Genomic DNA, 56,183 nt, shown 5'->3' on the forward strand with positions numbered 1-56,183 from the left:
GGAGTTGGGCGTCCAGCAAACCCTGACATCGACTCTGTCCAACGTTGTTGCTGGCCAGGGGAAGGGACCACGAGGCTGTGAGCGTGAATGTCAGCGATGTGCGAGGGAGGGGTGACATGCGGAAACCGCAAGTCCGGGTAACGGTTAACTCCCGCTGCAAGCGGAGCTGCTACTACTGCCGGCCGTCGGGTGAGGCCGTGGCCACCGAGTCCGGCACCGACCTGGCGCCCGAACAGCTGATCGCCGTCGCGAAGGCCGTCCGGGCTCAGGGTGTGGAGAGCATCAAGCTGACCGGCGGGGACCCGGCTCTGTACGAGCCGCTCGTGGAGGTCGTGCGCCGCCTGCGCCAGGATGCCGGCATGAGCGAGGTCGAGGTGATCTCGCGGCACCCGAGGATCGGCGAGCTCGCGCCTGCGCTCGCCGAGGCCGGGGTGACCCTGTTCAACGTCTCCCTGGACACCCTGGACGCGGGACTGCATCACGAGATCTGCGGCGTGAACGACCACGCCGACGTGCTGGCCGCGATCGAGGCGTGCGTGGCCACCGGCGTCCCCGTGAAGGTCAACGTCGTGGTGATGGACGGGATCAACGCCTCGGAGATCGACCCGCTGATCGCGTGGTGCGAGGAGGCCGGGGTCGAGAGTGTGAAGCTCCTCGACATCATCAAGGACCTCGGCGAGGGCAGCGAGAGCTTCGCCCGGCGCCTGGAGATCAAGCGCAGCCGGAACCTTCCCGACCTCTACGTCTCCATGGAGGAGCTCGCGGGCGACCTGCGCGTGCGGGCCATCGACGAGGAGACGGTGCAGCAGGGCGGCCTCGGCCACCCGATGACGGTGTTCACCATGCCCTCGGGCACCAAGGTGGTCCTCAAGGACTCCACCGCCGGCGCCTGGTACGGCTCGGTGTGCCGCGGCTGCCCGCTCTTCCCGTGCCACGACGCGCTGATGGCACTGCGCCTGACCGCCGACGCCCGGCTGCAGTTCTGCCTCCTGCGCGAGGACGTCACCGTCGACCTCGCCCCGCTGCTGGAGACGGACGACCAGGAGACGCTGGCCGCCCAGGTGGAAGCCGCGTTCGAGATGTACGCCGACGCCTACTTCCGGCCCGGCGACGCCACTCCGCAGGAACTGCTGGAGGCGCACCGGTGAGCGGCGTGTTCATGGGGCTTCCCTCCGGGCTGACGACCGTCCCGTCGCCCCCGGCCTCCGAAGCGCGGGAGGGTCTGCCGACGGTCATCCTGGTCTATCCGAAGATCGACCACGAGAAGGACTACGTCTACTTCTGGATGCCGTTCTCGCTGCTGACCATCGCCAAGCCGCTCATGGAGAGCGGCCTGGTGAACGTGGTCCTGTTCGACGGCAATCAGAGGGACGCCGCGGCGTGGGAGCGGCTGCTGGACGAGCACCTCGGGCGGACGGCGTGCATCGGGGTCAGCATCATGACCGGCGGGGGGCAGATCGGGCACGCCCTGGAGATGGTGCGGGCCGCGAAGAAGCGCCGCTTCTGTCCGCCGGTCGTCTTCGGCGGGCCGCACGTCAACGTGCAGCCCGAGCAGACCGCCGCGCACCCGCTCGTCGACGCCGTCCTGCAGGGCCCCGGGCAGAACTCGATGCTCGAGTACGTGAAGTCGCTCCTCGGCCGCGTGCCGCGCCGGCTGGTCCCCGGCCTGCGGATCGACAACGGCGAGTGCGTGATGTGCGGACGGGTGAACCCGCCGCGGACCGGGAACCTGGGCGCCTACCCCTGGGCACTGCTGGACGTCGCGAAGTACATCCGTGATGACCCCACGGTGGCCACCCGCACGCTGAACTACGTCTCCAGCCAGGGCTGCGTCTACAAGTGCCAGTTCTGCTTCGAACTCACCTACCAGCGCAAGTACTCGGCGATGGCCGCCCAGGACCTCCTGGACGACGTGGTCGCGCTCAAGGCCGCGTACGGCATCAACGGGGTGAAGTTCTACGACGCGGACTGGTTCGTGAACCTGCGCCGGTCCATCGGCTTCTGCGACGGGCTGCTCGACCGCGGCGTGGACATCCGGTGGGCGGCCAGCATCAACCCCAACGACATCCTCAAGGCCCGCCGCGCCAAGCTCCCGTTGCTGGAGCGGATCGCGGAGAGCGGCTGCTCGCGGCTGCTGATGGGCGTGGAGTCGGGCAACGACCGCGTGCTGGCCGACGTGGTCCGCAAGGAGATCACCCGCGCGAGCATTCTCGATGTCGCGGCTGACATCGCCGCTCACGGCATTCTCGGCTCCTACACGTTCATCGTCGGGTTCCCCGGCGAGAGCGACGCGGAGATGGAGGACACCTACTCGCTGATCGAGGAGCTGCGGCAGCTCGACCCGCAGCCCGAGACGCGGGTGCACCTGTTCGCCCCGTACCCGGGCACCCCGCTGTGGGAACAAGCCCTGGAAGCCGGATTCACTCCGCCCGCCTCGCTGGAGGAGTGGTCGAGCTTCGACTACTACACCTCCCTGACCCCCTGGACGACCGACGCCACCGCGGCCCGGGCCCGGGAGGCGACCCAGATGCGGCTGGCCCCCGCCCGCTGACACCCCTTACCGTCACGCTGTGCACCGGAATCATCACCCCTCGGGAGACCGGTGCATGGCGGACGGCCCCAGCCAAGAGGAGACCTCGCTTGAGTACCGCACGTGTTCTGCCCGCCCCGCTCGCCAAGGGCGACCGCATCGGCGTCGTCGCCGTGTCCGCGCCCGAACCGGCTCAGAACCCCGACCAGTTCACGCGCGGGCTGGACGCCCTGCGCGGCCGCGGGTTCGAGCCGGTCACCGCCGCCCACGCGCTGGACACCCACGGCTACCGGGCCGGCAGCGAGGCCGCGCTCCTGGACGACTTCCACTCCTTCATCGCCGACCCCGGCATCGCGGCCGTGGTGTGCGCCGGGGGCGGCAAGAACGCCAACCGGCTGCTGCGCGGCCTCGACTACACGCTGATCGGCGCCCACCCGAAGCCGATCGTCGGGGTGAGCGACCCGACGGTGCTGCTGAACGCGATCACCGCCCGCACCGGCATGCCCACCTTCCATGGGCCCGCCGTCCTGTGGGACTTCGGCTCCCCTGACGCTCCCGCGGCCACCGGCGACCACTTCTGTGCCGTCCTCGCCGGCGAGGCACACGCCGCCCGGATCAGCACCCCGCTGGGCTGGGCCCGCACCGGATCCGCGCAGGGGCCTCTGGTCGCCGGATGTCTGACCTCGCTGCGCTGCCTGCTGGGCACCGTGTGGGAACCCCACTGGCAGGGAGCGGTCCTCGCCTGGGAGGACGCCTTCAAGCCGATCGAGCAGCTGGACCAGACCCTGACCCACTTCCGGGATTGCGGCGTCCTCGACCAGATCTCCGGCATGGTCGTCGGTGAACTCCTCGGCTGCGAGCCCTCCGGCGGGACGGGCGCCCAGCAGATGGTCATGGACCTGTGCGCCGAGTACGACTTCCCCATCGCCGTCGGCCTGCCCTTCGGGCACACCCCCCTCAAGCACACCCTGCCCATCGGGGCCGAGGTCCTCCTCAACTCCACTGCTGAGCACCCCCTCACTATCACCTCCCCCTGGACCGGCCCGGCCGAAGGAGGAGAGCGGTGACCATCGCCCCGGAAGACCGGCGCCTGTACGGCACCCTCCTCAAGCAGCACCCCTCCGAGCGGACCCTGCTGCTGGCCAAGGCCGACATGGTGCGCGCCATGCGCGGCTGGCTGCACGAGACCGGCTACACGGAGGTCGCCACCCCCGTGCTGTGCCAGGACCGCGAGAGCGCCCCGATCCCGCAGTTCGCCACGCTCCACCCGCTGACCGGGCAGTCCTTCCACCTCCGGCACTCCGCTGAGGAACACCTGCGCCGCGTCGTCGTCAGCGTCGACCGCGTCTTCGACCTGTCCAAGGCGATCCGCGCCGAACAGGCCGACGACAGCCACGCGATCGAGTTCACCATGCTGCAGACCGCCGCCCGCGACATCGACCTCCAGACCGGAATCAGCCTGGTCACCAGCCTGGTGCAGCACACGGTGCAGACCACGTTCGCCACCCTGGCCACCCCCGCGGTCGACTTCACGGCCATCCGCACGCGGCCCGTCGACGACGCGATCGCCGAGGCGCTCGGTGTCACCGAGGCCCCGACCGGTGCGGCGCTGGTCGAGGCCGCCCGAGGCTGGCTCAAGGACCGCGGCCTGGAGGCGGACGGCACCGACTGGGCGGTGATGGAGGACTTCGTCAAGCACGCCGTGGAGAAGCCCGTCACCCAGCCCACCGTGCTGTACGGATTTCCCTGGGAGCTGCGGCACAACTCCCGCATCAATGAGGAGAGTGGCCGCGCGGAGCGGTTCTCCCTGATAGCGGCCGGCGCCGAGATCTGCGATGGCGGGGTGAAGCTGCGCACCGCCGACGACTACCGGCCGATGGTCGAGGCGAACATCGCTCTGCGCACGCAGCTGCACGGCATCCCCGCGGACCAGGGGCCGGTCGACTTCTTCACCGACATCGACTGCGACCCCGCCGACGTGTTCACGTTCGGCCTGGGCGTCGAACGGCTGCTGGCGCTGTGCACCGGCCGGACCGTGTTCGAAGCCCTGACCTTCCCCTACCACTGACCGAGAGGACCCGTTCCGCGTGACCAGCATGCGCGCCGTCGTCATCACGGAGAGCCTCACCGGCGGTGAACTCCCCGCTGGCTTCTCCGGCATGGAGGACCGCCGCTACCCGCATCTGCTCGACGAGCGCACCCCCATCGAGATCATCGAGCTGACCGTGCCGGGCGAGCGGGCGGCAGCGCTGGCGCTGGCTCTGTCGGCTGCGCTGAAGTCCCGGCTGTTCTACACCCACCTCATCGACGAGACGCGGATGCTCGTGGTCTTCCCGCGCACCGTCGTCGACATCCCTCGCGGCGACGAGGACGCCATCGCCCACGCCCGGGCCGTCGGCGCCCTGTTCGACATTCCCGACGACCAGATGCGCTTCGCCGAGATGTGGGACACCGACCACCCCGACGCCCCCGCTCAGCCGGAGGCCGACGCCCGGTGACCGCTCCCCCGTCCGCTGTCGCCCCGCTGGCCGTCGTGACCGGCGCCAGCGGGGCCCTCGGCGCAACGATCCGCACCCGCCTGGTCAAAGAGGGCTGGCAGGTCGTGGCCACCTACCGCACCCGCACCCGCACCCGCCCGCCCCAGGACGAGGACTCCTCCTGGGTACGGTTCGACGCCTCCGACGACGCCGCGACCGCCGCTTTACGGCATGCTGTCGACTCCTGTCCGGGCCGGCTGCACGCGGTGTTCGCCTGCATCGGTGCCCCCTCGACCAAGCGGACCGTCGCGGACACCGAGGTCAGCGAGTACGAGGCGGTTCACCAAGCCAACGTCGTCAGCTTCGTCCGTACCTGGCACGCCCTCGCCGACCGGGCCCGGCACGACCGCGCCAGCGTTCTGGCGGTCGGCTCCGACGCCGGACAGGCGGCCCGTCCCGGCAATGGCCCGTACACCGCGGCGAAGGCTGCTCTCGCCTCCCTCGTCATCACCCTGGCCAAGGAGGAGCTGCGCCACGGCGTCCGGGTCAATCTCCTCGCGCCCTCGCTCATCGACTCGCCCCTCGCCCAGCACGTCATGGCCCTCAAAGGCGTCACCGACCCCGACGCCTACTACGAGCAGCTGCCGTGGGGACGCCCCCTGTCCCTGGACGAGGTCGCCGCCACCTGCATCGACCTGGCCACCGCTCCGCAGTGGTCGTACGCCACCGGCCAGATCTATCCGCTGGGGGCGACGGTCTGATGGTCGACGCCGTCCGCGCCCGGCAGCTGGGCATCGTGCACATGCTCCGCAGCCGCACCAACGTGCCCGCCAGCGAGCTGGCCGACCGCTTCGGCGTCACCGAACGCACCATCTACCGCGACATCACCACCCTCACCGCTCACGGCATCCCCATCCAGGCCCAGCCCGGGAAGGTCGGCGGATACCGGCTCTCGCCCGACACCGCGCTCGACCCGCTCACCATTGACTCCGACCATGCCCTGCGCCTGTACGTCCTGGGATTCCTCGACCCCGACGCCGCCACCGCCGACGACCGCGCCCGCGCGGCCGGCATCAGCGACACCGTCCATGAGGTCATCCGGCGCCTGGCCCAGCGCATCCACTTCGACACCGCCGACTGGTACTGGCGCGACGAAGGCTCTGGACACCTTCCGGTCCTGCGCACCGCCATGCTCGCCGCGACCGCCGTCGAAGCAACCTGGCGCACGAAGACCGGGAGCCAGGAGACCGCCCTCCTCAAGCCATACGGCGTGGTGTGGAAGGCCGGCGAGTGGCACATGGTCGCCGCCCGCGCCACAGGCGGCCCCGCCCGGTACCGCCTCAACCTGGTCGACCGGCTCGTACCTACCGACCTGACCTTCGCCTACCCCGAGTCCTTCTCCGTCCGCGACTGGTGGACGCAGGCCATGGAGGACTACGGCAAGGGCGACGTACGCGTCACCTTGAACGTCACGGCCGCGGCACGCGACGAGATGCTGCGCCTCAGCCTGAAGTCCACCTCCCAGGTCCACGAACACGACGACGGGTCCCTGACGATCATGCTGTTCGTCGACCGGTGGGAGTGGCTGATCCCGCTGGTCAGCAGCTATGGCCCGGACGTCATCGTCACCGAACCGGAAGAGCTGCGCACGGCGATAGCCGGCCAGCTGCGCCGCACCCTGGCCGTCTACGACACTGCCGCGCCCCCGGGCCCAGCGCCGCCGGACGGACTCCCCGACGATGACTCCCGCCTGAGATCCACCCACGGCCGCCACCCAGGAGCATGACGTGACCCCCCGCCACCTCGACCACGCCGACACCCTCGAACTGCCCGTCACCGGAGACGGCCCCTTCGACTTCCTCCACACCCTCTGGAAGCCGTCCCACTACGCCACAGGGCTCGAGGCGCACACCATTACCCGCTCCTGGCGGACCTTCCGGGTCGGCGACCTCGTCACCGGCGTACGCCTGCACGCCGAAGACCGGCTCGTCATCGCCGACATCTACACCGACGGCGACTACAAGCCCGCTCACCGCGAACACCTGGTACGCCGGCTGACCTCCTCCTACGGACTGGACGAGGACCTCAGCCAGTTCACCGAACTCGCCGCCGCCGTACCGCAGATGCGCGAGCCGCTCCGAGCGCTGTCCGGCATGCGGCAGAGCTGCCCCGAAGACCACTTCGAGATCGCGGTGGTCGCCCTGCTCCTGCAGAACGTCACCATCGCCCGCACCACCCAGATGACCCGCAACCTCCTCACCCACCACGGTCAGCTCGTCCACTTCGACGGCATCACGCTCCGGGCCTGGTTCACGCCCGCGGAACTGGCTCACGTCTCCGCCGAGACCTTCAAGGAGAAAGACCGCCTCGGATACCGCGCCAAGACCCTCCCCCACTTCGCCGGATTCTTCCGTGATCACACCACCGAGGAACTCCAGAGCGCCGGCGACCTCGTGCAGACCTTCCAGCAGATCAAGGGCGTCGGCCCCTACACCGCCGCGATCATGGCCTCCCACGCGTCCCGGAACACCGACTCCTTCGGCCTGGACGTGTGGAACCGCAAGATCCTCGCCCGACAACTCCTCGACGCCGAAGACGCCGCGCCGGAAGCCGTCACCCGCCGCCTGAACAAGCTCTTCCCCGGCCACGCCGGAACCGCCGGCCTGTACTTCGTCGAGCACGAGTACCTCACCACCCCCGTCGCGCCACTCCTCGCCCCGGACGGCATCGACGCCTGGAACGAGGCCCTGGAAAACCCCGCACCCTGACCTGACCCCGCCACAGACCCCGCCACAGACCCCGGCAGCGCCCCGGCCGACGCTGCCGTCACAGCCATGCGTCCACGGCCGCAAGGACAAGACCACGAACGGGTGACACACCGCGTTCGAGTGCATCGTCCCCGCCGCCGGGCGCGGCCCCGACGCCCACCACCCACCAATAGAACATTCGTCCACGACCTGCCCCCGACCAAGCCGTTACGGACCCCCCACGGGGGCGTTCTTAGAGCACCAGTACCCCTCACGCGCCCAGACGGAGGACGCCATGAACCCCGTACTCGCCCTTGCGCATCAGCCTCTCGGATTCGAACAGCGGCGCCCCTCGACTACTCCTCTCGCCCGCCACGCACAGCGGGTTGACGCCGTCGCCCACCGCTCAGTACGACCGGATACGAGGTGGACCGCATGAGCGAGCCCACCCATGCAGCGACCAGCCACCGCGGCAGGACGCAGGCGCGCCGGCACGCCCCTTCGTCGATGTCGCCCGCCACCCACGACGGTGGCTGCCGGGCGGCATCTTCCAGGGTTCTGCCCATCAGCCAGCCTGTCCTGGCAACGCGGCACGCGGTCAGCGGGAGCCGATCATGACCGATCCGTTGCGCCCGGCCGCACCGAGCGCCCGGTCCGTGCCGCACGCCCGTACCGAGCCCCTGCCGCTCCCTCCGGCATCTGCCCCGCCCTCGCCCGAAGGCGCTGAGCTCGGCGACGAACTCACGGATGCCTACTGGTCGGCCTGGGACGGTGAGGCCTCCCGCACCAGCATGTGGAAGATCTTCGCCAAGCTCCCCGCGATCATCCGCCGCGTATTGGGGATGGCGTGGCGCGCCGACGCACGGGCCACCTCGGCCGTGATCGTCCTGCAGCTGGGTTCGGCGGCGATGGCGGCGTTCGGGCTCCTGGCCTCGATCGGCGTCCTGCAAGCCCTCTTCGCCCAGGGCGCCACCCCAGACCGGATCCGCGCCGCGTTCCCGTCCCTGGCTCTGGTGGCTGGGCTGCTGATGTTCCGTGCCGTGCTCGATGCCGGGGTCGCCTTGTATCAGGCCCGGCTGACACCGAAGATCCGCCGCATTGTCGAGATGGATTTCCTTCGCCTGGCGGCCCACGTGCGGCTTGAGGCCGTCGACGACGCGAACTGGGCGGATGACTCCAACCGCGCCAACGACCGGGGGCTCTACTACGCGCGCCAGTCCATCACCCAGATCATGGAACTCGCGTCCGCGCTCCTCGGACTCATCGGTGCCGCCTCTGTTCTGACCCTGCTTCACCCCCTTCTTCTGCCGCTGCTTCTCGCCTCGGTGATTCCGCAGGGGCTCGCCTCGGTGCGCTCCGCACGCATGCGATTCCTCAGCCAGGTCCGCTACAGCACCCTCCAGCGGCGCGTGCGGCTGTTCACCTGGCTGCTGCTGGACCGGGACGCCGCCGCGGAGCTGCGCTCCTCGACCGCGCAGCCGGCGCTGCTGGGCGAGCACGAGCGCATCGCCCGGCGGATCGAGGAGGAGGACACCCGGCTGGGGCGGGCCGAGGCCCGCACGGCACTGTTCGGCCGAGCAGTCGGCGGTGTGGCCACCGGCCTGACCTACGCCGCGCTCGCCTGGATGACGATCGTGGGCTGGCTGCCGCTGGCCTCCGGCGGCGGCGCCGTTCTGGCAATCCGGGCCAGCCAGGGAACCCTGACCCGGATCGTCCTCGCGACCCACTACGTGTACGAGCACGCCCTGTGGGTGTCGGACCTGTACACCTTCCTGGAGAAGTGCCGCACGTTGCTGCCACGCCGCACCGGGCTCGCCGCACCCGGCCAGGTCAAGACGATCAGCATCGAGAACGTCGCCTACACCTACCCCGACGGGAAGAAGCCCGCGCTCAACGGCGTGTCCCTGGAACTGGCCGCAGGCTCCACCGTCGCGTTCGTGGGGGCGAACGGCTCGGGCAAGTCCACGATGTCCAAGCTGATCGCCGGGTTGTACGAGCCGACGGCCGGCAGCATCACCTGGGACGGCACCGACGTGCTGACGATGGACGCCGAAAGCGTGCAGGCCCAGGTAGCCATGGTCCTCCAGGACCCGGTGGAGTGGCCGCTCTCGGCCCTCGCGAACATCACTATCTCCACCGGGACGATCACGCAGGCCGATCCGAGGCGGGCACACGAGGCCGCGACGGCGTCCGGCGCTGACCGGGTCATCGCCGGGCTGCGCCAGCAGTGGACGACCCCGCTCTCGAAGCGGTTCAAGGACGGTGAAGAGCTCTCCGGCGGGAACTGGGCGAAGTTCGCCGTGGCCCGCGGTCTTTACAAGGACGCCGCGGTCCTCCTGCTCGACGAGCCGACCGCCAGCATGGACCCGCGTGCCGAGCACGCCGCCTACACCGCTGTGCTGCGCGGCCGGCGTCGCGCGGACCGCATCACGATCCTGATCTCCCATCGGCTGGCCAGCGTGATCGAGTGCGATCGGATCTTCGTGTTCCAGGACGGCCAGATCATCGAAAGCGGTGATCACACTTCGCTGATGGCTCAACGCGGCGAGTACCACCAGATGTTCACCCTCCAAGCCGCCGCCTATCAGGCCGAGGCTCCGAGCAGGAACGGGGACAGCGGATGAGCGCCGCCGGCAGGTGGATCGCGCCCGCCCCACGCACTGGATGGCCGGAGCACTTCGAGGACCACCTGGCTGGGATCGGCTGCCCGATCTGCACCAACGACTTCACCGCCGAGGACATCGAGTGGGGCCTGCTGATCCGGCGATGTGCGCGACATGCCCAGCGCGAGGCTCGTCTTCCAGTGGCCGGGCCGAACCGCCGCCGGCGCGCCAGTTTTGCTCCCGGAGGGCGGACAGTGTGTCTGACTCCGACAAGCTGATCCCGGCGAAGGCCGGGCCGGCCGAGGCCGGCGCGCCGCCGGGCTCGTTCTCGCTGCGGGCCCACCCGGCATTCGCCGCGTACCTGACCGGGGAGGCGGCGAGTCTGCTCGGCACGTCGGCGCACGCCGTGGCGCTGCCCGCCCTCGCGGTTATCGTGCTGCACGCGAACCCCGGCCAGGTCGCCACTCTCGCGGTCCTCTCCCAGGCGCCGGCGTTCGTGCTGGCCCTGCCAGCCGGGGCGTACGTCGACCAGCACGGCAAGCGGCCGGTCCTGATCGGCACCGACCTGGTTGCTGCGGCGGCCGTGGCCGCGATCCCCCTCGCGGCGTTGGGCGGGTGGCTGTCCTTCGCGGTGCTCTACGCCGTCGCGCTGATCGTGGGGTCGGCGGCGGTGCTACACCTGGCGGCCGCGATCGCCGTGGTGCCCGAACTGGTTTCCGCGCCCCTGCTCCATGAGGCCAACTCGCGGGTCGGCAGCGCGTTCAGCCTCGCGGACGCCCTGGGTGCCTACGCTGGCGCCGGGGTGGTGGCCGCGCTCGGCGCAGTCCGCGCGTTCTGGCTGGACGCGCTGTCATACGTCTTCTCCGCCTGGTGTGCGTCACGGATCCGGCTGGTCGAGCACCGGGCCCGTCCCGCAGAGGAGCGGGAGCGGCTGGGACCGGCCATCTGGAAGGGCTTGGTCTTCGTCGCGCGCACCCCCGTGGTCCGCCCGCTGGTGCTGAGTCTGTCCCTGACCGGGGTCGGCGCCACCCTGATCGAGGTGTACCGGGCGTACTACCTCCTCACCGCGCTGGACGCGGGCGCTCTCGGGCTGGGCGTCGTGATAGGCGTCTCCGGTATCGGCGGGGTCATCGGGGCGCTGAAGGCCCCAGGGCTCGTGAGGCGGTTCGGGCCGGGCCCAGTGATGCTGGTTGCCTTCGGGCTCTACCCGGTCATGGGAGTCCCGCTGCTCCTGGCCCATTCCGGTTCCGGGTGGCTGGGGGTGCTCGCGCTCACCGGCACCGTGCAGATGGCGGCCGCGACCTGTGCGGGCACGACGCAGCGCTCGGTGCGCCAGCAGTTGACGCCGCCCGAGCTGCAGGGGCGGGCTCAGCAGACCTCGACGTGGCTGGTCTCCGGGGCCCGGCCGTTCGCCTCGGCCGGCGCCGGAGTCCTGGCCGGCTCCTTCTCGGTGCCCACGGCGATGTGGACTGGCACCGCCATCCTGTGCCTGCCGCCCCTCCTGCTGCTGGTGACCCACGTCGGCCGTCTGACGGCCATGCCCCTGGCTGCCGTCTCGCCCTTCCAAGAGGCAGCGTGACGCCGCGCGTGGACGCCGCACCCGATGTCCCGGCCCCCGTGGTCCGGCTCACCAGAGACGACCGTCTCCCTGTCATCTGAACCGTCCCAGCCCCCTGTGAGAGGGAAACCCGCCCATGACATCCCCCGCAACACCTTCCCTGCTCGGTGTGTTCGCCCATCCCGACGACGAAAGCCTCCTCGCCGGCGGGGTCCTCGCCCAGCACGCCGCCGCGCAAGCACGCACCGCTGTCGTCACCATGACGTGGGCGCCCGACACCCTGCGGGCCGCCGAACTCGCCAACGCGTTGAGCGCACTTGGCGCGGGCGCGCCCCGCATGCTCGGATACGGAGACGCCCGCAACCCGCAAGCGGCCCCCGACCGCCCGCGGCTCGTCGACGCACCGCTGGACGAAGTGATCGCCGCCCTGGTCCACCAGATCCGCTCGTTCCGCCCCGACATCGTGGTGACGCAAGACGCCCTGGGCCAGCTCACCGGTCACCCCGACCACCGCCGCACCTACCAGGCCGCTCTCCTGGCCGTTCAGGACGCGGGGCTCGCGCACCTGCACCCCGAAGCCGGTGAGCCCTGGCAACCGCGCGCCGTGTACTGCGCCACGCATCCCGAGTCCGGCGTCGGCGATCTCGGGCCGCTGCTGGAGGCCGTCGGCAAACGCGTACTCGCGACCCCGAACGCGTACGCCACCACCGCGGTCGACGTCACCCCCTGGCTGGAGCAGAAGTGGGCCGCGATCCTCGCGCACCGCGGGGAGGTCGCCCGTGAACGCGCGTTGCCCGGGATCCTTGCCCGCCTGCCTGCGGAGACCCGGCGAAGGATCATCGCGACCGAGTACTTCTCCCGGCTCGCGACCGGGCCTGTCCCGGACGCACCGCATCGGCTCACCGCCTGACGGGGGCCAACCGCCTCCGTCCATCCCCGGCCCCACCGGCCCCTTCTGACTCGGAGAGCCATGACGACCACATCCGTTCCCGGCGAACTGCCCGGCAGCGCAATGACCGATGAGGCGTACGGTGCCCTGCGTGCCTCGACCGCCCTGTGGGTCGGGACGTCCGTGCTGATCACCAACCAGCTCGGGCAGGTCCTCGTCCAACACGTCGACTATCTCGACACGTGTCTCTTGCCGGGCGGTGCCGTCGGCAGGGGCGAGTCCCCCGCTCACGCTGCCGCCCGTGAACTGGTGGAGGAGCTCGCCATCACCGCTGTCATCGACCGGGGCCTGGCCGTCGACTGGGTCTCCGCCGACAGCACCGGCGCGCCGGCGGCCATGGGGTTTCCCGGCGAGATTCTGCACGTTTTCGACGGCGGCACATGGGACGACGACCGGATCGGCGAAATCCGTCTGCCGCCAAGCGAGATCACCGCGATCGAGTTCGTCGAGCCAGCACGGTTGCCCGACTTGCTCTCCCCGCACGACGCCCGACGCGCTGTCCGCGCTGCGTGCCCGGATCAACGCGGCCGGCACGGTACTTCTGGAAAACGGCTTCCCGATCGCCTCCACCGTCCTCGACCGCCTTGGCGTCCTGCAGACCGCCCGCCCCACCTACCGCTACCCCTGGCATCAGGGACCGGCCCCGCACGACCTCGCCGTCACCCAGGTGTGGGCGTGGCTGTTCGCGCCGGACGGGCGCGTCCTCGTCCTTCTCGATCCCCACACAGGAGTCGCCATCTTGCCTGGTGGCACGCCCGAGGAGCAGGACCAGGGCGACCCCGTATCTACCCTGTGCCGCGAAGCCGAAGAGGAGGCAGCAGCCCGGTTCGGGAGCCCGCTGCTCCTGGGACACGTAACCGACCTCGCCGCGCGGCGCGGATACCTGCGCTACGCCGCGGCACTCATCGGCGTCGCCCCGGCCCGATCCGGCCACCGGCCACACCTACACCCGCATCCTGGCCACCCCCGAACAGACCACGGACCTCTTCGACTGGGGGCCGGCGGCCGCCGACCAACTCGCCGCCGTCCACCAGGCTCGCCGACAGCTCGGCCTCCCCCGGGCCGCCCGCCAACCCGTCACCCAACTCACCGGCCCCACTGCCTGGTAACCGCCCGCTCCCCATCCACCACTGTCCCGAGGAACCCATGAACCCCTTGCCCCGCACACCGTCCATGCCCGATGCCCCCGCTTCGCCCCCTGCGGCTGTTCCTAGCCCGTCCGCGCTCGCCCCGGGCACTGCTGCCACGGGCCTGGAACCGGAGCGCCGCACGGGGCACTGTCAGTGCGGTCACATCGCCTACGAGGTCCTCGGCACGCCGGACGACCCTCACCTGTGTTCCTGTGAACACGAGACGCGCATCTCCGGCGGCCCCGCCGTGCTCTGGGTCGGCTTCCGCAAGGACGGACTGACCTGGACCGGCCCCGGCCACGAACCCACCTGGTTCGCGACCTACACCACCCTCAAGCGGGGCTTCTGCCCTCGTTGCGGAACCCATGTCATCTCCGTTGCCGCCGGCTCGGACATGATCATGGTGACCGGGTTCAGCCTCACCGACCAGACAGGCATCGAACCCGTCGGACACAGTTACCGCGAGATGGCAGCACGGTGGATGACTATCACCCTCGCCCCCGACCCGCGCGCCCCACAGCCCGCGACATCGTGACTCACTCCCGGGTATCCGGCCTCGCGCGCCCCGCTGACCAGCCGCTTTGTTGGATCGCGCCGTCGCCACTCAGCTGTGAGTCGACCCAGCCGTTCGTGATCCCCCCAGACCCGTACGGAGACAGGCAGGTGACCTCGAGTACATCGGCAAGGCAGTGCGTCGGCACAGCCCCGGCCGTGATGATCGGAGAGGAGACGCCGAGTGGCGAGCGATGACCCGGAGGTGCCTCTGGCAGGAGGACGCATCACCCAGGGCGTCGTTCGTGTCGGCGACACTGTTCGTAGACCCACCACGCCCTCCTCGGCTTTTGTCGCCCAACTGCTCGGCCACCTGCAGCAAGCGGGGTTTGTCGGCGCCCCGCGATACTTCGGCGTTGACGAGGCGGGCCGCGATTCCTTCAGCTATCTGCCGGGCTTGGTGCCGGCGAGGTTCCAGCACTGGTCTGACGCTCAGGTGGCTGCCGCCGGCAAGCTCCTTCGCTCGTTCCACGACGCGACGGCCGGCAGCAGCCTCGCCGGAGAGCATCCGGTGGTCTGCCACCACGATCCAGGGCCGAATAATGCCGTCTTCCAGAGGGGGCTGCCCACGGCGTCGCCGGCGGCGGTGGCGTACGCCGTGGCCGTCTGGCTGGTGGTGCGCGAGCTCGCGCACCGTCGCCGTCGCGGCCTGCACCGTCCGGGACGGCAGAGCGTCCGGGAATTCCCGGGCGTCCCGCAGCAGTTGCTCTTTCCATCCGGCGGCCCGGTCTTGGAGCCGGGGCAGTCCGGCGGGCGCGGGGACGGCGAGGCGACGGCTGACACCCCCGGCGATCGCCGCCACCTCGTCGCCCTGCGCGGCCTGGGCCAACGTCGTGGGGTGTGCCCGCTCCAGGAGCATGGCGAACCGGTCGTCGTCCCGCTCGTGCAGCCGGACCGCTCCGCGCCCGCCCCAGGCCGAGAGCGCGTCCGGCTCGAACCGGTTCTCGGGATGAGGAAAGGACACCTTCAGCACCGCAGGCTCGGTCATCTTGCGCAGAACCGGGACGACGATCCCGACGCCCCCGTACAGCAGGTCACCGTCCGCCGTGCAGTCCCAGCGCTCGGCCACCTCCCGCACCGTGGCCGGGAGGGTGGAGAGCCATGCCGAGCCGGCCGCGCCTTCGCGGTCCACGGTGACCCGCACGAACGCCTCCGGAAGAACGATCACCAGCGCACCGCCCGGCCCGGGTACGCGGCGCCGTGCCGGTGCGCTGCTCCTGCCGGTCGGCCGGTCACCGCCGTGCCGGCCACTGTCGCTCCAGGAAGCCCCGGAGCTCCGGGGTGGTCGGCGGGAGCTCGTCCAGGGCGCGCACCCACTGGTGGCGATCGTGCTCGGACAAGGTGATCGGGCCCGGCTTCTCCGGCGTGCAGGCGAAGACGAACTGGCGGCTGGTGCGGCCGCGGGCGTTGGTGTAGTCGAAGTGGCCCGCGTAGCGGTCGATGGTGATGGTGAGGCCGGTCTCCTCCATGATCTCGCGCGGGAGGGCGTCGATGATCGACTCGCCTCTCTCAAGCCTGCCGGCCGGGGTCTCCCAGGTGCCGCCGAGGTAGTCGTCCGGATTGCGGCGGACGACCAGGAGGCGCTCGTCGTGCACGATCAGGCCGCCGGCGACGAGGGTGTGGATTCCGTCGCGGTGGGCCTGGTCTTCGAGCTCGGCGGCAAGGCCGCGCAGGGCGGCGTAGCGGGCGAGCGGGCTCATGGGGCGCTCTCCGAGGCATCGTGGGTCGACGTAGGCGAGTGCCCGGCCTTCGGTGAGGGTCAGGGTGTCGGGGTCGCCGTCCCAGGTGCCGCGGAAGACGTAGGTGAGGTGCCCGTCGTCGGCGGTGTGGGTGAACAGGTGCGAGAGGCTCACTGCGGCTTCGTCGAGGCCGACCTCTTCGTGGACCTCGCGCACGATGGTGCCGCGCGGGCCGGCATCGGCGGCCTCTGGTTTGCCTCCGTTGGGTGACCACGTGTCCGGCCAGCAGGTTCCCGGGCTGTCGCCGCGCAGGTGCATCAGGAGATGCCCGCTTCCGTTGCCGATCAGGGCCAAGGTGCCGTATCCGTACGGCGGTTGGCGTGGCGTGATGAGCTCCAGGACGCGGTCGGTGTCCTGCCGTGTGGTGGGGTGCAGCGGGACGAGGTCGAAGTCGTTGCGCGGGATGAAGGCGAGCTTGCGGCCTTCGGTGAGAGTCAGCGTGTCGGGGTCGCCGTCCCAGACGCCGTGGAAGACGTGGCGGGGGTAGCCGTCGGTGTGGGTGGAGAACATGTGCGTCAGCCGGATGTTCTCCAGGCCGGTCTCCTCGCGCAGTTCCCGGCACGCGGTGGCGTGCGGGTCGAGGTCGCCGGGCTCGGCGCCGCCGCTCATCGGCGCCCAGGTACCCGGCGCCCAGATGCCCGGCTTGTTGTCGCGCAGGTGCATCAGCACCTTGGTCGCGTGCGGGTCCGTGAGTACGACGAGGGCGCAGTACGGGTCCTCGTCCGCCGGGCGGTCCTGGCGCGGCAGGCCCAGGCTCGACAGAACCCGGGCGCGCAGGACGGGGTCGCCGAGTTCCGAGGGCGAGCGCCATTGTGCCGCGCCGACCTCTTCGGGCTGCAGGGTCAGGGCGACCGGTCCGCGGGCGCGGAACAGGTAGCGGACGTCGTAGTGCACATGGGCGGGCTCGTTCCTGTCCGGCCGGGCCTCGATCAGGTGGACGTCGATGTGCACGGGGGTGCCGTCGCCGTACGCGTCCAGCTCGGTGACGCCGGTTTCTTCGGCGATCTCGCGCCGGACGGCCTGCCCGAGCGTGCGGTCGGAGTCCTTCGGGTGTCCACCGGGCTGGATCCAGCGGCCGGAGGCGAGGTGGTGGATGAGCAGGACGTCGTCGGCGTCGTTGATGACGACGCCCGAGGTGGTGACGTGGCCGTCGAACTCCCGCCTGTCGGTCACATTCGCGCCGCCGGCGAGACGGTCCAGGAGGGGCTGGAGCATCGGCTGTTCGTCGGGGTGCCCGCGCAGGTAGCCGGTGACGAGGTCCTGGAGGTGCTGGGCGGGGATGGTCATGGCTCTCCTGGTGACCTCGTGCGCGGCGCAGCTCCGCAGGGGGCGCGGCGGGGGACGGCGCGTTCGAACGTAGCGGCCGATCTGCGGGCGCGGGCACGGATCGCGAGAACATCACCCGGGCGTGTGCCGGCCGCGTCGAAGGTGCCGATGCTAGCCGCCGTCGCGGCCGTCCGGGGGCGTGACGCTCCGGGTGCTCACCCGGCTGCGAACCAGATCGAGCCACTCTCGCGGGCGCCGGATTCCAGGCCGGCCCGGAGAGTTCAAGAATCCTTTCTCCCAACATCACCCCAGGTCAGAGCCCTCTCTTACGCGGGTGGCGGCTGACGGCAGGGGAGGCCGGGGATGACCGGATCACGGTGCTGGTGGCCGCGGATTGTCAGTGGCGTGGGCGAAGGTCCGTCCGCAGAGCACAGCCACACCACACCGAAGGAGACGGGTGCTGTCGACGCGTCATGCAAGCCGCCGCTCGGGCGACCGTCCCGCCGCCTTCCCCGTACGTGTGAATCGAACGAAGCGAGAGGAGCCTCCCACGCAGACGGCGCTTGCCGTCCGCGTCCCGGCGTCGAACCTTCACTCGACTCGTCGCCCGCGGCTGCCCGTAGCGGCCCTGTGATCAGGTCCGTTGTCCGGGTGCTCTACCCCGTTCCACCACCGAGGAGAAACCGTGAATCCCGTCCGCTTGGTCACCCTTCACCCTGTTCTCGAGAACCCTCCTGCTGCGGCCGCCGAGGCCCTCGCGCACCGGCGGCCCGTCGACGTCCGCCGCGTCCTGTTCGCCGCAGCATCACGACCGTCATCGGGGTGGGGGGCATGACCAACCCGATCACTCCGCCCCCGGCCCTGCTGGCGTGGGCCAGCCGGGCACTCGGCGCCCGTCCCGCCGTCAAGGACGTCAGCCATCCGCGCGAGAACTCCCGCGTCTGGCGGCTCGACCTGCCCGAGGCACTCCGCTTCTACCTGAAGATCTCCCCCAAGGCCGTGATGTACGAGCGCGAGACGCTCGCACTCCGAAGTGCCGCACCAGCCCTCGGCGCCGGCGGCGCTCCGCAGCTGCGCGCCTCCAGCGCGGAGCATCTGGCACTGCTGCTGACCGCTGTCCCAGGACGGCCGCTCAAGCAGCTGGAGCTTTCGCCCGTGGAGGAGGCCCGTGCGCACCGGCACGGCGGCGCCCTGCTGGCTCGCCTCCACGCGGCCGGTGATCTGTCCGGCCCTCGACGGGCCGAGGCGGAGCAGGCACTGCAGACCGCGGCCGAAGGCGCCGAGGGGCACCTGTCGGCGGCCGGGGACCGGCTGACCGCGCCGGAGCACAAGCTCGTGCGCCAGATGGCCGAGGAGCTGCGGACCTTTCCGCCGCTGCCGCTCGCGTACATCCACGGCGACGCGTGGGACCGCAACCTCATGTGGTCGACCTCCCGGCAGCAGGCCGGATGGATCGACTTCGAGCGCTCCCGGGCCGCGACCGCCGTGCAGGACTTCGTGCTGATGGCCTGCTCCACCTGGACCGACCGGCCCGACCTGCGGGCCGCGTGCCTCCAGGGCTACGGCCGCAACCTCACCGTCGAGGAGCAGCACGCCTTGAGATGCCTCGCAGCGATCGACGCGGTGAGCTGCCTGGTCTGGGGACCGAAGCTCGACGACCCCCACGTCACCGCACGCGGACGGCGCACCCTGAACCGCCTGATGGCGGGGGTGTTCGCATGACCGCACCGCACAACCCGACCGACTCCCCGGCCATCGACGCAGCACGCGGTGGGGCGGCGTCGCTCCCGGCCGCTCGGACGGGCGCTCCGCAGCCCTCCGCACCGCCCGAGCTCGACTACAACGGGCGCAAACACCGGCGGGCGATGGACGACGCCACCTTGTGGGACATGGCCCGCCGCATCCCCGCGGCCCTGATCCAGACGGCCCGACTGGCCTGGAGCGTCGACCGGCGCATGGCCCTGACGATCGTCGTGTGCCAGCTGCTGTCCGGCATCGGCACGGCCGTGATGCTCACCGCCGTCGCCAAGACCCTGCCGCAGCTGATGGTCGACGACCCCCGCCAGGGCCTGGCCCACGCGTGGCCGGCGCTGACCGTCGCCGTCGTCGCGATGGCCACCGGCGCGTCCATGTGGATCCTCGCGGACTGGGCGACCCGGCGCCTGAACCCGCAGATCGCCTCCGCTGCTGACCTGCAGCTCGTGGATCTCCACATGCGGGCCGAACTCGCCGCCTACGACGCGGAAGGGTTCGGCGACCGGAGCCAGGCGGCGGAGATCGGCGCGCTGCGCGCCGTCGACCTCGCCGACGACGCCAAGACCCTCACCAACGGGCTCATCCAGCTCGCCTCCGCGGCCGTGGTGCTCACCACCTTGCACCCCCTGCTCCTCGGCGTGCTGCTACTGTCCGTCGTCCCCCGCGGACTCGGCGGCGTCATCGCCGCCCGGGTCGACTACCGCGTCCACGACCAGACCATCTCCGCCCGCAATGTCCGCGGCATGATGCGCTGGTGGCTGACGACGGCCGAGCTCGCCGACGAGCTCCGGGCCAACACCATGCGCGGCTACCTGCACTTCTGGTACCGGTCGATGTGTGACCGCGTCGAGATGCGGGAGGTCGCCGGGGCCCGCCCGTACCTGCGGATCACGCTGCTGGCCGCCTCGCTCGGCGGCCTGTTCACCCTCGGCATGTGGGCCTCGCTCGCCGGCCTGGTCCTCGCCGGGGCCATGACGACCGCGATCGCAGGCACCGCGATCGTCGCCTCGCAGACCGCCGGCCGCGCCCTGAACTCGATCATCAGGTACTCGACGGTCATGTTCCACCACGGCCTCTACCTCTCCGACTACTACGACTTCATCGACGAGGTCCGCGCCATGACCACCGCGCGCGGCACCGTACAGGCCAAGCCCCCGCAGCAGATCCGCCTCGAAGGCGCCTCCTACACCTACCCGAGCAAGGAGACCCCGTCCGTACAGCCGATCACCCTCACCCTGAACCGCGGCGAAGTCGTCGCCCTCGTCGGAGAAAATGGCGCTGGCAAATCCACGCTAATCCGCATGCTCACGGGCCTCACGGTCCCCACGTCCGGCAAAGCACTCTGGGACGAAACCGACCTGTCAACCGCCGACGCGGAGACGGTGTGGCAGCACGTCGGCCTGGTCCCGCAGAAGAACGGACATTGGCCGCTCACGGCCCGGGAGAACGTCACCCTGGGCCAGCCCCGCGAGTACGGCGATCAGCGGATCTGGGATGCAGTCGAGCGAGTCGGGATGACCACGGCCCTGCATGAGCTCCCCGAAGGGCTGGAAACCTTGCTCGCCCGATCGGTCTGGGGCGGACACGAGCTGTCCGGTGGTCAGTGGCAGAGGTTGGCCTGCGCGCGAGCGATGTACAGGGAGCCGGCCGTGCTCGTCCTGGACGAGCCGACCAGCGAGATGGACGCCCGCGGAGAGCACCAGATCTTCCGGGAACTCCGCGCTATGGCCCCGGATCGGATCACCGTGGTGGTCACCCATCGCCTCGACAACGTGCGGATGGCCGACCGGGTGATCGTCCTCGACCAGGGAACCGTCCGGGAGCAAGGCTCCTTCGACGAACTCGTCGCGACCGAGGGGAGTTTGCTCGGCGAGCTGTACGCCCTCGCCCAGGACCGCTGACCCGCGGCCCCCAGCAGAGGTCCACGCGGGGCCGCGCAGCCGGCGCGGCCCCGCCACTCCCCCGACGCCAAGGAGCGCCATGCACCGCCCCGAGCCCGAAGCAGTCAACACGCGCCCCTGGACCACGCACGGCACCCGCCATCTGCAACGCGGCACCGACGGCCGCTGTGCGCAGCTGCTCCCGTGCAACGGGTTGGTGTTCCGGTGAAGGTGGGCAAAGCCCTACGAAATCAGATGAGAACGCCACTGCGCTCGGCGAGGCCGCGTAGCTCCGTCGAGGTGGGCCCGGAGACCAGCAGACTGGAGATCAGCGACTTTGTTGCCGGGCGGGCGTGGGTCTCCTCGGGAGCGCACCTTTCGGCCGCCAGAAGGGTTCGAACACAGTCGCTGCGCCGGCCGAGGCGGTCGTAGGTGACGGCGATGTCGCCCAGGGCTCGGGAGCGGCGCTCGACGCTGGGGAGTGCCTTCAGTGAGATCGTGCGGGCGGCGGCCAGCGCGGCCAGTGGGTCCCCGGCGTGGTTCTCGGCGCTGATCTTGTGGAGCTGCACCGTGAGGGGGCTGAAGCCTCCGCCGTGGTCGCGCAGCAGGGTGGCGCCGCCGAGTTCCTTGGCGATCGCGGCGGCCTCGTCGGTTAGTTCTCGCATGCCGTCGCGGTCTCCGCGGCGGGCGAGGGTGTAGGAGGCGCTCTGGACGAGGAGTCCTCTCAGGGCTGCTCCCGCGCGTCCGGCGCTGCGGAGGTCTGGGTGGTCAGCGGCCGTGAGGGCGATGGACAGGGCCTCCTGATGCCAGCCGGCCTTTCGTGCGAGGACGGCTAGTTGCCGGGCGGACTCGGCGACCGTGAGGGCTTCGCCGCCGGCTTCTGAGAGCTGGCGGGCGCGGTCGGCGGCCATCCAGCCGAGCTGCTGTTCGTCCATTTTGACGAGCATGCGCGTCGCCAGGAGGTAGCTCTTGGCGAGGAGTACGTAGTCCTGCGCTTCGTTGGTGTTGGCGGTGCGGGCGTGGCCGACTCGGATAAGGCGGGGCAGGCGGACGGCGAGGCTGGCGTAGCGGCACGCGTCGAAGTCGGCGAGCGCACGGGTGAGGTCCGTGGCGAGCGTCGCGGTCGGCGGCACTGCAGGAGCCTGGCCGAGGCCGAGCATGGCATCGCGCAGGCTGGTGACGAGCAGATCGCCGAGCAGGGTCTCGTCCGTTTGGGCGGTGGCTGTGCCGGGCCCAAGGAGTGGGGATGTGGCGGCTGTGGCGGCCGTGGCTGCCAGGCCCGCGATCAACTTCCTGCGTCGCAAGGGATCTTCACCGTCCTCCCGGCCATGGCTACCCACCCTAGGGGCGGGCATCCGGGGGAAGGCGGCAGTTGCCCCGATCGGCTGACCGTGTCGGACTTCGGGGCGGGGTGGGGGCGGTGCGAGCCCGAGTGCCTGGTGCGGGAGGTCGAGAGCGTCAGCGAACCGGCGGCGTACGTCGACGTCGTTCATCGGGGAGACGCCTCGCTCGTATCGGGAGACCTGGGCGCCGGAGTATCCGGTCTTCTCGCCCAACTGCGCGAGGGTGAGGCCCTTGGCCTGACGGGTCTGCCGCACCAGTTCCCCGGGCTTCACGTCGGCCCCACAGGTCGCTCGTGCCCTGATGACCGCATCGGTACCTCGTTCCCGCCGATAGCCGAGGCTGCGCCGACCTCACCGTAGTCCTAGGACTGCCTCCCGGACAGAGGCTTTGCACCGTATGCAAACCGCTTTGCAGGCCAGGACAGCGCCCCTCCCGCCGACAGGGCGACAGCGCCGACCGTCAACGGCAGACGGTTCGCCTCCCAGAACCGTCCCGGTCGGACTCTGGAGGTCCTGATGCACTCTGCGTCTCCCGCCCCGTCCCCCGTGCTCGTCACCGACCCCCGACTCGCCCCCTCCTACTACATCGAACCCGACGCCTTGGGCCCGTACGTCACCGCCCTGCTGGAGCGGTGCCGCAGCGTCTTCGACATCAAGCGCGCCATGACCGCCGACCTCGACGACGGGACCCTTCTGCGCAGCACGGGCGGCGGCATTGTCGAGACCGGTGCCCTGATCCAGGGTGAGGTCATCGTCCAGACCGGTGCCCGCATCGAGGCGGGTGCGCAGGTGATCGGTCCGGTCCTGGTGTGCTCCGGAACCGTCATCTCGGCCGGTGCTCTGGTCCGCGACCACAGCGTGATCGGCCCCGGCTGCCGCATCGGCTTCGGCGCGGAGGTCACCCGGAGTTTGATCGCCGGGCAGGTCTTCATGAAGCACCCCGGCTTCATCGGCGACTCGGTGATCGGGCGGCGCGTCAACATCGGGGCGTTCTGCTCCACCACCGGACTGCGGTGCGACCGTGGCCCGGTCGCCGAACCGGCGCTCGAGGAGATCACCGTCAACCTGGACGGCCAGCGCATCGCCACCGGGCAGACGAAGTTCGGCGCCGTCATCGGTGATGAGGTGGCGCTACCTGCCGGAACCGTGCTGTCGCCCGGCACGCTGATCGGGCCCGGCACCGTGGTCTACCCCCGCGACCACGTCGGCGGCTTCCTGCCCGCCGGCTCCCGGATCCGGTGAGCGCCGTGACCGCCACCTCCGTCCGCACCGCCGCCGACGCCTCCGTCGTCCAGGTCAACGGCGGGCGCCCGCTGTCCGGCCGCATCTCGGTGCAGGGCAGCAAGAACATCGCCCTGCACCTGTACGCGGCCTCCGTCCTGTCTGATGTCCCGCTCGTCCTGACCGGGGCGCCGGACATCGTCGACACAAGGGTCTGCGCGGAGATCCTGCGCCGTGCTGGAGCCGACGCGGCCTACCGGGACGGCCGCTTCACGGTGTCCCCGGCCCGCCGCGTCCGCCCGGTCATCGGCCCAGAGCTGGGTCGACAGGTCCGTACGACCGCGGTGCTGGCTGCAGCGGTGCTGGCGCGCGCCGGCCAGGTCACCTTCCCCTATCCCGGGGGCGACGCGTTCTGTCCACGGCTGATCGACCGGCATCTCGCGGCGATGCAGGCCGCCGGCGCCGAGGTCATCACGGATGACGACAGCATCCGCGCGGTGTGCGGGCCCCGGGGGGTGAGGGCGTTCACCGTGGACGTGAACACCCCGTACGGGCCGAGCCTCGGGGCGACGGTGACCGCGATCATGCTCGCTGCCCGCGCCCGCGGCACCAGCCTGATCACCCACCCGTCGATCGAGCCCGAGGTCACCGAGACCGTCCGCTTCCTCGCCGACCGGGGCGTCCTCATGCACTTCGACCAGGAGGGCCTGCACGTCAGCGGCAGCGACTGGATCGCCGGCGGCGCCTTCCCGGTGGCCGGCGACCGCATCGAAGCAGCCACCATGGCCATGGCCACCGCCGCGACCGGCGGCAGCATCCACCTCGACAACATCACCGCAGCCGACTTCCCCGACGGTCTCGCCCGCCTCCTCGCTCAGACAGGCGTCGTTCTCTCCGAGGAGCTGGACGGCGGCGTGCGCGCCCAGGCTCACGGACCGCTCCAGGCAGTCGAGGCAGCGACCGGGCCGCATCCGGGTCTGCCGACCGACACCGCACCGCAGCTGGCCGCGCTGCTCACGCAGGCCGACGGCCCTTCGGTGATCGCCGAGCGCGTCTACCCCCGCCGCGACACCCACACGTCCAGGGCCTGCGCGCCTTCGGCGCCGACATCACCACGACCGGCCCGGTGATCGGCGTTCGCGGGCCCGGACGGCTGCACGGCGCCGCGGTGGAGGCCCGAGACATCCGTGCGGTGACCGCGCTGCTGATCGCCGCTCTCGCCGCCGACGGCCCCTCTACGATCCGGGGGATGTTCCATCTCCGGCGCGGCTACGACCACCTGCTGCCCAACCTCGCCACGCTGGGAGCCGAGATCACCACCACCCCCGGAGGCCCTTGATGCCCGTCCCGTTCACCACCGACGACAGCGCCCGCCTCACCGAGACCTTCGAAGCCGTCGTGGCCGACGGTGCCACCCCGGGCGGTGTCATCGCCTGCGGCACTCGCGGTTCCACCCCGCACTACATCAGCACGGGCATGGTCGCACCGGAGTGCGGCGACGAGACCCCCACACCCTCCACGGCGTACGACATCGCCTCGCTGACGAAGGTCGTTGCCACCTGGCCACTGGTCGGTCAGGCCCTCAGCAACGGCCTGCTCGACCTGAACGCGCCCATCCGCGACTTCCTGCCAGCGATGACCGGTGAGAAGCCCAGCGCCGAGGCGACCGTACGCCAACTCCTCACCCACACCTCGGGGCTTCGCGCATCCACCCGCCTCGACCACTACCGCGGTTCGGACCTGCCCCTGCACGAACTGTTGTGCCGGGAGCCGCTGGAGGACGCCCCCGGCACCCACCGGTACATCAACCGCGGCTACATCCTGCTCGGACTGGCGCTCGCCCACGTCAACGAGCTTCCTCTCCACGACTTGGGCAGCGTGCTGTGGGACAGGCTCGGCATGACCGAGACGATGTACGGGCCCCTGGCTCGCTCCCACCGCGTCGCGCCGACCGAGCAGCGCATCCCGGGCGCACCGCGTATCTGGGGCGCGGCTCACGATGACAATGCCGCCCTGCTCGGCGGAGTCGCCGGGCACGCCGGCGTGTTCTCCACCCCCGCCGACCTCGCGCTGTACGCCGACCGGCTGCTGACCATGTACGCGGACGATGCCGATGCCGCCCTGGGCGAATGGCTGCGTGCCAGCCTCGTCCCGCAGGCGGCGGTCGAGCCGGGCCTGGACCGCGGGCTGTCCTGGATCCTGGCCGCCGGCGGGCGCGTCGCGTACCACCACGGCTTCACTGGCACGAGTCTCTATCTCGCCCCGGACACCGGCCGCTACCTGGTGATCTGCACCAACGCCGTCTACCACGGCAACGCCCGGAGCAAGATCGCCCCGCTCCGCGCCCTCGCGCTGAAGACAATCTCCGCGACCTGACGAACCGGAGGCACCCTGTGGGTGAGCTGCTGGCCGACCACACCACCCTGCGCCTCGGCGGCCCCGCCGACCAGTTCCTCACGCATGCCGACCCCGGCACCTGGTTCGACCTTGTTCGCAGCGTCCAGGGCACCAGGGCCCCGTTCGTCCTCGGCGGCGGCAGCAACACCCTGGCGGACGACGCTGCGTACCCCGGCGCCGTCATCCGCATGGCGACATGCGGCATCGCCCTGCGGCCGTTGGCCGACGCGTCCGTGGAGGTGGTCGTCCAGGCGGGAGAGCCGCTCGCCAAGGTTGTCGAGTTCGCCGTGGCCCATGGCCTATCCGGCATCGAATACCTCGGCGGCATCCCGGGCACCGCCGGCGCCGCCCCGGTCCAGAACACCGGCGCCTACGGACAGCAGATATCCGACACCCTCACCCGCATTACGGCCTACGACTGGGACCTGCTGCGACTGGTCGAACTGCGGTCGGCCGAGTGCGGCTTCGGCTACCGCACCAGCACGTTCAAGACCCGGCCCGGCCGGTGGACGATCCTCGAGATAGCCCTCCGCATGACACGAAGCGCACTCGCTGCCCCCGTCATTTACCCCAACCTCGCCGACGCGCTCGCGTCACCTCTCGGCGCCCGGCCGCCACTCGCCGAGGCGGCCCAGACCGTCCTCGACGACCGCCGCCTGCGCGGGCTCAACATTCCCGACGACGGGCCGGACTCCCGCCAGGTGGGGTCGGTGTTCCTCAACCCGACCGTCACCCCAGCCCAGGCGACCACGATCCGCAGTTCCGGCGGGCCCGTTCAACGTGGCCCGGACGGCTCCCTGCGCGCGAGCGCCGGCTGGCTGCTCGAACAGGCGGGGTTCTGCCCGGGGCTCCGGATCGACGCGGGGGTGTACTGCTCCAGCGGCCGCACCCTGACCCTTGCTGCGCGCGAAGCGGCCACGGCCGCCTCCTTCACCGCCGCCCTGTGCACTCTTGCTGATGCCGTCTTCGCAACCGACGGCATCCGGCTGAGGCCCGAGCCCATCCGGCCTAACGCAATGGCGACTACCTCATCACGTCATCTGCGCGCGCCGGAATGCTCCTAGTCCCTGTCTCCCCGCTCAGGACCACCAGCGCATCGAGAGGCCCAGGGACAGGGTGTCTGGCGATGATCGCTGACGTCACATTCGGACCCGTACAGGGGCGGCAGTACTCAGGAGGCGGCCTGGGCCTCTTCCGCGGCGGCCACAGTCCAGAGTCAGCGTTACCGAGTACTCCTCGGGGCCGCTGCCGCCCTCCGGGGTAACGAGTGAGACGAGGAATCGGTCCACGTCACAGCGGTCGACCAACTGGCTCGCACTGAGTTGGTAGCTGCCCTCCTGCCGCGGGATCCGGACTCGATACGCAGAAGTGGGACGGATCTGCTCCGTCTGTCGCCGGTCGGCCCAGGTAGGGAGCCGAAGCCGAGCGTGGCGGTCCGGAACCCGTGAACGCTCCTCGGGCGAGTGGGCCGGAGAAGCACTAGTGATCTTCTTCAGTTCGACGTGTATCCGCCGCACAACGTGCTGGTGGTCACCGCGGTTCCGCACGGACACGTCCAGAGCGGGATGGTGCAGGCTCATGTTGCCGAGTTCTTGAGGCAGTGTGCCGTCCATCTCCGCCAGGACTGCCTCGGCGTCGGTCACAGCGACGCGCGTCAGAGCGAGGGGCTTTCCCCTGTGCCATCGGGCTCTCCATGCGGCCCCCCGTGCAGCTTTCCCGGATCCGTCCATGTTCGGTCCCCCCGTATTGGGCGTCGTTTCTGGTGTTCGGGACGGCCAGGGTGTGCGCCGTCCGCCTCTCACGGCTGGTTCAGCCGGAGGAGTCTGCCAGCCCCGATGCAGGTGTCGGAACGTTCGCGGGAGTTTCGCCAGCCGCCTGCGCATGCCATTCCGGCGGGACCGCGACGGCGGCTGCTCTGCCCCGGTAGGTCACCGCGACATGCTCGCCGGCCTCGGCGCGATCGAGTAGTTCTGCCAAGCCGCGAACGGCGACCTGCGCGGTGATCGTGTCCGCCAGTTTTCCTCCGGCCTGCGCATGCCAGTCAGCCGGCACGAGTACAGCGGCCGCGCGTCCGTGTCGGGTCACCACGTGGTGGCCCTTCTTCAGGCGCACCCGGGCGAATACGGGACTCCACCCCGAGCGGGTGTCATCGGCGCTGCTGCTGGTCGTCTCCATGGGCCGGAAGTGTACGGACTGCCAGGACTTCAAGGACACCCACACACTTCCCGAACTTCCATAACTTCCCGAACTTCAAGGTTTTGCGCTACGGTCTTCCACGTCGGAGCGAAAGCCCCGTCGGCGCCACCTCCGCCTCGAACAGGCCGAGTTCGTCGTGCCCTTGAACCCATCTGGGCACCTCACAGCACCGCCAGAGGAGGAATCACCCCTCCCCCTCATCCGCCCCGGCCGGCGTCTTCAGCGCCGGTCACGGGCGAGCCCGATCAACCTCACGAACCGAGGAGCTCCACCGATGAACAGCACCAGCCAGCGCGCGACCGTCGCGGCCGTCGCGGCCGCCGGAATGCTCGGACTGCTCGCCACCACCGCCCAGGCCGACACCGCCGACCCCAACAAGCCGACCCGCACCTACACCGAGGAGCGCACCAACCCGGTGACCGGTGAGAAGGAGACGGCGACGATCTCGGAATACCCGGACGTCATCAAGCGCGGCGACGGGGGCAGCTCGGACAAGACGGGCCGCAGCTACACGACCGACACCAACCCGATCACGGGCAAGCGGGAGACGACCAAGGTCACGGAGTACCCCGGCACCGATCGCCGGCCGAGCACCCCCTCCGGCACCACGGCGCCCGCCCCGGGCACCGGCGGCCTCTTCCTCCGCGATGCCGGAGGATCCATCAAGGGCCTCATGGGCGAGGGCGACCGCGCGCGGATCATCGCGTGTCACCCCAGCAACCCCAACCTGGTCAAGGTCGAGCAGATCTCCAGCGGGCACGGCGGATGGGGCGCGTACATCGGCTACGTGAAGATCGCCGCGACCACGGCCCCGAGCCGTATCGCCTGCGGCTGATCCCCCACGCCCAACGTCGTGACCGGCCCCGCGCTCGCGCGGGCGGCGGTCACGGCACCGGCCGCCGGGCAACGCCACCAACTGCGGTACGGAAGTGCACCCGACGGCAGCCCCCGCATCCCCCTCACACGTACAGCAAGAGGAGAGGCCCGTGCCCGCTGACATTCAACGACTGGCCGAACGCCGTGCGGACCTCGTCCGTCAGCTCCTTGCATCGAGCGAGAACTTGCCGGTCTTGAGCGCCGGGCCTGATCGAGCGGACACCGATTACGCCCGCACCCTTCTGGCCGCGGACGTCGCTGCACTCGAAGGAGTGCTGCTCGCCGGCCTCGCCGACCCTGAGCACCGTCACAGTCGCTGACTGCCGATCGCCGGACCTCGTCCACCGACAGTTACGCGGGCGACTGGCGCGCTCTTCCGCCAGGGCGCTCACCCGCGCCAGCACATGCGATCCCCGCCCGGCTCAAGGGAACGCGCCGAGCTTCCCCGCCTCGATGAAGGCGACCGACCCCCTGCCAGGGCCAGTCCTTCGTCCCGTGAAGCGATCCCACTCCCGGGCCTTCACCAACGAAACGGCCCTGGCCTGGTGTCTTCAGCACCTGGCCAGGGCCTCGCCAACCGAGCCACAGACCACGAACCGGTAGGAGCTCAGCAGCATGGCCAACCGTACCCGCGGCCGCGACTTCGAACGCCGCGTCCGGCGGATCAGCACCGCCGCGCAGGGCGCCGAGAACGCCCGCTCCGCCGCCGCCCGCCTCAGCCGGGAGCGCGCGAGCAACTCCACCAGGAGCAGCAACTCTCCGGACGGGGCTGCGTGATGAACTTCGGACGCAGCAAGGACGACAGCACCACCAGTTCCACGCAGGGCGGTTCCTCCTCGCCGAGCGGCTTCACGGCCGAGCAGAGGGCCGGCCAGCAGGCACTCAATGACCGGCTGACCTGCAGCCGCCTGGAAGATCGCGACAAGGACGCGCCTCCCGGCAGCTTCTGACTTCCAACAGTCCCCCTGGATCACCTCGTTGAACGCAGCGCCCGCCGTCCCGGCTTCAGCCGGGACGGCGCTCTGGCTTCACGCCTGCCGAGCCCGTCAGCGCCCGCGCCTCAACCCCGTGGGGCCGAAGGCGCCTCCCGCCGCGCACGGAAGGGAGCCACGCCGCGGACCATCGTCGGGACACCAGCTGGGACACGGATCGCTCCTTCTGCGGCAGTCCGCCTCAGCCTGCGGCGGTCCTCCGGCAGGCTCGGAGATAGTCCTGCATCGGCTCCAGGCCGACCTCGAGCCGCCGCTGCTCGACCCGCTCGGCGTCCCAGATTGGCGCTGGCGACAGCTCGCCCGCCTCGTCCGCAAGAAGTTGCGTGCCGTACACCTGCGGGCGTCCTTGGGCGACGCGGACGCGGTCCTCCAGCAGCGCACCGTGGTGCGGGTCCGCCTCGCCGGCCAGGATCGCGTCCGCGAGCAGATCGCGGCACTGCCGCTGGAAGTCGGGCGCGGGATCGCTGTGTTGAGCCAGGAGCCACAAGGCCGCGGCGGCAGGCTTCCCCACTTCCGAGATGCCCGGCCACCCCCGCGCGGCGACGAGTTGCTCCAGCCAGATCCGGTTGTCCAGGTCAATCTGCTTCCACCGCTCCATCGCCTCCGGCGTGCGGGCCGCCCGCGGCAGCAGCCGCACCTCCTGGTCCAGCTCCTGTCGCCGCAGTAGCTCAGCGGCCAGCTCCTCGTCCGGAGCGCCAGCGGCATGCGGCCGCACGGCCGCGTCGATGACCTTGAAGAGGTGAGCCCCGAGGACCCTCGTGTCCATCGGAGTGTCCAGGACCTCGAGCTCGTCACGATCCACCCAGCGCACCGGAAGCTCCGGCGTGCCCTGCGGCTCGTACGGCAGTGCCACGACGCCGACGAAGATGTGGTCCCGGTGCAGATGGCGAACGTCGGCACGGCCATCGGGGCCGGCGCCCATGTCCACCGTCCACCACGGACCGGCGACGCCGGGGTGCGGGTAGCCGCTGGGGAGCGGGGCCGGCAGGAGGCGCGGGCGGTATCCGGATTCCTCGACCGCTTCGCGTACCGCGGCGTCTTCCGGCGGCTCGTTGCGCTCTTCCCGGACGTGTCCGCCCGGAGCCAGGTACCCGCCGTGTCGAGGGTGCTCCACCATGCACATACGCCACAGGGCCCCGAAGCGCGCGAAGAAGTACGTGCTCGCAGTCGTGTGCCGAATCTGCTTCATGCCGATCCTCCGGTGCCAGTGCGTCACGGGCCGCACGAGGTCCTACCCGCGCCGCCTCTGTCCACAGCTTCGCGCCCGTACGGTCCGGTTCCTGATCAAGGAACGGAGGGCCACGTATGTCCGCAATAGCCTGGCTTCGACTGTCCGACGACCGGCTAGTTCGAGCCGATCGTGTGATCGCCGTCGACCTCTGGGGTCCGGTCGCCGACAACGCCGAGCACACCGGGCCGCTCACGAAGGCAGTCGAGGGGCAGCCGGCGCGGATCGTGGCTCAGCTCGCCGGCCCCGACACCTCCTGGGTGCATGTCGCGACCTGCACCCCCGTTCGCGGTGGCGAGTTGATAACCGGGCTGCTTGGCGCGCTCGCCGCGGCCGCCGCACGGCCCTCGGGCATCGCGATCGTCTACGGGCTCCGGCACGGAGGGGAGCTCTCGCGGTGGACCTTCGGGGCGACGATCCCGCTCACCGATCCCCGCGTCGTGCCATTCCATGAGGTCCGGGACCTCGCCCCCGGACGGTGGCTGGTGCGTCCGCTGCAGCGGGGTGGGGCGCAGGAAGGTTCCTGAGCCCCGTCGCTCCGCGGCCGGCAGCTGCGAGACGGTCAGGAGGCGTGATCTCCAGGCGCCTGGTTCTCGCCCGCCGGTTGGAGTTGGAAGGGGAGTTCGCATCGCATGGCGGGCCGTTGGGCGACCCATCCGGACTCATACGCGGCGGGATCGTGGACGGTCCGTATGTGCGTGAACCCGAGCCGCTCGTAGTAGGCGTGGAGCCGGGTGTTGCTCGTCCAGGCGTCGAGCCGCAGCCACTTCATTCCGCTGCGGGCGGCCCGGTCACCGCACCAGTCCAGAATCCTGGCCCCGAGTCGGTCTCCGCTGCCGGGCCGCGCCAGGGTCAACTTGTGGACGTAGAGGGAGGGTTCGCACCGCTCGTCCGCGGACCACAGGACTGGTTCGGCCCTTCGGTCGAGGGTGACTGTGGCGACGGGCGGAGCCGCCTCTGCCGGGCGAAAGAGATAGACCTCGCCGGCCGTCACGGACTCGGTGAGGAGCTCGGGCGGGTAGGGCGTGGACCACTGGTCGCTGCCCTGGTCACGCAGCCATTTCGCCGCGTCCGTACGGAACTTCAGCAGTCGGGGGATGTCGGCCGGCTCGGCCCGGTCAACGATCACTCGCCGCCTCGCTCGGTGGTCCGGAAACGCTCGTACACCGTGATGTTGCGGTGCGCCGGCAGCGTGAAGAGGGTGACCTGGACAGGCGTGTCGTTGGCGTCGTAGTTGGTGCTCACGATCTTGATGGCGGGCACCGAGTTGCCTTCCCCGAGGCCGAGACGAAGGTTCTCGCCCGGGGTGGTGGTGTGGGGGTGGATCTCGTCGATGGAGCGGACGATCTCGTGTCCCAGCTCGGCGAGGACCCGGTTCGTGCCGCGTTCGACGTTGTCCTGGAGCACCCAGTCGCTTCCCTCGACGATGCGGAGCGCCACGTACGAGTCGTCGGTGTGCGCCGCCGTGCCGTCCACCATGTTGGTTCTGCGCCGCACGGCCACGTACTCGCCGTCCCGCAGGTCGAGCCGACTGCGCACCAGCTCCTCCGCCGGCTCGCGCGTGATCTCGTCCATGCGCGCGTCGCCCTTGCGGTGCGCGGCATCGAGCAGCGACGTGTAGATGTCGACGTTGGGTGCCTTCTGGTGGAACTCCGACTGGGGGAAGAAGATCAGCGGCTTCCAGTCGTGGACCCAGGCGCCCGAGCCTTTGCGTGTCCGGACAATGCCCTCGGCCTTCAGCTTCTCCAGCACGCGCACCATCGACTGCCGGCTCAACCCGTACTCGTCACCGAGGATCTGGGCGGAGGGGAGTTTGTCGGGAGAGCCGTCCGGCTTGCGGAAGTCCCCAGCTTGGATGCGTTCGCGCAGCTGGGCGACGACGTCGTCGACTGTCGCCTTCTCCGCTTTCTGCGGGCGATTTGTACTCATGGCCGCACCTTAGCAACCTGTCGCGACAGGTTAGCAAGAGTCACAGCGGGCCGTACAGCCCGACCGCCAAGGCATTTACCTTCCCACAGCCTCATTGCGCCGCCATTCAACTCAACCTGTCAAGACAGGTGTTGACGGACCGCCAAGTGATCGCCTACCTTCGTGATCGACGCCACAACCTGTCTTGACAGGTTTGGGTGTCTGCGACCTCATTTCAGGTCTAAGCAACTCAATTCGGCGCACTGCCGGGGCTCGCGCGATGGGGCCCGCTCCTTGAGAACTGCACAGCGGACACAGGACTGAGCGCCCGCGGGCTGCCGATCGGCATCGCCGGACGGCCACTCGACCGGGCGCAATCGACAGTCCAGGCAACCAAGGCCCGGCACACCTCATGTGTGCCGTGGCCTTGGCCGTCTGGCCAACACGACGGCCCCGACCAGGAGTTAATCCCGGCCGGGGCCGCCCTCGGCCCCTCTGGGGAGTCGCCACTCCCGCCAGGGCCTCATCCGAACACCTCACTCAGCGAGGAGTCCGAACTGTGTCCCAGATTAGTGATCACCCCGCTCGCCCCGCCGGCCAGGTCGGATCGACGAGCTCCGCACACTCCAAGACGATCGCCGCCGCGGTGGACACCGCTACTCGGGCCCGCGCCGCCGAGGTCGCGGGGGCATACCTGTCCAACCTGGCTCTGGCCGCCCAGACGGCGGCCGCCAAGGGGGCGTGCTGATGTCCGCGCCCGCTCCCTTCGAGCCCGTGCACCCGAGCCTGGTCGAGTTCGTGGGGATGGCCCGCAGTCGGCTCGGCAACCTGAGTCCGGCCGAGCGCCGGGTGAAGGCGGCCGAGGCTGCACGCGACGTGCTGCGCCGCGTAATCAAGCTCGATCTGAAGAGCATGTCGGCGGACGAACTCGTCCTGGAAGTAATGGAGATGCGCGGCGCCCTGGCCGGTCTGCTGACCGTCACGGTCCCGGCCGCCACGCCGCCTGCTCGGCCCGAGGCCGGTGGACTCACCGACGACGACCTGGTCGCCAGCCTCTTCGACATGATCAGCGACGTGGCGCCGCTGGAGGCCGACGTGGCCGTCCACATCGGCCGCCCGCTGCCCAACCCGCTGATCGACTCTCTGGTCAGGGCGATCAATGCGCCGGGCCTGCAGTACGCGGGCGAGTACCTGGAAGCCCGCGGGCACTGCGGGACCTCCACCGTTCACATCACCGCCATGGCTCTTGCCGGAGGTGCGCAGTGACGACGCAGACTCCGCCCGAGGAACCGCAGCCCCGCACGACCGAGATCCTCGCCGAACCCGCCACGGTCGACCAGTGCCGGCAGGACTACATCCGCGGCGCCGCCGACCGGGCGACCGCCTTCAAGCAGATGCGCCGGGCGGGGGCGCCTGGCCCCTCGTGACGACGGCGCCTCCGGCCTCCCCCGCTCCGGCCGCCACCGCCAAAGCCCGGCGGCAAGGCCGGGGGCGGCCGGACCGCCGGCCAGGGCCCCTCAGCAACTCGCGGGGGACGGCAGAACCCCGTTGTCCCCCTTGCGACTCCGCCCCCTCGGAGCCGCCTCGCACAGGAGAAGTACGGTGACCACCACCTCCAGCACTCCCCCTACGACATCCCCGGCGGCCTCGGCCGACGAGCCGGACCGGCAGCCGCTCAACAAGGCGCAGCGCGTGATCGTCGGTGTCGTGGTCGGCGGCGCGGTGGTGATCGCCGGAATCGGCTTCGCCGGCTCGTACGCCGCGGTCAGAGACCTTGCGATCCGCAAGGGCTTCGGCACGTTCGCCCATGTGTTCCCGCTCGGGGTCGACGCGGGGATCCTCGTCCTGCTCGCGCTGGACCTGCTGCTGACCTGGCTCCGGATGCCGTTCCCCATGCTTCGGCAGACCGCGTGGCTGCTGACCAGCGCGACGATTGCGTTCAACGGCGCCGCGGCGTGGCCCGACCCGCTCGGGGTCGGCATGCACGCGGTGATCCCGATCCTGTTCGTCGTGACGGTCGAGGCCGCCCGGCACGCCATCGGCCGGATCGCCGACATCACCGCGGACAAGCACATGGAGGGCGTCCGGCTGATCCGGTGGCTGCTGTCGCCGCTCCCCACGTTCAAGTTGTGGCGGCGGATGAAGCTGTGGGAGCTGCGCTCGTATGACCGGGTCCTCGAACTCGAGCAGGAGCGCCTCGTCTACCAGGCCCGACTGCGCACCCGGTTCGGTCGCGCCTGGCGCCGCAAGGCCCCGGTCGAGGCCCGGCTACCGCTGAAGCTCACCCGCTACGGCGTCCCGCTCAACTCCGGCCGCGCCCTCGCCCCGGCCCCTCCTGCGGCGCCGGCGCCGGAGGGCAACGCGCTGGAGGCCCACGTCGCCGACGCCCTCGCGCTCACCTCGACCGCGGATGGAGCGCCGGGCCTTCCCGCCGGTGAAGGCATGAACGTTCCTTCGTACCCCGTGAACGCCGACGTCGACGCCGGCGTGAACCCTCGCGTCGGGCAAGCGCCGGCGCCGCGGCCGGCAGCCGTGAACGCGGCGGCCGGGCGTGAACCGGGCACCGTGAAACCGGACGCCGGGCAGCGCGTGAATCCGCAGGTTCACGCACCGGCCGGCCGCCCCGTGAACGGTTCACGCGGGCACGGTTCACGGCCAGGCGTGAACGGGTCGGCGAGCGTCGCCGATTCACGCATGAAGCCGTTCACACCCTCCGTGAACGACGCCAGCGTGAACCGCGTGAACTCCGTAAATCCGCTGTTCACAGGCACCGTGAACGGATTCACGCTGATCGTGAAGCCCCGTGAATTCACGCGTGAAGCCGAGACCGTGAATCGGCCGGAGTGGAGCGTGAAGCAGCCGGCGCAGCTGCGCGTGAACCACCCCGCCGACCGTGAATCAGGCGGCGTGAACGACGGCGGCGGCACCGTGAACTCGGCGCCGGACAAGGCCGTGAACGAGCACCCCGACGATCGTGAAGAGGAGCGCGTGAACGGCGGCGACGACGGCGTGAACGACCGCGCCGTGAATTCACGCCGCACCCATCGCGCACACGCCGCGAAGGCGCCGGCACCGAGCTCGGTTCACGCCACCGTCGGCGCCCCGAGCCCGGAGGAGGCGGAGCGGGCCAAGGCGGCCGCCGACTGGTTCGCCGCGAAGAAGGCGAACCCGAGCCTCACGCAGAAGGACTTCGTGAAAGAACTCGGCCGCTCGCCGGGCTGGATGACCAAGGCCCTCAAGGAGGCGGCACGCAAGGCCGCGGCCGCGGCCGATGGCTGAGCCGACCCGCGAAGACCTTTCCAGCGCGGCCCGTCTGGGGTCGGGCGTCCCGCCCGGCCCCAGGCCTCACGCCAGCTCCACAGCAGGGCCGCTGACCTGCCACGACGCCGACCACAACGAGAAGTTCATACGCATGCTGATCCACTTCGCCCTTCAGGGCGAGCGGATCACCGGAGCCTCCGAGGAGGGAGGGAATATGACCACCGCAGACGAGAAGACCGACCCGTTCCACGTGCCACTGCCGGCCGAGGTGCCCGTACCCGCGCCGCACCCGGAGGCAGCGGGCCGTGACGGTGGCCAGGTGACGGCCACGACGTCGGTCCCAGCCCCTGCAGACCCGCATGTAGATGCCCCTGTAGATGCTGTAGATGCGCAGGTCAGCGCCCCAGAAGAGGGTGTGCCCGCTCCCCGGGGGAGCGGGGCGGAGCCTGCCCTTCCGCCCATGCCGGAATCGCCGCCCGCGACGCCGGAGGACGACCCGGATTGGTGGCGCGTCTCCCGGGACGAGCCGAAGGCCGCGCCTCCTGCGAAGGGGTCGCCGCGCGACACCATGTCCGGCTGGTGGGACCGCCTCTACAAGGACCAGGACGCAGACCTCGACACCTACACCGGGCACGTGCTGACGGTGCCGGCCGACGGCGGACCGGTCCTCATCGAGGTCCAGAAGAGCCCCGAGCCCGAGGCCCCGGAGCCGGATGAGGCCGCGGGCGAGGAGCCCTCCGCCCGCCCGCAGGTCCTCGATGTCCGCAAGCCGCAGCCGACCCTCCAGATCCGTACGCAGCCGGTGAAGCGGTGGCGCCCGACCAGGTTCTGGCGCGTCATCACCTTCAACGGGACCGCGGCAGCGGTCGGCAGCGCCATCGGTCTGAACGCCTACCTGTCCCAGTTCCCGCCGGCCGCCGTCACCGCTGCCGGCGGGCTGCTCGGGGCGGGCATGGCGCTCGGCGGGGGGTTCACGGCGTGGAAAGTCGCGGGCAGTGAAATGCTCGCGCCGTTCGTGCCGTTCGGCGCCCTGGGCCGCCTCGGCGCGGTGTTCGTCTCCGCCGAAGTCGGGCGTCGCCTCGGCCAGGCGCTCCTGCCGTACACCTCCGACACGATCGCCCGCTACGTCGGCCTGAGCCAGGCCGACACCTCCCTGCTCGTCGTCGGCCTCACCATGTGCGGCGCCTCGGGCTGGCTGGTGTGGCGCACTCGCCACGGCGGCCTGCTCAAGCGCTGGCTGGCGCGCATCCCGCTGGCCACCTCCCTGCTCGTCTGCGCGCTGTACTCCAACGGCCCTGTCATCTGAAAGGCACACACCCGTGATCCCCATGAACACCGTGCTCGCCGCGCCCGCTTCCGGCGCCAGCTTCACCCAGGGCCTGGGAGCGGTCGGTCTCTCGTCCCTCGCGGCCGCCGGTTTCATCGTCCTGATCATCGCCATCCGCAACAAGTCGAAGCTCACCCGGAAGTACTTCGACGACCGCCGCTACCTCGCCGGACTCGCTGCCGTGATCGGCGTCCTGTTCATGATCGCTGGGGGGACCTGGAGGAATCTGGCCGAGGGAGTCCACGGCACAGCGGCCTCGACCCTCACCGATCCGAATCTCATCGCCGGCGCTTCACCTGCCGGTCTCGCCTTGGTCCTCGGCGTCCTGGCCTTCCTGCCCGAATGGCAGCGGCGTCTTCCCCCTGCGCTCTTCGGCCTGAGCTTCGGCGTCGCGTGCGGCGTCGCGGGTGCGTTCTGGGGGATCCTCTTCAAGGTGACCAGCGCGTTCCTGGAGAAGCTCGCATGAGAGCGCTGCTCAAGGAGATCAGCATCCCGTTCCAGGGCGCCAGGCAGACGCCGCGGCTGCTCCTCCTCCCACTGTTGACCGGGTCGCGCCTCATCGCGTCATTCCTGCTGCGCAGGGTGGCCCGGGTCGTCAAGCTCGGCTGGACGGCGGCCATGAACCTTGATGCTCCGCCGGCGAAGGCCGCACCGGAGCAGGGCGGCGAGCCCGCTGACGATGGCTCCGCAAACAAGTCGGGGCCGAGCACCACCAAGGTCTCCAAGAAGACGGCTCCGGCCACCTCCGATGACGCGATCGAGCGGGTCGGCCTGGGCTGCCTGATCATCCTGTTCGCCGCCGTCGTCATCGCGGGGGTCATCTGGCTGTTCATGTGGCTCGCCTGGCCGTACATCGCTCCGTTCGCGCCGGTCGGCGGTGCCGTCCTCGGGGTGGTGTGGGTGATCGCCGCGTGGATGATCGCTCCCCCGCTGCAGGAGACCGCCACCCAAAACGATCATGAAAATTCTGCGGGGGAGCAGGATCAGGAATCCGACCAGGACCGGTTCGCCCGTGGGCTCGCGCGGTTCATCGTGGCCGCTGTCCGGGATGCTGCGCCGGAGCACATGGGCGTGCACATCGCCGAGCTCCTCGAGCGGCTTCAGAAGGAGGCGCAGGGCTTCGGCGGCTGGGATCAGCCCCGGCTGCGGGAGTGGTGCACTGCTGTCGGGATCCCCGTCAGCAGGAACGTTCGGGCGAAGGGGAAGGGGCCCACCTGGGGGGTCCGCGCCGACGAGCTGCAGGAGGCGTTCGGCACCTCTCTGGACGAGGCCCTGGAGGCCCTCGCCCGACCCGCCCTCCCGGCCCCGTCGGAGGGGCCCCCGACCACCCCCGGCCAGGCCGAGGAAGCGGGCCCCGTCGCACCCCTCACCGCACCCCCCGCTGAGGCCCCCGTGCCGGCCGGGCACAGCACCCCCGTTCACCCCCACCTCCAGGCTGTTCCCGACCCCTCCCCTGGCGCCGTCGCATGATCCGGCCCTGCGGGGGTGTAGATGTCATCTACACCCCCATCTACCAGGGCATCTACCGCTCATCTCACCGCCGTCGACGGCCCGTCGACACCCTCGCCTACGGCCTGTCGACATCGCGTCTACAGGCTGGACCCCACCCAGGACGACGCCCTCGCCGGCGGCGAGAAAGAGCCCCTGCCCGCCCACGGCCACGGCCTTTGCCCTCTACGATCCGGGTGACCACCGATCGGATCAGGAGGCGGCCGTGCCGTTCACGTACAACTGCCCGCGCTGTGGCACGGCGTCCCGGCCCTACACCTTCCGGGCCGGCGCGGAAGGCCACGGCGTACGCCACCGCCGCCGGCGTCACGATGGCGACTACCCCGTGGGCGAGTGCGTCCAGCGCATCGCGTGGATCAGCCCGTTCGCCCGCACTGCTGCCTGGCGGCCCTCCCGAGGCGACGCCGTCGCCGCGGCGGTCGCCGGCCTACTCGTCCTCTGGAGTGTCTGGCACGCGTTCACGAACTGACCCCAGGTCGCGACACATCACGCAAGGTGTGTCGCTACCTGGGGTCAGTTCGTTTTTGCGGCTCCCGAACCCTCAACCGCCCGCTGCACGGGAGGCGGTGGGACGTCGGTGGACGGCGCGTTGCCGGCTCGGGTCTCGGACTTCGGGCTCGTCCTCTCCTTCGTCGCCGGTGCTGGTCGCGCGGCGTGCCGGTGCTGGGCAATCGGGGTGGCCGCGGGCTGTTCAGGGCGCGAGCGGGAGGCTGTCCCGTACGGCCAGCGGCAGCGGGTAGGCGGCGGCCAGGGCGGTGATGAGCTGGTGGGCCGTTTCCCGGTCGGCATCGGGGTCGGCCTTCTCGATGAGGACGCCCTCGCCGGCGCCGAAGAGTTCGGCGAGTTCGTCCTGGAGGTCGTCGGCGTCCATGTCGTCGAGATGCGCGTTCTCGGCCCGCTCGTCCAGATGCCGGTGGACCCGGCTCAGGCTTGCCGGATTGGCCGCCTCACCGTTGATCTCGGTGCCGGTGGCGAAGACCGTCGGGTGAGGTTCGGGACCGCTGGGCGGGATGAGGAGTGCGAGTACCGCGTTCTTCAGATCGGTGCGGTCGAGGTAGACGCTGGCGTCCAAAGGGATGGCTCCTGGTCGGGTTGCGGATCTGGGGTGTGGTTCAGCCGGTCAGCTGGAAGGCGTGGTCCAGGCGGCGGGTGTAGTCGGGGGCCAGGAGGTCTCCCAGGGACAGGGTGGATCCGAACCGGTAGTCCGCCCAGTCGGGGGTCATCTCCAGAAGCTCTGCCGTACGGCTGCGCAGTGCCTCCATCCCGCGCGTCCATTGCTCGGCCGGGGTGAGCGCATCCCACATCTGCTCGGCCTCGTCGCCGTCCAGGTCCTCGCCGTCCGGTGTCCGCAGGCGGGCGGTCCACCATGTCGGGAAGGACTCGCTGGCGGAGACGACGACGGGGTGGTTGTCGCGCTCGCGCAGGAGGCGCTGTACGTCCGCCCAGCCGCACTCCGCGCGGAAGTGACCCGAGTCGAGACCCTCGTCGATGACGTTGGCCAGCCAGCCGCGGTGGGGTCCGTCGACCCAGGTGTTGATCTCGCACTGGCCCATCAGGCGGGCGGCGAGGCGCAGCGGGTCCGGGCCGCTGTCCATTGCGGTGTTGAGGAGCAGGGTCAGGGGCCGGACCTGGTGACCGCGGTAGTCGACGATCGGGTCGTCGAAGATGACGTTGTGCAGCGAGCGGGCGTACACGCCCAGCCATCGATACGGGCTCACCTGGTGGCCCAGCGGGATCTCCCGCAGTTCGTGGTCCGCCGGCAGCAGGTCGAACAGGGTGTGTGCCCGTTCGCCGGCGTCCGGAGAGTCGAAGAGCAGTCCACGGGCGTGGTCGTGTATCTGGCTGTGGAGCCAGGGGCGCTCGTGGCCGGTGAGGTGGGCGGAGCCGTGGGGGTCCTGAAAGCGCATGTAGCTCACGGAGGAGTCCTTCTGTGGGTCGGTCGGGATGATGTTCTGCGGCGCGTCAACTCGGTTGTGCGGGCAGTCGGATGCGGCGGCTCGGGCCGGGCTAGTGCCAGTCGTGGCCGGCGGAACAGTTCGCGGGCAGCGGGGCGCCGCTGACGAGGTGGTGCACCAGCCCGAGACCGATTCGTACGCAGCCGAGTGCCGCTTCCTCGTCGGTCTCCCGGGCGAAGAAGCCCTGTGCCGCCGAGGTGTTCTCGATCTTGTAGGCCTGCTCGAGGAGCTGGCTGCGGGTGAGCCGTTGGCCGTGTGCGCCGCGCGGACGGCGTACGACGGCCGCGGCCTTCAACAGGCTGAGCATCCTGCCTTCCGTCTTGAAGAACTGTTGATAGTGGTCCCGTCGAGTGTCGCGGGCTTGCCAGCCCCTGCCGCTGATTGCCTCGTGGAGTTCGCCGCCGGCCGCGACCGTGCGCAGCGCGGCCCGCAGGAGGATGCTTCGCCAGGAGTGCTCGCGCAGGACGTCGCGGGTGGTGTCCCAGTCCGGGGCGCCCAGGGACAGAGCGTCGACGGCCTGCTGGGCGCGCGCCAGGTCGGTGGCCCGGGTCGGCCGGGGCGGGCGGTGGGTGGGCGGCACGGTGTCGGTTCCCCTCACGGTGTTGGTTGGCGGGCGGGTGGCGCCCCTGGGGCTGGTCCGCCGGCCTCGGAGTTCCTTCTACCAGCCGGGTGTGACAGCGGGGCGGGCGGTGCTCAGTGACTGGCCAGGGCGGGCCGGGTGCTGGTCTCCAGGGCGGCGATCGCCTCCTGGGGGACGGGGATGACGCTCTCGATCAGGGTCAGTGCGCGGCGCAGGGCGAGCTGGCGCTGGGGTGCGTACCCGCGCTCGTCGCGGGCGACGGCAAGTGCTGCCTGGGCCTGTTCGATGTTGCGGCGCTCGGTGCGCGGAAGGTAGCCGGCGCCGGTGGTGCGGGCGTGGTGGTCGGCGCTCTTCCAGGCGAGTTCGAGGGCGGTGACGGCCTTGCGGTAGGTGTCGAGGGCTTCGGGGGCGGTGGAGATGCGGGCGTCGCGCGCGGCGTCGAGGGCGTCGATGAGGCGGGCGGTCTGGGGCACGTTCACGTCGCCCAGGGCCAGGCGGTGGAGGTTGTCGAGCAGGTTCATCTCGAAGTCTCCGTAGGCGTCACGCACCGCGTCGTGACGCGCCTCCAAGTCGGCGCGCCGCTTGGCGAGTTCGCCGGAGCGGCGCGTCTGCTGCTGGGTGCGCTCGCGGCGGCGGCGCAGGCCGGCGGCGAGTGCGAGGGCGGCGAGCAGCAGAGCGACGGCGGCGGCCGCGATGCCGAGGACGAGCGCGATGGTGCCCCATGGCGGGCCGTCCGCGTGTCCCAGACCGTCCGCGCTGGTCGTGTCGTGGTCCGTAGGACCGGGGTCGGCTTCGAGGTCCTTGCGGAGGGACGCCCGGAGCTTGGCCGCCAGCTCGAGGGGAAGCGTCGGGCGGAACACCACCGTCGAGACGACCACGACCGCGACCAGGGTGCTGCACACCCGCGGCCAGTCCTGGGCTATCCAGAATCGGAAGGCCTGCGCGGCGAGGAACAGGCACATCCCCGAGCCGGCGACGGAGAGAATCCAGGCGGCGGTCGTGGACATCGGTGACATCGGCCGGGTGCCTTTCACGAGGTGCGTCCCGCCGGACCGAATCCGTGTCGGTCGGCCCGGCGGTGTCCTGTGATGGGTCAGGACCGGATCACGATGTGCCGGGTGGCCTGTGGACAGAGTCCGGCGTTCGCGCGTGCACCTGTGGACAGCGGCGGCCGCCTGGCTCAGATGCGGTCGCCGACCTTGATCGTGCGCCACTTCGCCTCGGTGACCGGCTTCCAGCGGGAGCGGTCTCCCTTGACGATCAGGACCTTCCAGGCTTCCGGGGTCTTGTGCACGCCGGTCTGCACGCGTCCGAGGTACTGGCGGTCGCAGACCCGGCGGCTCCCGCCGCCGCCCGATCCGCCGCTGGATCCGTTGGAGTTGCCCTTGCCGACCTTGTTCGGCGTCCCCGGCTTCACCTTCGACACGCCCCCTCCGCCGGTGGTGGACGAGCGTCCGCCGGAGCCGCCGGTCGTCGACGGCCGGCTGATGCCGGTAAGGGTGAGCGCGTTGGTGGTGACGCTGCGGCAGTTGGTCTCGCGGTAGCGGTCCTGGTAGATCGGCGTCTTGGTCTCCGCATCGTGGTGCTTCTTCTTCACCGTGCCGTGCTCCAGCGGCTCGGGCTGGTGGGAGCCGCAGGCCGTGAGCAGGAGCGCGGCGGCGACGGCGGTCGTGGTGATCGTGAGCTGGCGGGCGGTGTGGGACATCGCGGGGTGGATCTCACTTTCTGCTTCGGGTAGGGGAGTTGGCGGGCCGGGGGCGGCGGCACGACTGTCCGCCAGGTGGCCTGTGGACAGCGGCCGGCCGCCGCGCTCCGGGCGGGCTTCAGTCGCCGGTGTCGTCCTGGAACGTCTCGGCGTAGACGGGCTTGAGGGCGTGCCAGACGGTGAGCTCTGCCGAGCGGCCGTCGAGCCGGTGGAAGACGCCGGCGCGGATCTTCGGGTCCTCGATGCGCCTGACGGCTGCGGCGAAGGCCGCCCGGTCGTCGCGCAGGTGCGCGTGTGTGCCGCGGCGGTGACGTGCCCGTCCGTGATCGCGTTCAGCGGCCCAGGGTCTGGATCTCGTGGATCACCTGGGGGCCGTGGGAGTCGTGGACGACGCGGTGGACCAGGAGGTCGCCCCGGTGGAGGGCGAGGTGGCGGGCCTTGTCCTCGATGGCGGCGAGCTTGCTGCCGGAGTCGATGACGTCGCCGCAGCTGCAGAGCACGCCGTAGCCGTTGCGGCCGCCGAGCGCGGCGCACTCAGGGTTGAGCGGCCTGCCCCGGTGGTGCCGGTGCTCGTCGTCGCCGGTGAGGTGGCACGGTGAGCGGTCCTTGGCGTGCAGGGCCACGACGTCGGCGGTGTAGAACTGGCCGTCGTTGCCGTCCGTGTCCCCGGTGCTCGTGCCGTGCGCGTCCACCCTGGCCCCCTGTCGTAGATGGGCACCGGCAGGCGGTGCCGTCGGTGTCGAACCAACCCTGTTGACGCAATAACGTTAACTTGAGATGATCCATTGAGTCAACTTATTTGCGTCATCCCGGAAGGTGGCCGCACCCGCGATCTCCCGTGCGCCACCGTCAGTTCGACACCCTGGAGGTCCCTTGACCCGCCCGCTCGGCCGTCACCAGCTCACCGTCCTCGGCGCCCTCGCACGCCTCAACGGCGGCACCTGGAGCGCCGGTTGCGCCTGGCAGCTGCGCTCTGCCACGTACACGGCCCGCGTCCTGGACACCCTGGTGCAGCGCGGCTACGTGACGCGGACGAGCGAGAGTGCCCGGTACGCGATCACCGAGGACGGCCTCAACGCGCTGGGCTGGTACACCTGCGAAGGCTGCACCCGCCTGACCCGCTCCCCGGCGATCGAGCAGCCCTCCGCCTCGGAGCGGCGCGTGCGGTGCTCCTGGTGCCACGCCCCCGACAGCCCCCCGCCCTCCGTCGGGTCGCGCCCCGGGCGGACGCGGCCGCACGCCGCACGGGCGCACCGGGTGCCGGCCTGATGTCCGCCGTCACCCTCACCCCCGCCTCGTCGGCCGCGGCTGAACCCCGCCGCACGAGGAGGTGGTCACCCATCGCCCCGATCAGCACCCAGGAGGTACCGGAAGACTCCTTGCGCCTGGAACGGCAGGTGACGTGGTCGGTGTCCGTCTACCGCCGGTCGGACGACGCCGAGGTCCACGAGTACACCAGCCACCGCCTCGCCTCCCCCGCCCTGGCGCGGGAGCACGTGACACTCGCGCGGGAGCGGCCGTGGGTGTCCCGGATCGCGCTGACCGAGCACATCCGCGAGGTGACCCGCCGCACGATCGCCGAGCGCGATCTGCCGGTCGAAGGGTTGCCGGAGCCGGTCCCTTCCGCCCCTCCGGGCGGACGTGTCGCGGCACGGTTCTACGAGATCGAAGGGCTTCAGGCTCACGGGCTGCTGAGCGCCGACGACGTCCGCTGCCATCTGGGGCGGCTGCGCCCGCAGCGGGCGGACGCCGCGCAGCCGGGCAGGAACCCGGGGCCGGCGGGTACGACTCTGCGGGAGACCACGGTCGTCGACTTCTCACGGCCCACGACCGAGGACGAGCTTCCCCACATCCCGACTGACGCTTAAAAGGTGACGCATGTTTTGATTTGGATTAAGTTATAAGGGTCGACCGGTGGGGTGCTCCACACGCCGGGGCGCGGCCTCACCGCCGCGCCGGGAGAGGGCGCAGCACGCTTCCTCTCCCCCGCAGTCCCGGGGCGGCAGGAACTTTCCGAGCTGGCTGCTGGCCCTGCCGCCCCCGACCCCACTTCGTCCCCTGGAGGAGACCCTGCCCCCGTCTGCCCACACCCACGACGCCGCGAGCCGGCACGCGCCGGTCGCCCAGGCGGAGCGGTGGGACATCCGCCGCGCGCGCACCCTCCTCGCCGAGCACACCGGGCTGAACGACTTGGACGCCGACGGCACCTCGGCGACCGGCTACTTCGTCAGTGCCGACGGCTGGCGTGTCCAGGTCGTCTGGACGCACAACGGCAGCCTCACCTTGCCGAGGGCCGGCACTGCGGCGCGCAAGCAGTGGGACGCGGCACTCGATGCGGTCGGAGACGCCTTCCACGGCGCCGAGTTCACCGGCATCCGGCGCAACCGGTACTGCGTGTCCGCGGCCGCGGTTGTTCCTGACGAGCCGCAGTGCACCGCGCGCATGCGCCGCGTCGGCCCGCTCGACGCGTTCCGCCGCGAGGTGACCTTCGACGGGTACGCACCCGAGTCCACAGGGGGTGCAGTGGTCCTCGCCTCGCACGGCCCCTCGCCGACGTCGACCCTGATCGTCACCGATGCGGCGGGCGCCGAGGTGGGCCGCGGCTACGAGGACCACCAGGACGCGATCGAGTCCCTGGCCCACCACTACGGCCTGCCCATGCCCCTCGCCGTGATCGACGAGGGACGGCGCCCGTGAACCACCCGTCACCTAACGGAAGTTCACGCAGGTCAGCGGTCGCCGTGGCCTCGCTCAGCGCCCCGCAGCGCGCAGGGCTTCATGCCGCCGCGGTGCACGCCGAAGGGCATGTCCCGCCGTCCCTGCCGGTCGCCGAGGTGCACCGGCTCGCCGCTCTGGGCCTGGTCGAGGTGCTCGCCACGGACGCCCACCCCCGGTTCGGGCCCCTGACGCGCGCTCCGCGCCACCGCATCACTGGTGCCGGCCGCCGCAGGGCCCGCTGGGAGCCGCTGCCGCAGGTCCTGCTGGTGCCCTGCTCGATGGGCAAGCTCGACGTACCTGTCGCCCCGGCCGCCGAGATGTACGTGGGCCCGTACCATGTCGCGGCCCGCAAGGCCGCGGCCGCCGCCTCCGCGGACGGCTCGGCCCTCGTCCTCACCTTGTCGGCGAAGTTCGGGCTGCTGCGCGACGAGGACCGGATCCTGCACTACGACCTGCGCGCCGGACAGAACGGCACGGTGTCCCCGCGGGTTCTTGCCCGGCAGGCCCACTTCCTCGGCGTGAGCGCCGCGCGTGTGACGGTCTTCGCCGGCAGGGCGTACGCGGATCTCGCCCGCACGATTTGGCCCGCCCTCGAGCACCCGCTGGCGGGCCGCGGGATCGGCGAGCACCTGGCCTACTTCGCCGACCTGTACCGGCCCTCCCGCGTCGGCGGCCGCGTGCGCCCGTAGACGCCGCTCAGCGTCCGGACTCTGTCCACAGGCCGCGGCGCGCACCGTTCATAGATCAACTCCACGGCCCTCCCGGCCCGATGACAGGAATACCCATGTTCAAGAAGCTCTTCACCAACTCCTCCGCCCCCGTCTCCTCCGCCCCCGCCGCACAGCCCGCGGCGCCGGTGCGGACCTCGCTCGCCGACCTGACCAAGAAGGCAGCCCACAGCCTGCAGAAGTCCGGGCTGACCGGCCAGCGGGCGGCCGTCTATCTCGTCCTGGACCGCTCGGGCTCCATGCGCCCGTACTACAGCGACGGCACGGTCCAGTACCTCGCCGAGCGGATCCTGGGCCTGGCACGGAACTTGGACGACGACGGCTCGGTTCCGGTGACGTTCTTCTCCACCGAGGTCGACGGCACGATCACGCTGAGCGTGGACGACTACGCAGGCCGGATCGAGGAGGCACACAGCGGGCTCGGCCACATGGGCCGCACGTACTACGAGAAGGCCCTCCGGGCGGTGCTCGAGCAGCACCGGCAGTCCGGAGCCACGGTGCCCGCGCTGATCGTCTTCCAGACCGACGGCAACCCGGACGACCGGTCCGAGGTGGTCTCGCTCATGCACGAGATCGTCAACGAGGACGAGGACGCGTTCGTGGCCTTCGTCGCCTTCGGCAAGAAGGTGGACTTCCTGCGCACCCTCGACGTTCTCGGGCTGAAGGCCGACCACGTCTCGCTCTTCCCGGCCGACGACCCCACGAACATCGGCGACGAAGAGCTCTACGACGGCATCACCCACGAGTTCGCCCCCTGGCTCCGGGAGCGCCAGTCGGTCAGCAGCTGACCGTCAGCCGGGCAGCCGGCCGCCTCCCCGCGGCCGGCCCGTCGGCCCCTTTAGCCTCAGCGGAGCGCGCGGATCTCCTCCGCGCCCGAGCGAAGAATGGGACGCACGATGAGCAACCCGCCTTTCTACGCGACCTACAGCAGCGCCTCCCGGTCGGCCGGAGAGCAAGCCGCGGCGCTGCAGCTGCTGCTCACCCGCGCCGCCGCCGAACCGGACCTGGCTCTCGCGCTGGCCCAGGTCGACACCACCGAGATGAAGGGCGTGCTGGATACGGCCGGACTGCTGGCCGCGCTCGCGGAGGCGGAGGCGGAGCGCGACCTGAATGCGGGGCTCGCCGAGCGGCACCAGCGGCGCGCGGTGGCGGGTGCCGCGCTGGGCGATCCGTGCGTCTGCGCGCACTCGGCCGCCACCCACGCCCCCCGCCTGACCGCGGACGGTCGGCTGCCCTGCCGGCACGACGACTGCGGCTGTTCCGACCTCGTCTTCAGCTGACCGCCACGGGACGACCTGCCTGCGCCGGGTCACCCTGAAGGTCCTTTCCCCGCCTGTCCTTAAGCCCCGGGCCCCCGTCCCCGGGGCTTTCGGCGCTCCACGACTGGGCGGCGGCGTGCACAGACGCGCCGCGCAGCGCAGTACCTGACCCATATAAATTGCCGTACCATCGGCCGTGGATTTATTTATTAGCGACAAGGAGCCGTGATGGCCCGCAAGGACGAACTGCTGACCCTAAACGAGATCGCGAAGCTAGCCGGCGTGGGCCGGCAGGCCGCGCAGAAGTGGCACCAGGTGGCGCGCAAGACGGGCGGGGAACCGCCGCTGCGCATGGTCGCCAAGGCGATGGACGTCAAGGTCCCGGAGGCGAACGACGAGTCGCCGCGCTACCCCCGCAAGGTCGTGGTCGCCTTCCTGAAGGCCGTGGGCTACATGAACGCGGACGAGAGCCTCATGGAGCGGCGAGGCGGAAGAGGGAAGTGGGCGCCGGCCAAGCCGACCATCGACCCCCGCCGGGCCGAGCAGCCCGGTCCCGATTCCGGCGAGAAGCCGCTCGAGGTGGATCGCGAGACCGGGGGACGGCTCCGCTACTACAACGCGCACGCGTGGGAGATCGCCGGCTTCGGCTCGGAGAACAGCTTCACCTCCTCCCGCACCCTCGGCCGCGCCCCCGCGCCCGACGGGATCGACGAGCTCGAGCGTCCGTACTGGTTCCGGGAGACGCTGGAGGAGTGGGCAGCCGGCGCCGATGAGCGGAAAGCAGAGCGGTACGCCGGCCGCCAGCCGGACGGCTTCACGCCGGAGGGACAGCCCTTCCGCCTACTGCCCGGCGACAACTACTACGCGAAGAAGGCGGCCGAGCAAACCGGCCAATCCGACAAGGAAGAGCCCTCCAAATAGCTGGCAGGACACCCACTGACCAGCCATTTTCCAATGTACCTGTGGTAAACTTAATAGCGTCAGAGGGAGTCGGTTCCGGCCCCCGGGGGCGCCTCGCGCTCCCGTGCGCGGCCCCTGCGGACCGGACCCTGAAACACCGAGGTGTTCCCGGAGGTCTCTTGACGGACACCATGACGCACCCACAGGAAGCCCCCGCCGCTCGTCCGCTCCACCCGCAGTTCCCGTTCAGCCCCGCGGTCAACACCCAGATCCTGGGACGCATCGCGCTGATGGGGCCCAGCGGTTCCGGAAAGTCGTTCACCGCACTGGAGTTGGCCTCCGCGCTCGGGTCCTCGACCGCGGTCATCGAGGCGGTCCACGGACATGCCTCGAAGTACGCCGGCCGGTTCGACTTCCACACCTGCCCGCCCCTGGCGTACTGCTCGCCGGAGGCGCTCGTCGCGGCTCTGGCCGAATGCGCGGCGCAGGGCTACGAGACCGTGATCGTCGACCCGTACACGCTGTTCTGGTCCGGCCACGGCGGCGTTCTCGAACAGGTCGACGACGCCTCCAAGCGCGGCTCCAGCGGCAACAAGTCCGGCTGGACCGAGGTCAGGCCGCGTGAACGCCGGATGTGGGACGCCCTGTTCGCCTACCCCGGCCACGTCATCGTGACGCTGCGCTCGAAGACCGACTACCACCTGGAGGCCGACGAGCAGGGCCGTCACGCCATGCGGCGCTTCGGCGGTAGGCCCGAGCACCGCGACGGCGCGGAGTACGAGTTCAACTTCGTCGGCGCGATGGACAGCGACAACACGCTCGTCGTGGTCAAGGCGCTCTCGCCGGACCTGTCCGGCGCGGTCGTCGCCCGGCCCGGGGCCGAGTTCGCCGTCCGCGTCCGGGCCTGGCTGGAGGACGGCGAGCCGTTCACCCCGCAGGCGCCCGTCACGGAACTGATCACACAGGCCCGCCACCCCGAGGCCACCCATGCCGGACTCGGCCAGCTGCGCGATACCGTCCGCCGCCGCTGCCTGGAGGACGTGCTGATGACCGACGACGACGGGCTGACCCTCGTCCGCCTGGACGACTACATCACCCGGCGCGGCAGGTCCCTGACGGCCACCGCCCCGCAGGACGCACACGCCTCGTGACGCCGGCGCGGCGGCCGCATGCGCGGCCGCCGCGGCGCCGCCGCTCAACTACCGCCCCCACGGGCCCCACATCTCCCCACCAGCAGGAGGACGCGTGCACATCGCCCAAGCGGCCCGCCTAGGCCGCGCACCACCGCGACCCCGACCTCTGGAGCCCCCTTGACCGCGTCCCCCTACGCCCCGTCCCGCGTCTTCTCCCTGCTGCTGGACCACACCGCCCGCGCCCTGGTCTTCCTCGCCGACCACGCCGCCCGCCGCTCCAGCATCCCCAACCCCATGGCCGCGACCCGCGTCGTGCTCACCCACATCGCCGACCAGAACCTCTCGGGCGGCGACATGTACGACGAGGTCACCTGGGCCCTGCGCAAGCTCGGCTTCACCTGGCCGGCAGGCCTGTGCGACAACTGCAACGGACCGCTCGACGACGACCAGGCCGAGAGCACCGGCCTGTGCGGCGACTGCGACACCTGGATCTGCGCCTGCGCCTTCGAGAACCCGGGCACCGAGGAGCGGTGCCGCGGCTGCCACCTGACCCACAACGGGCAGGGCGAGCCCATGTCCCCGTGCACCTGCGGATGCGACACCGCCTTCGGGCAGTTCGGCGACTACGACACCGAATCCTCCGTCTCCCGCCAGCACTTCATCGACACCGGCCGCTTCCTGCGCCCCGGCGAGACCCTCGACGCCGGCTGACCCGCCGCCACCGTCGGCCGCGCGCCGACAACCCCGCACCGCACCCGCCGAGCCGCACACGAACCAGGGACCACCACACCCACGGTGACGCTTTTAGCTTTACCAATGTCACCTCTATTGGTAAACTTATAAGCGTCACCAGGCGGTAGCCCCGGCTGCTGCTCGTACGCGACCCCAGGAGGGCACCCATTTCCGACACCGTGATCGAGAAGGCACTCCGGGCGGCGAACGAGCAGCAGGAGGAGGTCGTTCGTGAGGTCTTCCGCGCGGCCGGCCTGCTCTGGCAGTGCAAGGGCCCCGACTGCCGGTTCGACAACACCGCCGCTCAGGAACTGTGCGAGGGATGCGGCCGCCAGCGCAACGGACACCGCGTCGGCGACGAGGTTCCCCCCTCCGCGCACCCGGACGACTTCGAGCTGCTGCGCGAGGCCCTCAAGGAGTACTTCGCGCAGGTCGGCACGGAGCTGCCCGACGCGGTGACCTTCTCGCTCAACTCCGAGAAGCGGTGGCGCCGTTACGACACCACCCTGCACTTCGGCCCCCGCGTTGAGAGCCACGACTTCGACCGTGAGGTCGGCATGGCCCTCGACGACCTCGGCCGCGCCTACGACTTCGGCGAACGGCTGCGCGTCGCCCTGTACCGCTGACCACCGGAGAACCGACATGCCGACCTTCCTGGCCGCCGATCCCAACACCCCGCCTCCGAACGCCCGTCAGCGCACCTGGCTGCTCGCGGCCCTCCGCGCCGCCGACGGCCTGCTGCCGGTGGGTGTTCCCACCCGCTCGCTGAACGTCCTGCGCGAGCGCGGGTGGATCACGACCGCCCCGGCCGGCGACGACGACCCGATGCTCATCCGGCACAAGATCACTCCCGCTGGCCGTTTCGCCCTGCTCAGCGTCGCCAAGGCCGACGCTCTGCTCAGCACCCTCGTCTCCGTCGAACCCGGCCGCATCGAAGCCCCGGTTCAGGAACGCATCCTCGACTCGCTCGTCCGCGAGGGCCTGGTCACCCGCCTCACTCGGCGCGGCCAGCAGGCCGAGGACGAGGAGCAGCATCCGTACATCACCAACCTCGGCCGCCGCCTGGTCTCTCTGCCCGAGGCCGATGACACCCCTGCGGGCGACTACCTTCTCGCCGCCCTCGCCACGAGCGGCCTGGAGGCGCGTGTCGAGACCGACAGCAACGGCGACAGCCGCATCGTCTACCGGCGCGGGGACGTCGAGGCGCTGTTCTACCGCGAGGTCTGGAACCCCGGCTTCTACACCTACAGCGCCCGGCACCCGGCCTGGATGCACACCAAGCCGTGGACCGCGCTGGTCACGCACGCCGAGGACACCGTCGAGGAGCACATGCCCAGCGGTCTCGGCGTCCAGGAGGAGAGCGCCCGTATGGCGGCCTCCTTCGCCGCGTGGCTCACCCACCGGGACGACCGCGCCTTCACCCTCTGACGCGCTGCTCACCGACCACCCAAGGAACTGCCGCCGTGCACCTCAGCACCCGCCTGCACCTGCTCGACCTCATCCGGATCTCGGCCAGCGCCGAGAGCGCCTGCCGGGCCGCCGACCGGGCCGCTCGCAAGGCCTCGATCCGCCGCAAGGAGGCCGCCGCCACGCGCCGCCAGCGCCGTCTCGCGCTGCGCAGTGCCCCCAGCGGCGGCGCGGTGGATGCGCTCGCCGACGCCGAGCGCGTCTACCGCGAGCGCGCGGCCGACGTCGATGCCGCAGGTGCCCGGTGGCGCCGCGCCTTCACCGCGAGCGCGCGGGCAGATGCCCGGCTCGGGGGCGAGCTCGCCTCCGCCCGGGTGCTGACCGGATCGGACCGGCCCCGCGCCAAGGGCGGCCGCACCAAGGCGGAGACCGCGCTGCTGGCAGAGCTCGCCGCGATGCCCGCGACGCTGATCGAGGCCGCGCACGCCATCCTCGTGCAGTCCAGCGCGGGCAAGGACTCGGTCGTGGCGCTCGATCGCGTGGTGCGGTGGGCGAAGGCCGCCGGCTGCCTCGACAAGGTCGTCGTGGTCCACGCCGATATCGGCGAGGAAGCGGAGTGGCCCGGGGTCCGTGATCTTGCCCAGCAGCAGGCCGAGCGGTACGGGCTGCGCTTCGTGGTGGTCAAGGCGTCCGTCGGGTTCCTCGGCATGGTCGAGAAGCGCGGTCTGTGGCCCGACGCCCAGAACCGGCTGTGCACCTCCACGCTGAAGCGCGACGAGGCGGCCAAGCTGTTCACGCAGATCGTCGACGAGCTCGGCCTCGACGACCAGGCGCTGATCGTCAACTGCCTGGGCATCCGCGCCGCCGAGTCGCCCTCGCGCCGCAAGAAGCACGAGCTCGCCATCGACCACCGCGCCAGCAACGGACGCCGCCTCGTGCTGACGTGGCACCCGGTGTTCCACCTCTCCGAGACGGATATCTGGCAGGAGATCGCCGACCAGACGCTCGACTACCACCCGGTGTACGACACGCTCATCCCCCGTCTGAGCTGCATCTTCTGCATTCTGGCGTCCTTCGAGGTGCTGGTGCGGGCAGTCCGGCTGTGCTGGGTGCTCGGCCTTCCGACCCCGAAGACGTATGTCGACCTGGAGCAGCGGATCGGGCACCGCTTCAAGAACCAGTTCAGCCTGGCCCAGGTCGTCGAGGAGGCCTCCCGCCGGGAGGCCGCAGAGGGCCCGCTCATCTGGCGCCGTGGCGACGCAATCCGCCACCACCTCGGCGAGGACGCCGCCGCCGCCTACCTCCACCGCCTGGCACTCGCCGCCTGACAACGAGACGGACCCTCATGACGACCACCATCCCGAGTGCCTGCCGGCACTGCGGCATCGGTCACCGCGAGCACGCACAGCGGTGGACCACGGCGGCCGGATGGCACCAGTGGACCCCGCCCACCCAGCAGCAGATCAAGACCCGCATGCTCGCCCGCCGCGCCCGCACCGGCCGCCCCTGACCGCGCCCGGTGCCCGAAGTCCCTGCCCCCGTACGAAAGGCCTCGTCCTTGCTCCTCACTCCCGCGCCCTCGCCCGCCGCCCTGGTCCCGCTCGTCGGCACCACCGACTTCGACGCCGAACTCGCCCGGCTTCTGGACACCCTCGACGCCTCGCAGCTCAACGACATCGAGATCGCGTGTGTCCGGCGCCAGAGCGCCCACTACGCCGACAAGTTGGTCACCGCGCTGCGCCACCGCACCCGCGAGGTGGTCGCGAACAAGGAGACCGACTCGCGTTGGCCGGTGGTCGCCGTCGCCTTGGACACCTGGGAGTGGGAGAACGGCTGGTTCTGGTGCGAGTACAGCGCCGAGCTGCGCCACCTCGACGGCACGGTCAGCACTGTCGACCTCGCCTTCGACGACGTGAGCGAACTGCTGGCCGACCTGGCCGGCACCGACCAGCCCCTGAACGGCGACACCCTCACCGTCGACCTGCTCACCGGCGACGTCACCCAGTGAACCCCCGCCCCGCTCCGGCCCCCACCGCCCGCCGCGCTCCCGCCGCCGGGCCCCGGCGCGGCGGCCAACCCCGCACGACCACCACGGTCGTCTACGACTGCGCGCACCTGCGGGTGCGTGCACGCGAGGGCGACGTGCTGTGGTTCGTGCGCGACGTCGCCGCCGCTCTCGGGTTCCGGCTGCCGCTCACACCGGGCGCCGCGGTGCCGCAGGTCCTGGTGACCACCGACGAGCTGCGCGCGGTCATGACGGCCGCCGGCTTCCGCCCGCCCGCCGCCTTCACGGCCTGGGTGGCCGAACTGCCGCACCGTCTGCCCCGCCCCGGATCCGCCCCCGTGCCACGGCGTTGACTTTCCCGCCCCCGTCGCGCCGGCGCCCTCAACTCCCAAGGAATCTGCCCGTGTCCACCGCCGCCCCCGTCCTGTTCTCGCTGCCCGCCCCCCGCGGGCCGGCCCGGCCCGTCAAGCCGAGGACGGTCTTGTCGTACGGTCTCGGCGCCGACTCGACCGCGATCCTGCTGATGTTCCTCGAGGACCCCGCTCGCTACGGACTCGAACCCGACCTGTCAGATTTGATCGTTTTGCATGCCGTAACGGGCAATGAGTGGCCGGATTCTCTCTCGTACGTGGACCGGTTCGTGCTCCCGCTGCTCGCCGAGCGCAGGGTGCGCGTGGTTCAGGTGGCGAGGATGGGCCGGTCCGACTCCGACGGGGTCCTGGTCCTTGATGACTCACGCGCCACCCGCCGCATCCATCAGGCCGGCCCGTGGCGGCTGTCGGACTGGCTGCTGACCGGCGGCACCGTGCCCCAGATGGCTTCCGGGCGTAGGACCTGCTCAATTCGGTTTAAGGGATGGTGCCTTGACCACTGGGCCTTCGCCGAGTTCGGCCAGGAGACCTTCCGCCGCGTCATCGGCTACCACGCCGGGGAGCGGCCGCGGATGGAGAAGGACTCGAAGATCCAGGACCGGCTGAACGAGAAGGCCGGGCGGGTGATCTGCGAGCCCTCGTATCCGCTGGTGGACGCCGGGATGGACCGGGCCGCGGTGGAGGCGTACGTCCTTCAGCGCCTCGGCGAGCCCATCAAGAAGAGCTATTGCACCTTTTGCCCCTTTAGTGGCGTGTGTGCATCGCGGGATCGGCACGAGGACCGGCTGCGCGAGCACCCGGACCTCGCCGCCGATGCGCTGGCGATGGAGTACGCCTCGATGGCGCTGAACGAACCGATGTCGCTGTACGGCACGCGGTCGCTATACCAGCAGCTCGCCGAGGACGAGCGCAACGACGCGGTGCTCACCGCCTTCGAGGAGCGCCTGGACGCGGCGCCGTTCTCCCTGTACGAGGTGCGCCGCCTGTACCTGCCCGGCCGTACGAAGGACTGCCGCCGCCATCACGGGACCCGGTGTCCCCGGCCGCGCTGGTGGTGCCGCACCGAGCGGACCACCGCGTGCCGGCGCGCGCACTCGTCGTACGAGATGGGCGACGACGACGAGCGGACCGAGCTGGCGCCGCAGTGCGCCGGTCTCGACGCCGGCTGCCGCGGCGACCAGGTCAAGGGCGCGGCGTGGCGGTCGGTGCGGACCGTGTGGGAGGGCTCGCGACTGGAGGCGGAGTT

At 70.8% G+C, this 56,183-nt stretch carries 62 protein-coding genes and 1 pseudogene (1 of these 63 running past the window's edge); 50 read left to right on the forward strand and 13 right to left on the reverse strand.

The genetic code is table 11. The annotated features are described in order from the left end of the window. The first annotated feature begins 116 nt into the window (after positions 1–116). From OG883_RS43435 to OG883_RS43495, 13 genes and pseudogenes are all read left to right on the forward strand, one after another. On the forward strand, positions 117–1,148 hold the full coding sequence (locus OG883_RS43435) for a radical SAM protein (protein WP_266553847.1): 1,032 nt from the start codon (positions 117–119) through the stop codon (positions 1,146–1,148). Next, complete coding sequence (locus tag OG883_RS43440; protein ID WP_266553845.1) at positions 1,145–2,551, forward strand: radical SAM protein; 1,407 nt, start codon at positions 1,145–1,147, stop codon at positions 2,549–2,551. Before OG883_RS43435 ends, OG883_RS43440 begins: the two co-directional genes overlap by 4 nt. Before the next feature lie 89 nt (positions 2,552–2,640). Continuing rightward, a complete protein-coding gene (locus OG883_RS43445) occupies positions 2,641–3,597 on the forward strand; it encodes an LD-carboxypeptidase (protein WP_266553864.1) in 957 nt (318 codons plus the stop codon). Continuing rightward, a complete protein-coding gene (locus tag OG883_RS43450) occupies positions 3,594–4,598 on the forward strand; it encodes an amino acid--tRNA ligase-related protein (protein WP_266553866.1) in 1,005 nt (334 codons plus the stop codon). The genes OG883_RS43445 and OG883_RS43450 overlap by 4 nt, the downstream gene beginning before the upstream one ends. A 19-nt stretch (positions 4,599–4,617) precedes the next feature. Further along, positions 4,618–5,028, forward strand: a complete 411-nt coding sequence (locus tag OG883_RS43455; RefSeq protein WP_266553868.1) for a hypothetical protein — start codon at positions 4,618–4,620, stop codon at positions 5,026–5,028. After that, complete coding sequence (locus tag OG883_RS43460; RefSeq protein WP_266553870.1) at positions 5,025–5,768, forward strand: SDR family NAD(P)-dependent oxidoreductase; 744 nt, start codon at positions 5,025–5,027, stop codon at positions 5,766–5,768. The genes OG883_RS43455 and OG883_RS43460 overlap by 4 nt, the downstream gene beginning before the upstream one ends. Beyond that, complete coding sequence (locus tag OG883_RS43465) at positions 5,768–6,793, forward strand: YafY family protein (RefSeq protein WP_266553872.1); 1,026 nt, start codon at positions 5,768–5,770, stop codon at positions 6,791–6,793. Before OG883_RS43460 ends, OG883_RS43465 begins: the two co-directional genes overlap by 1 nt. Position 6,794: 1 nt before the next feature. Beyond that, a complete protein-coding gene (locus tag OG883_RS43470) occupies positions 6,795–7,775 on the forward strand; it encodes a DNA-3-methyladenine glycosylase (protein WP_266553874.1) in 981 nt (326 codons plus the stop codon). Positions 7,776–8,368: 593 nt separating this feature from the next. Next, the gene (locus OG883_RS43475) at positions 8,369–10,378 is read left to right on the forward strand and encodes an ABC transporter ATP-binding protein (RefSeq protein ID WP_266553876.1); all 2,010 of its coding nucleotides are present in this window, start codon (positions 8,369–8,371) and stop codon (positions 10,376–10,378) included. 235 nt (positions 10,379–10,613) lie between these two features. Then, on the forward strand, positions 10,614–11,936 hold the full coding sequence (locus OG883_RS43480) for an MFS transporter (protein ID WP_266553878.1): 1,323 nt from the start codon (positions 10,614–10,616) through the stop codon (positions 11,934–11,936). Between the two features lie 115 nt (positions 11,937–12,051). Next, complete coding sequence (locus tag OG883_RS43485; RefSeq protein ID WP_266553880.1) at positions 12,052–12,825, forward strand: PIG-L deacetylase family protein; 774 nt, start codon at positions 12,052–12,054, stop codon at positions 12,823–12,825. Between the two features lie 102 nt (positions 12,826–12,927). Next, positions 12,928–13,287, forward strand: a pseudogene (locus tag OG883_RS43490) (NUDIX domain-containing protein); the annotation flags it as partial. A gap of 723 nt (positions 13,288–14,010) precedes the next feature. Next, entirely contained in the window at positions 14,011–14,529 is a 519-nt protein-coding gene (locus tag OG883_RS43495) for a GFA family protein (RefSeq protein ID WP_266554216.1), read from the forward strand. A gap of 69 nt (positions 14,530–14,598) precedes the next feature. Here OG883_RS43495 and OG883_RS43500 read toward each other — a convergent pair whose 3' ends face one another. Continuing rightward, a complete protein-coding gene (locus OG883_RS43500) occupies positions 14,599–15,714 on the reverse strand; it encodes an aminoglycoside phosphotransferase family protein (RefSeq protein ID WP_266553882.1) in 1,116 nt (371 codons plus the stop codon). 64 nt (positions 15,715–15,778) lie between these two features. Next, positions 15,779–17,572, reverse strand: a complete 1,794-nt coding sequence (locus OG883_RS43505) for an NUDIX hydrolase (RefSeq protein WP_266553884.1) — start codon at positions 17,570–17,572, stop codon at positions 15,779–15,781. Positions 17,573–18,382: 810 nt separating this feature from the next. Here OG883_RS43505 and OG883_RS43510 point away from each other — a divergent pair. The 3 genes from OG883_RS43510 to OG883_RS43520 all read left to right on the forward strand — a co-directional run bounded on the left by OG883_RS43510 (position 18,383) and on the right by OG883_RS43520 (position 21,415). Then, positions 18,383–19,273, forward strand: a complete 891-nt coding sequence (locus OG883_RS43510; protein ID WP_266553886.1) for a phosphotransferase enzyme family protein — start codon at positions 18,383–18,385, stop codon at positions 19,271–19,273. Continuing rightward, entirely contained in the window at positions 19,270–21,207 is a 1,938-nt protein-coding gene (locus OG883_RS43515) for an ABC transporter ATP-binding protein (RefSeq protein WP_266553888.1), read from the forward strand. The genes OG883_RS43510 and OG883_RS43515 overlap by 4 nt, the downstream gene beginning before the upstream one ends. Before the next feature lie 79 nt (positions 21,208–21,286). Then, positions 21,287–21,415, forward strand: coding sequence for a hypothetical protein (locus OG883_RS43520; protein ID WP_266553890.1), 129 nt, complete (start codon positions 21,287–21,289; stop codon positions 21,413–21,415). 22 nt (positions 21,416–21,437) lie between these two features. On the opposite strand, the gene OG883_RS43525 is transcribed toward OG883_RS43520, so the two are convergent. Then, on the reverse strand, positions 21,438–22,802 hold the full coding sequence (locus OG883_RS43525) for a helix-turn-helix domain-containing protein (RefSeq protein WP_266553892.1): 1,365 nt from the start codon (positions 22,800–22,802) through the stop codon (positions 21,438–21,440). A 243-nt stretch (positions 22,803–23,045) separates the two neighbouring features. Here OG883_RS43525 and OG883_RS43530 point away from each other — a divergent pair, with 243 nt between their 5' ends. From OG883_RS43530 to OG883_RS43550, 5 genes are read left to right on the forward strand one after another with little or no spacing between them, the layout of a single operon-like run. Next, the gene (locus tag OG883_RS43530; RefSeq protein ID WP_266553894.1) at positions 23,046–23,771 is read left to right on the forward strand and encodes a hypothetical protein; all 726 of its coding nucleotides are present in this window, start codon (positions 23,046–23,048) and stop codon (positions 23,769–23,771) included. A 5-nt stretch (positions 23,772–23,776) separates the two neighbouring features. Further along, entirely contained in the window at positions 23,777–24,880 is a 1,104-nt protein-coding gene (locus tag OG883_RS43535) for a hypothetical protein (RefSeq protein WP_266553896.1), read from the forward strand. Further along, the gene (locus tag OG883_RS43540) at positions 24,877–25,089 is read left to right on the forward strand and encodes a hypothetical protein (protein ID WP_266553898.1); all 213 of its coding nucleotides are present in this window, start codon (positions 24,877–24,879) and stop codon (positions 25,087–25,089) included. Before OG883_RS43535 ends, OG883_RS43540 begins: the two co-directional genes overlap by 4 nt. Then, positions 25,089–26,126 carry a serine hydrolase gene (locus tag OG883_RS43545; RefSeq protein ID WP_266553900.1) on the forward strand — a complete coding sequence of 346 codons (1,038 nt, stop codon included), beginning with the start codon at positions 25,089–25,091 and terminating at the stop codon, positions 26,124–26,126. The genes OG883_RS43540 and OG883_RS43545 overlap by 1 nt, the downstream gene beginning before the upstream one ends. A 17-nt stretch (positions 26,127–26,143) precedes the next feature. Beyond that, on the forward strand, positions 26,144–27,211 hold the full coding sequence (locus OG883_RS43550; RefSeq protein ID WP_266553902.1) for a UDP-N-acetylmuramate dehydrogenase: 1,068 nt from the start codon (positions 26,144–26,146) through the stop codon (positions 27,209–27,211). A 745-nt stretch (positions 27,212–27,956) separates the two neighbouring features. Here OG883_RS43550 and OG883_RS43555 read toward each other — a convergent pair. After that, entirely contained in the window at positions 27,957–28,322 is a 366-nt protein-coding gene (locus OG883_RS43555) for a type II toxin-antitoxin system Phd/YefM family antitoxin (RefSeq protein WP_266553904.1), read from the reverse strand. A gap of 295 nt (positions 28,323–28,617) precedes the next feature. On the opposite strand from OG883_RS43555, the gene OG883_RS43560 reads away from it, so the two are divergent. The 4 genes from OG883_RS43560 to OG883_RS43575 all read left to right on the forward strand — a co-directional run bounded on the left by OG883_RS43560 (position 28,618) and on the right by OG883_RS43575 (position 30,169). Beyond that, complete coding sequence (locus OG883_RS43560) at positions 28,618–29,178, forward strand: hypothetical protein (RefSeq protein ID WP_266553906.1); 561 nt, start codon at positions 28,618–28,620, stop codon at positions 29,176–29,178. A gap of 151 nt (positions 29,179–29,329) precedes the next feature. Then, on the forward strand, positions 29,330–29,539 hold the full coding sequence (locus OG883_RS43565) for a hypothetical protein (RefSeq protein WP_266553908.1): 210 nt from the start codon (positions 29,330–29,332) through the stop codon (positions 29,537–29,539). A gap of 295 nt (positions 29,540–29,834) precedes the next feature. Beyond that, positions 29,835–29,996 carry a hypothetical protein gene (locus OG883_RS43570; RefSeq protein ID WP_266553910.1) on the forward strand — a complete coding sequence of 54 codons (162 nt, stop codon included), beginning with the start codon at positions 29,835–29,837 and terminating at the stop codon, positions 29,994–29,996. After that, the gene (locus OG883_RS43575) at positions 29,996–30,169 is read left to right on the forward strand and encodes a hypothetical protein (protein WP_266553912.1); all 174 of its coding nucleotides are present in this window, start codon (positions 29,996–29,998) and stop codon (positions 30,167–30,169) included. Before OG883_RS43570 ends, OG883_RS43575 begins: the two co-directional genes overlap by 1 nt. A 223-nt stretch (positions 30,170–30,392) precedes the next feature. Here OG883_RS43575 and OG883_RS43580 read toward each other — a convergent pair whose 3' ends face one another. Further along, entirely contained in the window at positions 30,393–31,400 is a 1,008-nt protein-coding gene (locus OG883_RS43580) for a DUF6624 domain-containing protein (RefSeq protein WP_266553914.1), read from the reverse strand. A gap of 116 nt (positions 31,401–31,516) precedes the next feature. Here OG883_RS43580 and OG883_RS43585 point away from each other — a divergent pair, with 116 nt between their 5' ends. Then, positions 31,517–31,966, forward strand: a complete 450-nt coding sequence (locus OG883_RS43585; protein WP_266553916.1) for a hypothetical protein — start codon at positions 31,517–31,519, stop codon at positions 31,964–31,966. A 35-nt stretch (positions 31,967–32,001) separates the two neighbouring features. Here OG883_RS43585 and OG883_RS43590 read toward each other — a convergent pair whose 3' ends face one another. Both OG883_RS43590 and OG883_RS43595 read right to left on the reverse strand, forming a co-directional pair. Next, positions 32,002–32,568 (reverse strand): GNAT family N-acetyltransferase, encoded by a 567-nt coding sequence (locus OG883_RS43590; RefSeq protein ID WP_266553918.1) that lies wholly within the window; start codon positions 32,566–32,568, stop codon positions 32,002–32,004. Further along, positions 32,565–33,368 (reverse strand): GntR family transcriptional regulator, encoded by an 804-nt coding sequence (locus OG883_RS43595; RefSeq protein WP_266553920.1) that lies wholly within the window; start codon positions 33,366–33,368, stop codon positions 32,565–32,567. The genes OG883_RS43590 and OG883_RS43595 overlap by 4 nt, the downstream gene beginning before the upstream one ends. 538 nt (positions 33,369–33,906) lie before the next feature. Between OG883_RS43595 and OG883_RS43600 the strand changes: the two genes are divergently transcribed. From OG883_RS43600 to OG883_RS43635, 8 genes are all read left to right on the forward strand, one after another. Continuing rightward, positions 33,907–34,095, forward strand: a complete 189-nt coding sequence (locus OG883_RS43600; RefSeq protein ID WP_266553922.1) for a hypothetical protein — start codon at positions 33,907–33,909, stop codon at positions 34,093–34,095. Beyond that, a complete protein-coding gene (locus OG883_RS43605; protein ID WP_266553924.1) occupies positions 34,095–34,613 on the forward strand; it encodes a hypothetical protein in 519 nt (172 codons plus the stop codon). Before OG883_RS43600 ends, OG883_RS43605 begins: the two co-directional genes overlap by 1 nt. Then, a complete protein-coding gene (locus OG883_RS43610; RefSeq protein WP_266553926.1) occupies positions 34,610–34,774 on the forward strand; it encodes a hypothetical protein in 165 nt (54 codons plus the stop codon). Before OG883_RS43605 ends, OG883_RS43610 begins: the two co-directional genes overlap by 4 nt. 265 nt (positions 34,775–35,039) lie before the next feature. Further along, positions 35,040–36,626, forward strand: coding sequence for a DUF2637 domain-containing protein (locus tag OG883_RS43615; protein ID WP_266554218.1), 1,587 nt, complete (start codon positions 35,040–35,042; stop codon positions 36,624–36,626). Then, entirely contained in the window at positions 36,619–37,914 is a 1,296-nt protein-coding gene (locus tag OG883_RS43620; protein ID WP_266553928.1) for a hypothetical protein, read from the forward strand. Before OG883_RS43615 ends, OG883_RS43620 begins: the two co-directional genes overlap by 8 nt. Positions 37,915–37,927: 13 nt before the next feature. Continuing rightward, entirely contained in the window at positions 37,928–38,401 is a 474-nt protein-coding gene (locus OG883_RS43625; protein WP_266553930.1) for a hypothetical protein, read from the forward strand. Then, a complete protein-coding gene (locus OG883_RS43630; RefSeq protein WP_266553932.1) occupies positions 38,398–39,405 on the forward strand; it encodes a hypothetical protein in 1,008 nt (335 codons plus the stop codon). Before OG883_RS43625 ends, OG883_RS43630 begins: the two co-directional genes overlap by 4 nt. 244 nt (positions 39,406–39,649) lie before the next feature. Next, entirely contained in the window at positions 39,650–39,913 is a 264-nt protein-coding gene (locus tag OG883_RS43635; protein ID WP_266553934.1) for a hypothetical protein, read from the forward strand. A gap of 222 nt (positions 39,914–40,135) precedes the next feature. On the opposite strand, the gene OG883_RS43640 is transcribed toward OG883_RS43635, so the two are convergent. From OG883_RS43640 to OG883_RS43665, 6 genes are all read right to left on the reverse strand, one after another. Next, positions 40,136–40,516: a hypothetical protein gene (locus OG883_RS43640; RefSeq protein ID WP_266553936.1), complete on the reverse strand. Its 381-nt coding sequence runs from the start codon at positions 40,514–40,516 to the stop codon at positions 40,136–40,138. A gap of 40 nt (positions 40,517–40,556) precedes the next feature. Next, positions 40,557–41,360, reverse strand: coding sequence for a hypothetical protein (locus OG883_RS43645; protein ID WP_266553938.1), 804 nt, complete (start codon positions 41,358–41,360; stop codon positions 40,557–40,559). Between the two features lie 91 nt (positions 41,361–41,451). Then, positions 41,452–41,979 (reverse strand): hypothetical protein, encoded by a 528-nt coding sequence (locus OG883_RS43650; RefSeq protein WP_266553940.1) that lies wholly within the window; start codon positions 41,977–41,979, stop codon positions 41,452–41,454. 113 nt (positions 41,980–42,092) lie between these two features. Then, a complete protein-coding gene (locus tag OG883_RS43655; protein WP_266553942.1) occupies positions 42,093–42,986 on the reverse strand; it encodes a hypothetical protein in 894 nt (297 codons plus the stop codon). A 173-nt stretch (positions 42,987–43,159) separates the two neighbouring features. Continuing rightward, positions 43,160–43,684, reverse strand: a complete 525-nt coding sequence (locus OG883_RS43660; protein WP_266553944.1) for a hypothetical protein — start codon at positions 43,682–43,684, stop codon at positions 43,160–43,162. Positions 43,685–44,016: 332 nt separating this feature from the next. Continuing rightward, positions 44,017–44,376 (reverse strand): hypothetical protein, encoded by a 360-nt coding sequence (locus tag OG883_RS43665; RefSeq protein ID WP_266553946.1) that lies wholly within the window; start codon positions 44,374–44,376, stop codon positions 44,017–44,019. 181 nt (positions 44,377–44,557) lie between these two features. On the opposite strand from OG883_RS43665, the gene OG883_RS43670 reads away from it, so the two are divergent. The 16 genes from OG883_RS43670 to OG883_RS43745 form a co-directional block, all read left to right on the forward strand. Continuing rightward, complete coding sequence (locus tag OG883_RS43670; RefSeq protein WP_266553948.1) at positions 44,558–44,953, forward strand: hypothetical protein; 396 nt, start codon at positions 44,558–44,560, stop codon at positions 44,951–44,953. Further along, complete coding sequence (locus OG883_RS43675) at positions 44,953–45,552, forward strand: hypothetical protein (RefSeq protein WP_266553950.1); 600 nt, start codon at positions 44,953–44,955, stop codon at positions 45,550–45,552. The genes OG883_RS43670 and OG883_RS43675 overlap by 1 nt, the downstream gene beginning before the upstream one ends. Before the next feature lie 46 nt (positions 45,553–45,598). Then, positions 45,599–46,381 carry a hypothetical protein gene (locus OG883_RS43680; protein WP_266553952.1) on the forward strand — a complete coding sequence of 261 codons (783 nt, stop codon included), beginning with the start codon at positions 45,599–45,601 and terminating at the stop codon, positions 46,379–46,381. A gap of 44 nt (positions 46,382–46,425) precedes the next feature. Next, positions 46,426–47,091, forward strand: a complete 666-nt coding sequence (locus tag OG883_RS43685) for a DUF6884 domain-containing protein (protein WP_266553954.1) — start codon at positions 46,426–46,428, stop codon at positions 47,089–47,091. Between the two features lie 95 nt (positions 47,092–47,186). After that, positions 47,187–47,918 carry a VWA domain-containing protein gene (locus OG883_RS43690; RefSeq protein WP_266553956.1) on the forward strand — a complete coding sequence of 244 codons (732 nt, stop codon included), beginning with the start codon at positions 47,187–47,189 and terminating at the stop codon, positions 47,916–47,918. 108 nt (positions 47,919–48,026) lie between these two features. Further along, positions 48,027–48,410 carry a hypothetical protein gene (locus tag OG883_RS43695; protein ID WP_266553958.1) on the forward strand — a complete coding sequence of 128 codons (384 nt, stop codon included), beginning with the start codon at positions 48,027–48,029 and terminating at the stop codon, positions 48,408–48,410. A gap of 207 nt (positions 48,411–48,617) precedes the next feature. Then, positions 48,618–49,310 carry a hypothetical protein gene (locus OG883_RS43700; protein WP_266553960.1) on the forward strand — a complete coding sequence of 231 codons (693 nt, stop codon included), beginning with the start codon at positions 48,618–48,620 and terminating at the stop codon, positions 49,308–49,310. A gap of 158 nt (positions 49,311–49,468) precedes the next feature. Then, the gene (locus OG883_RS43705) at positions 49,469–50,440 is read left to right on the forward strand and encodes an AAA family ATPase (protein ID WP_266553962.1); all 972 of its coding nucleotides are present in this window, start codon (positions 49,469–49,471) and stop codon (positions 50,438–50,440) included. A gap of 159 nt (positions 50,441–50,599) precedes the next feature. Continuing rightward, positions 50,600–51,133: a hypothetical protein gene (locus OG883_RS43710; protein WP_266553964.1), complete on the forward strand. Its 534-nt coding sequence runs from the start codon at positions 50,600–50,602 to the stop codon at positions 51,131–51,133. Between the two features lie 200 nt (positions 51,134–51,333). Further along, entirely contained in the window at positions 51,334–51,780 is a 447-nt protein-coding gene (locus tag OG883_RS43715; RefSeq protein ID WP_266553966.1) for a hypothetical protein, read from the forward strand. A 16-nt stretch (positions 51,781–51,796) separates the two neighbouring features. Continuing rightward, positions 51,797–52,582, forward strand: a complete 786-nt coding sequence (locus tag OG883_RS43720; protein ID WP_266553968.1) for a hypothetical protein — start codon at positions 51,797–51,799, stop codon at positions 52,580–52,582. A 35-nt stretch (positions 52,583–52,617) separates the two neighbouring features. Next, positions 52,618–53,889: a phosphoadenosine phosphosulfate reductase family protein gene (locus OG883_RS43725; protein ID WP_266553970.1), complete on the forward strand. Its 1,272-nt coding sequence runs from the start codon at positions 52,618–52,620 to the stop codon at positions 53,887–53,889. Between the two features lie 17 nt (positions 53,890–53,906). Next, the gene (locus OG883_RS43730) at positions 53,907–54,071 is read left to right on the forward strand and encodes a hypothetical protein (RefSeq protein ID WP_266553972.1); all 165 of its coding nucleotides are present in this window, start codon (positions 53,907–53,909) and stop codon (positions 54,069–54,071) included. Positions 54,072–54,119: 48 nt separating this feature from the next. Then, on the forward strand, positions 54,120–54,569 hold the full coding sequence (locus OG883_RS43735) for a hypothetical protein (RefSeq protein ID WP_266553974.1): 450 nt from the start codon (positions 54,120–54,122) through the stop codon (positions 54,567–54,569). Further along, positions 54,566–54,919 carry a hypothetical protein gene (locus OG883_RS43740; RefSeq protein ID WP_266553976.1) on the forward strand — a complete coding sequence of 118 codons (354 nt, stop codon included), beginning with the start codon at positions 54,566–54,568 and terminating at the stop codon, positions 54,917–54,919. Before OG883_RS43735 ends, OG883_RS43740 begins: the two co-directional genes overlap by 4 nt. 50 nt (positions 54,920–54,969) lie before the next feature. Then, a protein-coding gene (locus OG883_RS43745; RefSeq protein ID WP_266553978.1) for a hypothetical protein crosses the window boundary here: on the forward strand, positions 54,970–56,183 show its 5' portion. Its footprint extends 319 nt past the window's final position; 1,214 of the gene's 1,533 nt are visible here — the first part of the coding sequence; its start codon is at positions 54,970–54,972; the stop codon falls past the right edge of the window.

This window comes from Streptomyces sp. NBC_01142, from assembly GCF_026341125.1.
In the GTDB taxonomy this organism is placed as follows: Bacteria; Actinomycetota; Actinomycetes; order Streptomycetales; family Streptomycetaceae; genus Streptomyces.

What these genes read in the sequence shown, in the direction of transcription:
- OG883_RS43435 (WP_266553847.1), top strand. Translation starts at nt 117, where the DNA reads ATGCGGAAACCGCAAGTCCGGGTAACGGTTAACTCCCGCTGCAAGCGG.
- OG883_RS43465 (WP_266553872.1), top strand. Translation starts at nt 5,768, where the DNA reads ATGGTCGACGCCGTCCGCGCCCGGCAGCTGGGCATCGTGCACATGCTC.
- OG883_RS43475 (WP_266553876.1), top strand. Translation starts at nt 8,369, where the DNA reads ATGACCGATCCGTTGCGCCCGGCCGCACCGAGCGCCCGGTCCGTGCCG.
- OG883_RS43485 (WP_266553880.1), top strand. Translation starts at nt 12,052, where the DNA reads ATGACATCCCCCGCAACACCTTCCCTGCTCGGTGTGTTCGCCCATCCC.
- OG883_RS43495 (WP_266554216.1), top strand. Translation starts at nt 14,011, where the DNA reads ATGAACCCCTTGCCCCGCACACCGTCCATGCCCGATGCCCCCGCTTCG.
- OG883_RS43505 (WP_266553884.1), bottom strand. Translation starts at nt 17,572, where the DNA reads ATGACCATCCCCGCCCAGCACCTCCAGGACCTCGTCACCGGCTACCTG.
- OG883_RS43510 (WP_266553886.1), top strand. Translation starts at nt 18,383, where the DNA reads ATGACCAACCCGATCACTCCGCCCCCGGCCCTGCTGGCGTGGGCCAGC.
- OG883_RS43515 (WP_266553888.1), top strand. Translation starts at nt 19,270, where the DNA reads ATGACCGCACCGCACAACCCGACCGACTCCCCGGCCATCGACGCAGCA.
- OG883_RS43520 (WP_266553890.1), top strand. Translation starts at nt 21,287, where the DNA reads ATGCACCGCCCCGAGCCCGAAGCAGTCAACACGCGCCCCTGGACCACG.
- OG883_RS43530 (WP_266553894.1), top strand. Translation starts at nt 23,046, where the DNA reads ATGCACTCTGCGTCTCCCGCCCCGTCCCCCGTGCTCGTCACCGACCCC.
- OG883_RS43545 (WP_266553900.1), top strand. Translation starts at nt 25,089, where the DNA reads ATGCCCGTCCCGTTCACCACCGACGACAGCGCCCGCCTCACCGAGACC.
- OG883_RS43555 (WP_266553904.1), bottom strand. Translation starts at nt 28,322, where the DNA reads ATGGAGACGACCAGCAGCAGCGCCGATGACACCCGCTCGGGGTGGAGT.
- OG883_RS43560 (WP_266553906.1), top strand. Translation starts at nt 28,618, where the DNA reads ATGAACAGCACCAGCCAGCGCGCGACCGTCGCGGCCGTCGCGGCCGCC.
- OG883_RS43570 (WP_266553910.1), top strand. Translation starts at nt 29,835, where the DNA reads ATGGCCAACCGTACCCGCGGCCGCGACTTCGAACGCCGCGTCCGGCGG.
- OG883_RS43575 (WP_266553912.1), top strand. Translation starts at nt 29,996, where the DNA reads ATGAACTTCGGACGCAGCAAGGACGACAGCACCACCAGTTCCACGCAG.
- OG883_RS43580 (WP_266553914.1), bottom strand. Translation starts at nt 31,400, where the DNA reads ATGAAGCAGATTCGGCACACGACTGCGAGCACGTACTTCTTCGCGCGC.
- OG883_RS43585 (WP_266553916.1), top strand. Translation starts at nt 31,517, where the DNA reads ATGTCCGCAATAGCCTGGCTTCGACTGTCCGACGACCGGCTAGTTCGA.
- OG883_RS43595 (WP_266553920.1), bottom strand. Translation starts at nt 33,368, where the DNA reads ATGAGTACAAATCGCCCGCAGAAAGCGGAGAAGGCGACAGTCGACGAC.
- OG883_RS43605 (WP_266553924.1), top strand. Translation starts at nt 34,095, where the DNA reads ATGTCCGCGCCCGCTCCCTTCGAGCCCGTGCACCCGAGCCTGGTCGAG.
- OG883_RS43620 (WP_266553928.1), top strand. Translation starts at nt 36,619, where the DNA reads ATGGCTGAGCCGACCCGCGAAGACCTTTCCAGCGCGGCCCGTCTGGGG.
- OG883_RS43630 (WP_266553932.1), top strand. Translation starts at nt 38,398, where the DNA reads ATGAGAGCGCTGCTCAAGGAGATCAGCATCCCGTTCCAGGGCGCCAGG.
- OG883_RS43655 (WP_266553942.1), bottom strand. Translation starts at nt 42,986, where the DNA reads ATGTCCACGACCGCCGCCTGGATTCTCTCCGTCGCCGGCTCGGGGATG.
- OG883_RS43660 (WP_266553944.1), bottom strand. Translation starts at nt 43,684, where the DNA reads ATGTCCCACACCGCCCGCCAGCTCACGATCACCACGACCGCCGTCGCC.
- OG883_RS43675 (WP_266553950.1), top strand. Translation starts at nt 44,953, where the DNA reads ATGTCCGCCGTCACCCTCACCCCCGCCTCGTCGGCCGCGGCTGAACCC.
- OG883_RS43690 (WP_266553956.1), top strand. Translation starts at nt 47,187, where the DNA reads ATGTTCAAGAAGCTCTTCACCAACTCCTCCGCCCCCGTCTCCTCCGCC.
- OG883_RS43695 (WP_266553958.1), top strand. Translation starts at nt 48,027, where the DNA reads ATGAGCAACCCGCCTTTCTACGCGACCTACAGCAGCGCCTCCCGGTCG.
- OG883_RS43700 (WP_266553960.1), top strand. Translation starts at nt 48,618, where the DNA reads ATGGCCCGCAAGGACGAACTGCTGACCCTAAACGAGATCGCGAAGCTA.
- OG883_RS43720 (WP_266553968.1), top strand. Translation starts at nt 51,797, where the DNA reads ATGCCGACCTTCCTGGCCGCCGATCCCAACACCCCGCCTCCGAACGCC.
- OG883_RS43730 (WP_266553972.1), top strand. Translation starts at nt 53,907, where the DNA reads ATGACGACCACCATCCCGAGTGCCTGCCGGCACTGCGGCATCGGTCAC.